This is a genomic window from Caenimonas sedimenti (genome assembly GCF_007833165.1).
Lineage (GTDB): Bacteria > Pseudomonadota > Gammaproteobacteria > Burkholderiales > Burkholderiaceae_C > Ramlibacter > Ramlibacter sedimenti.
On the sequence record NZ_VOBQ01000006.1, the window covers coordinates 1 to 56,675 of the forward strand.

General features: G+C 68.3%; 51 protein-coding genes and 2 tRNA genes (1 of these 53 running past the window's edge). 7 read left to right on the forward strand and 46 right to left on the reverse strand.

Annotated features, from left to right (window positions below; genetic code table 11):
• Positions 1-90: 90 nt before the first annotated feature.
• Positions 91-846, reverse strand: coding sequence for an alpha/beta fold hydrolase (locus tag FN976_RS08400; protein ID WP_145892567.1), 756 nt, complete (start codon positions 844-846; stop codon positions 91-93).
• A complete protein-coding gene (locus FN976_RS08405; protein ID WP_145892568.1) occupies positions 843-1,868 on the reverse strand; it encodes a M14 family zinc carboxypeptidase in 1,026 nt (341 codons plus the stop codon). Before FN976_RS08405 ends, FN976_RS08400 begins: the two co-directional genes overlap by 4 nt.
• A gap of 298 nt (positions 1,869-2,166) precedes the next feature.
• On the opposite strand from FN976_RS08405, the gene FN976_RS08410 reads away from it, so the two are divergent.
• A complete protein-coding gene (locus FN976_RS08410) occupies positions 2,167-4,407 on the forward strand; it encodes a PhoX family protein (protein ID WP_145892569.1) in 2,241 nt (746 codons plus the stop codon).
• A 141-nt stretch (positions 4,408-4,548) separates the two neighbouring features.
• Here FN976_RS08410 and FN976_RS08415 read toward each other — a convergent pair whose 3' ends face one another.
• The 6 genes from FN976_RS08415 to FN976_RS08440 form a co-directional block, all read right to left on the reverse strand.
• On the reverse strand, positions 4,549-5,034 hold the full coding sequence (locus tag FN976_RS08415) for a hypothetical protein (protein ID WP_145892570.1): 486 nt from the start codon (positions 5,032-5,034) through the stop codon (positions 4,549-4,551).
• Between the two features lie 74 nt (positions 5,035-5,108).
• Positions 5,109-5,651, reverse strand: a complete 543-nt coding sequence (locus FN976_RS08420; RefSeq protein ID WP_222432787.1) for an MOSC domain-containing protein — start codon at positions 5,649-5,651, stop codon at positions 5,109-5,111.
• Positions 5,651-6,985, reverse strand: a complete 1,335-nt coding sequence (gene glmM, locus FN976_RS08425) for a phosphoglucosamine mutase (protein ID WP_145892572.1) — start codon at positions 6,983-6,985, stop codon at positions 5,651-5,653. Before glmM ends, FN976_RS08420 begins: the two co-directional genes overlap by 1 nt.
• A 23-nt stretch (positions 6,986-7,008) precedes the next feature.
• The gene (gene folP / locus FN976_RS08430) at positions 7,009-7,842 is read right to left on the reverse strand and encodes a dihydropteroate synthase (RefSeq protein ID WP_145892573.1); all 834 of its coding nucleotides are present in this window, start codon (positions 7,840-7,842) and stop codon (positions 7,009-7,011) included.
• Between the two features lie 74 nt (positions 7,843-7,916).
• Complete coding sequence (gene ftsH / locus FN976_RS08435) at positions 7,917-9,821, reverse strand: ATP-dependent zinc metalloprotease FtsH (protein ID WP_145892574.1); 1,905 nt, start codon at positions 9,819-9,821, stop codon at positions 7,917-7,919.
• Between the two features lie 136 nt (positions 9,822-9,957).
• Positions 9,958-10,620 (reverse strand): RlmE family RNA methyltransferase, encoded by a 663-nt coding sequence (locus tag FN976_RS08440; protein ID WP_145892575.1) that lies wholly within the window; start codon positions 10,618-10,620, stop codon positions 9,958-9,960.
• A 21-nt stretch (positions 10,621-10,641) separates the two neighbouring features.
• Here FN976_RS08440 and FN976_RS08445 point away from each other — a divergent pair, with 21 nt between their 5' ends.
• The gene (locus FN976_RS08445; protein ID WP_145892576.1) at positions 10,642-11,115 is read left to right on the forward strand and encodes a YhbY family RNA-binding protein; all 474 of its coding nucleotides are present in this window, start codon (positions 10,642-10,644) and stop codon (positions 11,113-11,115) included.
• Here FN976_RS08445 and FN976_RS08450 read toward each other — a convergent pair.
• The 12 genes from FN976_RS08450 to FN976_RS08505 all read right to left on the reverse strand — a co-directional run bounded on the left by FN976_RS08450 (position 11,093) and on the right by FN976_RS08505 (position 26,899).
• Positions 11,093-11,521 (reverse strand): DUF4149 domain-containing protein, encoded by a 429-nt coding sequence (locus tag FN976_RS08450; RefSeq protein WP_145892577.1) that lies wholly within the window; start codon positions 11,519-11,521, stop codon positions 11,093-11,095. The two genes, FN976_RS08445 and FN976_RS08450, sit on opposite strands and share 23 nt — an antisense overlap.
• Entirely contained in the window at positions 11,518-11,994 is a 477-nt protein-coding gene (gene greA / locus FN976_RS08455; RefSeq protein ID WP_145892578.1) for a transcription elongation factor GreA, read from the reverse strand. Before greA ends, FN976_RS08450 begins: the two co-directional genes overlap by 4 nt.
• A 96-nt stretch (positions 11,995-12,090) precedes the next feature.
• Complete coding sequence (gene carB, locus FN976_RS08460) at positions 12,091-15,375, reverse strand: carbamoyl-phosphate synthase large subunit (protein WP_145892579.1); 3,285 nt, start codon at positions 15,373-15,375, stop codon at positions 12,091-12,093.
• A 21-nt stretch (positions 15,376-15,396) separates the two neighbouring features.
• Positions 15,397-16,509: a hypothetical protein gene (locus tag FN976_RS08465; RefSeq protein ID WP_145892580.1), complete on the reverse strand. Its 1,113-nt coding sequence runs from the start codon at positions 16,507-16,509 to the stop codon at positions 15,397-15,399.
• A 41-nt stretch (positions 16,510-16,550) separates the two neighbouring features.
• Positions 16,551-17,717: a glutamine-hydrolyzing carbamoyl-phosphate synthase small subunit gene (carA, locus tag FN976_RS08470; protein ID WP_145892581.1), complete on the reverse strand. Its 1,167-nt coding sequence runs from the start codon at positions 17,715-17,717 to the stop codon at positions 16,551-16,553.
• A 211-nt stretch (positions 17,718-17,928) separates the two neighbouring features.
• Positions 17,929-21,249, reverse strand: a complete 3,321-nt coding sequence (locus FN976_RS29635) for an InlB B-repeat-containing protein (RefSeq protein ID WP_145892582.1) — start codon at positions 21,247-21,249, stop codon at positions 17,929-17,931.
• Between the two features lie 35 nt (positions 21,250-21,284).
• Positions 21,285-21,620, reverse strand: a complete 336-nt coding sequence (locus FN976_RS08480) for a hypothetical protein (RefSeq protein ID WP_145892583.1) — start codon at positions 21,618-21,620, stop codon at positions 21,285-21,287.
• A gap of 8 nt (positions 21,621-21,628) precedes the next feature.
• Complete coding sequence (locus tag FN976_RS08485; RefSeq protein ID WP_255440243.1) at positions 21,629-22,582, reverse strand: hypothetical protein; 954 nt, start codon at positions 22,580-22,582, stop codon at positions 21,629-21,631.
• Positions 22,582-23,469, reverse strand: coding sequence for a patatin-like phospholipase family protein (locus tag FN976_RS29640; protein ID WP_145892584.1), 888 nt, complete (start codon positions 23,467-23,469; stop codon positions 22,582-22,584). Before FN976_RS29640 ends, FN976_RS08485 begins: the two co-directional genes overlap by 1 nt.
• Positions 23,466-24,401: an alpha/beta fold hydrolase gene (locus tag FN976_RS08495; RefSeq protein ID WP_186510793.1), complete on the reverse strand. Its 936-nt coding sequence runs from the start codon at positions 24,399-24,401 to the stop codon at positions 23,466-23,468. Before FN976_RS08495 ends, FN976_RS29640 begins: the two co-directional genes overlap by 4 nt.
• A gap of 108 nt (positions 24,402-24,509) precedes the next feature.
• Positions 24,510-26,267, reverse strand: a complete 1,758-nt coding sequence (locus tag FN976_RS08500) for an ATP-binding response regulator (RefSeq protein ID WP_145892586.1) — start codon at positions 26,265-26,267, stop codon at positions 24,510-24,512.
• Positions 26,264-26,899, reverse strand: coding sequence for a response regulator transcription factor (locus tag FN976_RS08505; protein ID WP_145892587.1), 636 nt, complete (start codon positions 26,897-26,899; stop codon positions 26,264-26,266). The genes FN976_RS08500 and FN976_RS08505 overlap by 4 nt, the downstream gene beginning before the upstream one ends.
• 150 nt (positions 26,900-27,049) lie before the next feature.
• Between FN976_RS08505 and FN976_RS08510 the strand changes: the two genes are divergently transcribed.
• The gene (locus tag FN976_RS08510; protein WP_145892588.1) at positions 27,050-28,009 is read left to right on the forward strand and encodes a helix-turn-helix domain-containing protein; all 960 of its coding nucleotides are present in this window, start codon (positions 27,050-27,052) and stop codon (positions 28,007-28,009) included.
• Here FN976_RS08510 and FN976_RS08515 read toward each other — a convergent pair.
• The 16 genes from FN976_RS08515 to rpsB form a co-directional block, all read right to left on the reverse strand.
• The gene (locus FN976_RS08515) at positions 27,969-28,793 is read right to left on the reverse strand and encodes a TrmH family RNA methyltransferase (RefSeq protein ID WP_145892589.1); all 825 of its coding nucleotides are present in this window, start codon (positions 28,791-28,793) and stop codon (positions 27,969-27,971) included. The genes FN976_RS08510 and FN976_RS08515 overlap by 41 nt on opposite strands.
• Entirely contained in the window at positions 28,790-29,449 is a 660-nt protein-coding gene (gene rnhB / locus FN976_RS08520) for a ribonuclease HII (protein ID WP_145892590.1), read from the reverse strand. The genes FN976_RS08515 and rnhB overlap by 4 nt, the downstream gene beginning before the upstream one ends.
• A complete protein-coding gene (gene lpxB / locus FN976_RS08525) occupies positions 29,421-30,557 on the reverse strand; it encodes a lipid-A-disaccharide synthase (RefSeq protein ID WP_186510794.1) in 1,137 nt (378 codons plus the stop codon). Before lpxB ends, rnhB begins: the two co-directional genes overlap by 29 nt.
• On the reverse strand, positions 30,554-31,342 hold the full coding sequence (lpxA, locus tag FN976_RS08530; RefSeq protein ID WP_145892591.1) for an acyl-ACP--UDP-N-acetylglucosamine O-acyltransferase: 789 nt from the start codon (positions 31,340-31,342) through the stop codon (positions 30,554-30,556). Before lpxA ends, lpxB begins: the two co-directional genes overlap by 4 nt.
• 17 nt (positions 31,343-31,359) lie before the next feature.
• Complete coding sequence (gene fabZ, locus FN976_RS08535) at positions 31,360-31,797, reverse strand: 3-hydroxyacyl-ACP dehydratase FabZ (RefSeq protein WP_145892739.1); 438 nt, start codon at positions 31,795-31,797, stop codon at positions 31,360-31,362.
• A gap of 2 nt (positions 31,798-31,799) precedes the next feature.
• The gene (lpxD, locus tag FN976_RS08540) at positions 31,800-32,768 is read right to left on the reverse strand and encodes a UDP-3-O-(3-hydroxymyristoyl)glucosamine N-acyltransferase (RefSeq protein ID WP_145892592.1); all 969 of its coding nucleotides are present in this window, start codon (positions 32,766-32,768) and stop codon (positions 31,800-31,802) included.
• A 10-nt stretch (positions 32,769-32,778) separates the two neighbouring features.
• On the reverse strand, positions 32,779-33,288 hold the full coding sequence (locus FN976_RS08545) for an OmpH/Skp family outer membrane protein (protein ID WP_145892593.1): 510 nt from the start codon (positions 33,286-33,288) through the stop codon (positions 32,779-32,781).
• Positions 33,288-35,582 carry an outer membrane protein assembly factor BamA gene (bamA, locus tag FN976_RS08550; protein WP_145892594.1) on the reverse strand — a complete coding sequence of 765 codons (2,295 nt, stop codon included), beginning with the start codon at positions 35,580-35,582 and terminating at the stop codon, positions 33,288-33,290. The genes FN976_RS08545 and bamA overlap by 1 nt, the downstream gene beginning before the upstream one ends.
• 58 nt (positions 35,583-35,640) lie before the next feature.
• Positions 35,641-37,092 (reverse strand): RIP metalloprotease RseP, encoded by a 1,452-nt coding sequence (rseP, locus tag FN976_RS08555; protein WP_145892595.1) that lies wholly within the window; start codon positions 37,090-37,092, stop codon positions 35,641-35,643.
• 15 nt (positions 37,093-37,107) lie between these two features.
• The gene (gene ispC / locus FN976_RS08560) at positions 37,108-38,295 is read right to left on the reverse strand and encodes a 1-deoxy-D-xylulose-5-phosphate reductoisomerase (RefSeq protein WP_145892596.1); all 1,188 of its coding nucleotides are present in this window, start codon (positions 38,293-38,295) and stop codon (positions 37,108-37,110) included.
• A complete protein-coding gene (locus tag FN976_RS08565) occupies positions 38,292-39,146 on the reverse strand; it encodes a phosphatidate cytidylyltransferase (RefSeq protein WP_145892597.1) in 855 nt (284 codons plus the stop codon). The genes ispC and FN976_RS08565 overlap by 4 nt, the downstream gene beginning before the upstream one ends.
• 13 nt (positions 39,147-39,159) lie before the next feature.
• A complete protein-coding gene (uppS, locus tag FN976_RS08570) occupies positions 39,160-39,879 on the reverse strand; it encodes a polyprenyl diphosphate synthase (protein ID WP_145892598.1) in 720 nt (239 codons plus the stop codon).
• Positions 39,879-40,442 (reverse strand): ribosome recycling factor, encoded by a 564-nt coding sequence (gene frr / locus FN976_RS08575; protein ID WP_145892599.1) that lies wholly within the window; start codon positions 40,440-40,442, stop codon positions 39,879-39,881. Before frr ends, uppS begins: the two co-directional genes overlap by 1 nt.
• Before the next feature lie 30 nt (positions 40,443-40,472).
• Entirely contained in the window at positions 40,473-41,192 is a 720-nt protein-coding gene (pyrH, locus tag FN976_RS08580; protein ID WP_145892600.1) for a UMP kinase, read from the reverse strand.
• A gap of 59 nt (positions 41,193-41,251) precedes the next feature.
• Positions 41,252-42,175: a translation elongation factor Ts gene (gene tsf, locus FN976_RS08585; protein WP_145892601.1), complete on the reverse strand. Its 924-nt coding sequence runs from the start codon at positions 42,173-42,175 to the stop codon at positions 41,252-41,254.
• Between the two features lie 68 nt (positions 42,176-42,243).
• On the reverse strand, positions 42,244-42,996 hold the full coding sequence (gene rpsB / locus FN976_RS08590; RefSeq protein ID WP_145892602.1) for a 30S ribosomal protein S2: 753 nt from the start codon (positions 42,994-42,996) through the stop codon (positions 42,244-42,246).
• Between the two features lie 167 nt (positions 42,997-43,163).
• Between rpsB and FN976_RS08595 the strand changes: the two genes are divergently transcribed.
• From FN976_RS08595 to FN976_RS08605, 3 genes are read left to right on the forward strand one after another with little or no spacing between them, the layout of a single operon-like run.
• Positions 43,164-44,525 (forward strand): amidase, encoded by a 1,362-nt coding sequence (locus FN976_RS08595; RefSeq protein WP_145892603.1) that lies wholly within the window; start codon positions 43,164-43,166, stop codon positions 44,523-44,525.
• A 6-nt stretch (positions 44,526-44,531) separates the two neighbouring features.
• Positions 44,532-45,803, forward strand: a complete 1,272-nt coding sequence (locus FN976_RS08600; protein WP_145892604.1) for a D-amino acid dehydrogenase — start codon at positions 44,532-44,534, stop codon at positions 45,801-45,803.
• A 13-nt stretch (positions 45,804-45,816) separates the two neighbouring features.
• On the forward strand, positions 45,817-47,244 hold the full coding sequence (locus tag FN976_RS08605) for an NAD(P)H-hydrate dehydratase (protein ID WP_145892605.1): 1,428 nt from the start codon (positions 45,817-45,819) through the stop codon (positions 47,242-47,244).
• Between the two features lie 6 nt (positions 47,245-47,250).
• On the opposite strand, the gene FN976_RS08610 is transcribed toward FN976_RS08605, so the two are convergent.
• Both FN976_RS08610 and rnr read right to left on the reverse strand, forming a co-directional pair.
• On the reverse strand, positions 47,251-48,018 hold the full coding sequence (locus FN976_RS08610) for an SDR family oxidoreductase (RefSeq protein WP_145892606.1): 768 nt from the start codon (positions 48,016-48,018) through the stop codon (positions 47,251-47,253).
• A gap of 57 nt (positions 48,019-48,075) precedes the next feature.
• Entirely contained in the window at positions 48,076-50,307 is a 2,232-nt protein-coding gene (gene rnr, locus FN976_RS08615) for a ribonuclease R (RefSeq protein ID WP_145892607.1), read from the reverse strand.
• 54 nt (positions 50,308-50,361) lie between these two features.
• Here rnr and FN976_RS08620 point away from each other — a divergent pair.
• A tRNA-Leu gene (locus tag FN976_RS08620) sits at positions 50,362-50,446 on the forward strand.
• A 90-nt stretch (positions 50,447-50,536) separates the two neighbouring features.
• On the opposite strand, the gene rimO is transcribed toward FN976_RS08620, so the two are convergent.
• The 8 genes from rimO to FN976_RS08660 all read right to left on the reverse strand — a co-directional run.
• Complete coding sequence (rimO, locus tag FN976_RS08625) at positions 50,537-51,919, reverse strand: 30S ribosomal protein S12 methylthiotransferase RimO (RefSeq protein WP_145892608.1); 1,383 nt, start codon at positions 51,917-51,919, stop codon at positions 50,537-50,539.
• Between the two features lie 47 nt (positions 51,920-51,966).
• Complete coding sequence (phaR, locus tag FN976_RS08630) at positions 51,967-52,482, reverse strand: polyhydroxyalkanoate synthesis repressor PhaR (RefSeq protein ID WP_145892609.1); 516 nt, start codon at positions 52,480-52,482, stop codon at positions 51,967-51,969.
• Positions 52,483-52,590: 108 nt separating this feature from the next.
• Positions 52,591-53,151 (reverse strand): YSC84-related protein, encoded by a 561-nt coding sequence (locus FN976_RS08635; RefSeq protein WP_145892610.1) that lies wholly within the window; start codon positions 53,149-53,151, stop codon positions 52,591-52,593.
• Positions 53,152-53,165: 14 nt separating this feature from the next.
• Positions 53,166-53,402 (reverse strand): hypothetical protein, encoded by a 237-nt coding sequence (locus tag FN976_RS08640; protein ID WP_145892611.1) that lies wholly within the window; start codon positions 53,400-53,402, stop codon positions 53,166-53,168.
• 120 nt (positions 53,403-53,522) lie between these two features.
• A tRNA-Val gene (locus FN976_RS08645) sits at positions 53,523-53,597 on the reverse strand.
• A gap of 56 nt (positions 53,598-53,653) precedes the next feature.
• Entirely contained in the window at positions 53,654-54,022 is a 369-nt protein-coding gene (locus FN976_RS08650) for a hypothetical protein (RefSeq protein ID WP_145892612.1), read from the reverse strand.
• Positions 54,023-54,035: 13 nt separating this feature from the next.
• Complete coding sequence (locus FN976_RS08655) at positions 54,036-56,225, reverse strand: RelA/SpoT family protein (RefSeq protein WP_145892613.1); 2,190 nt, start codon at positions 56,223-56,225, stop codon at positions 54,036-54,038.
• Positions 56,197-56,675: the 3' portion of an alpha/beta fold hydrolase gene (locus tag FN976_RS08660; protein WP_145892614.1), read on the reverse strand. The gene runs 466 nt beyond the window's last position; the window shows 479 of its 945 coding nt (coding positions 467-945); its start codon lies beyond the right edge, outside the window — the gene reads right to left on this strand; its stop codon occupies positions 56,197-56,199. Before FN976_RS08660 ends, FN976_RS08655 begins: the two co-directional genes overlap by 29 nt.

Genomic DNA, 56,675 nt, shown 5'->3' on the forward strand with positions numbered 1-56,675 from the left:
GTGCGTTGGGGGCGCGGTTGTTGTGTGGGGGGGGGGGGGGGGGCCCCGGGCGCGCCGCCCCCCCCACTCTGGCTGCATTGCGTGAAGGTCCTATGACACCCGCGTCTTCCAGTCCGCCACCAGTCCGGCCAGCCAGCCCGGATCGTCCAGCGCCAGGTCGTGGCCGGCGGCCGGGTGGACACGCAAGGGTGCGCCCCAGTGCCTCGCCATCGCCCGGGAGCACTCGACCGAGACCAGCCGGTCGCGCTCCGACGCCACCAGCAACAGTGGCACGCCTGGCGCCGCGGCCGGCGCGCGGAACAGCGCGGCCGCCTTCAGCTGGCGCAAGGCGTTCCCGCGCGAGACGGGCGCCTCGAGCGCGTAAGCGGTCCATGCCTGCTGCGTTCCTTCGGCCAGCGGAAGATTGCTGGTCAGTCGCAGGATGGCGCGTTCGCGGTCGATGGCCGCGCGCCCAGGTGCCAGCAACCGCAACAGCGTGGCGTAGCTGGCGGGGCGCAGGCGCCGCCAGAAGGGCGAGAAGCGGCCAAGGCTGCTGTTGATCAGCACGCAGCCGCGCACTTCCTCCCGATGCTCCAGCGCCCATTGCAAGGCGACCATGCCTCCCAGCGAAAGGGCGACCAGCGCATAGGGAGGTGTGTGGGGGACGCCCGCGAGGGTCCTCCGCGCTGCTGCGACCATGTCTTCCACACGAGCCGGACTGCGCTCCCGCCACAACGCCCCGTTGCCGGGCAGGTCCAGCGCCACCACGGTGTCCCCCGCCGGCAGCGCGCACCGCAATTTGTCCGGAAAGCCGCCCCAATGCCGCGCCTCGCGTGCGAGACCGCGCAACAACACCCAGGTCGTCATGGCTGCACCCCGTCGTACCAGCGCGCCATGGCTTGCCGGCGGTGTTCTTCGCGCCGCGCGCCCGCGGGCAGCCAGAGCGAGTGGCCTGCCGCCGCACGCAACACGAAATCGAGCAGCGGCAAGTGCCGGCGCAGCACGCGTTGCTCGCGGTGGGCGATCAGCGGGTTGAAGATGCCGTGGCGCGAGAACAGCTGGCGCGGGTTCTTCTTGACCCAGGTCCAAGAACCCATCTCCAGCGTCAGCGGCAGGAACACGCCCGGCCCGCGCGCGGGAGCGCGCAGCACGAGGTGGTCCCACAGGTCGCCATGCGTGAGGTACTGGCGGCTCTGGGGCTCGAAGACGTAGGGATGATGGGTGTGGCTCTGGTCGAAGATCCCATGCAGCGCGTGCAGCTCCGGCAACTGCTCGAAGGGCGCGCGCCGGTGGGCGAAGGGAAACCACAGGCGGTCGAGCATGCCGAAGCCCGAGTGGCAGTCCAGGGCCAGGCTGAAGGGCCGGCCGAGCAGTTCCCGCTCGACCCGGGCGCACAGCGCAGCGCTTTCCGGCTCCATGGCTGCCCCGGGCACGCCGCGATACCACGGCAGCCCCGCGCTGAGGCGCTGTCCCCCGACGAGAAACGGCACGGGATGCAGGGCGTCCACCGGCGAATTGCGCATCAGGTCCACGCCGGCCGGGTTGGCGCGTGTGCCGCGCGCCATGCCGCCCGGATTGACGAGCGGCATGAAAAGCAGGCGGACCTGATCGAGCATCTGGCGCAGCGATGCGTCCCAGGCCATCCGCATGACCAGGTTGTGCAGGAAGGCGATGACGACGCGCGCCCCGATGCGCTCGAGCCCGTGCACGCCGCCGAAGTAGCCCACCGCCGGCAGCGAACGGTCGGGGTTGCCGAGCGTGATCGCATAGATGGGCAGCACGCGCTTTCCGTGCCGTGCTTCGCAAGCGACCTCGCACTCCACACCGGCGCCGGCCATCTCCACGATGCGTTCCAGCTCTTGCAGTTCAGGCAGCGGCGCGGTCTCCATGGATGCGCGAGCTTAGTGGATGCGGCCGTCATGAAAGCGCCACATGCGGGCGCTAGCGTGGCTCCTCAGCCAGGAGTATTTTCATGCATCACTTGCCCCTGATCGCCGCCGCCCTCCTGCGCGGCCTCGGCGAGTTCGCGAAGCTGCAACGCTGGCGCCTGCGCGAGCGCTGGCACGCGCACCGCTAGCCAAAGGTTGTCGTCACACAGACGTCACACGAAAGCCACGCCACTGTCACGCGGTGTTTCTACCCTGCCGGGTTGTTCCGACGACAACCCCAGAAAGGCAAGAAACCTCCATGAATGCATCGACGAAGGCCGAGCAGGTCGCCCTGCTCTCCCACGACGACGAAGACTGCAACCGCTCCGGCAACCCTTCGCTGATGGACATCCTCGACGCGCGCCTCTCGCGCCGCAATGTCCTGCGCGTCGGCCTCGGCACCGCCGGCGCCGCCGTCCTGGGCACCGTGTCCGCCTGCGGCGGCAGCGACAGCTCGCCGATCACGCTGGCCCCGTTCACCGCCGTCGCGAAGAGCGTCGCCGATATGGTCTCGGTGCCCGCGGGCTACACGGCGACGGTGCTGTACGCCCTGGGCGACCCGCTCACTGCCGCCACGCCCGATTTCAGGAATGATGGAACCGACACGGGCTACGAGAACCGCGCGGGCGACCACCATGACGGCATGGAGTACTTCGGCCTCAACGCAGCAGGCACCGCGCGCGATGTGGCCGGCTCCGAGCGTGGCATCCTGGCGATGAACCACGAAGCGCTGACCGACCAGTATCTGCATGCAGCCGGCGTCACCGCCAATCCGCGGCCCGCGTCCGAAGCCGACAAGGAAATCCCCGCGCACGGCCTGTCCTTCGTCGAGGTGCGCAAGCAAGGCGGCAAGTTCACCTATGTGCGGGATTCGGCATACAACCGCCGCGTGACGCCGCTCACCCCGATGCAGATCAACGGGCCCGCCCGCGGCAACGCGCTGATGAAGACGAAGTTCTCCCCTTCGGGCAACGACTGCCGCGGGACCATCAATGACTGCGGCACCGGGTACACGCCGTGGGGGACCTTCCTCACGGGCGAGGAAAACTGGGCCGGCTATTTCACCCGCTCCGCCTCCGACGATGCCGCGCGCGGCGGCGCCACGGCGAAGAGCGTGGTCTCGCTGGTCCGCAACGGCCGCCCGCAGGGTGCGGCCAGCCGCCACGGCTGGGAAACCGCCGGCAGCGCGGACCAGTATGCCCGCTGGAACATCAGCCAGACGGGCACCTCCACCGATGGGACGGACGACTACCGCAACGAGCTCAACACCTTCGGCTACATCGTCGAAGCCGACGTCTACGACAAGACCCAGGCCCTTCGCAAGCGCACGGCGCTCGGCCGGTTCGCGCATGAAAGCGCCGCGTTCAGCCGCGCGACGGCCGGCAAGCCGCTGGCGGTGTACATGGGGGACGATTCGCGCGGCGAATACATGTACAAATTCGTGTCCGCCGCCTCCTGGGCGGCCGCGGACGCCAACCCGGCGAACCGCATCACCACGGGCGACAAGTACCTGGACAGCGGCAAGCTGTACGTCGCCAAGTACAACGCTGACGGCACGGGCCAGTGGCTGGAGTTGAACATCGCCAGCTCCGCCATCGCGAACTTCGCCGGCTACAAGTTCGCCGACCAGGCCGACGTGGTGGTGAACGCGCGCCTGGCCGCCGATGCCCTGGGCGCGACGAAAATGGACCGTCCCGAATGGACGGCCGTCAACCCGAGGAACGGCGAGATCTACTGCGCGCTGACCAACAACAGCAATCGCAAGGTCGAGCCGTCCGGCTCCTCCCAGCAGGCCGTGGACGCCGCGAACCCGCGTGCCTACACCGACGCCCCGACGGCCGCGAGCGCCCCAGGCAACGTCAACGGGCACATCATCCGCATGCGCGAGGCCGGCGACGAGCCGGGCGCGACCAGTTTCACCTGGGACGTGTACCTGTACGGCGCCCAGTCAGACGTCGATGCGCTGAAGGTCAACCTGTCCGGCCTGACCGCCGACCAGGACTTCTCCAGCCCCGACGGCATGTGGTTCAGTTCCAAGACCGGGCTGATCTACGTCCAGACCGACGACGGCGCCTATACCGATGTCACCAACTGCATGATGCTGGTGGGCGTGCCCGGCCGCGTCGGCGACGGCACGGTGCAGAACCTGGAATACACCAAGGCGGACGGCAGCAAGCTCACGGTGCCCGCGCGCGTGGGCGCGAAGCCAACGAACGCCACGCTGCGGCGCTTCCTGGTCGGCCCGAAGGACAGCGAAATCACGGGGATCACCGAAACGCCCGACGGCAAGACGATCTTCGTCAACATCCAGCACCCGGGCGAGACGATCAGCAAGGCCAACGTGACGGACCCTTCGAAGTTCGTGAGCCACTGGCCCGGCAACGCCGGCTACGGGGCGGGCGGCGCAAACGCCCGTCCGCGTTCGGCCACGATCGTCATCACCCGCAACGACGGCGGTCGCATCGCAGCCGACGGTGACGAGGTGCTCAACAGCTACTAGAAGAACACCACTCGCGCATTGCGCGTTCGGCCCCGCTCCACCCAGGCGCGGGGTCGTTGGACATGGGTTTTCCTCGCCTGCACTCCAGGCAAGCGGCGATTGTGACCGGGAAAAAGACAGTCCGGCGCCGCGGCGCGACGGTCAGAACCGCATGCCGGCCTGGAAGCGGAGCATGTCGGGGCTGCCCGCCGGACCGGTGCGGGTGTCGTACGAGAGCCGCAGGTAGGTGTGCGTCCAGTCGTACCGAACGGCCAGGCCGAGCCGTTCCTGGCCGAGCTGGCGAGTGACGTGCATGGAAAGCGCCTGGCCATCGCCAAACCGGTAGCCGCCGCCCACGCTGACCGTGTCGCTGGCCAGGCTGCGGCCCACGTTCACGCGGGCGAACCATTGAGCACCCGCTTGCAGCGAGAGGCCCGCGCCGGTGTCGCTGCTGGCCGTGGACAGGTGCAGTCCGCCGACACTCATGAGACCGAGCCGCGGAGCGAGGTCCGGGTCGCCGGCGCTCGCCCAGGTGGGCTTGGTCAGCATGTAATTGGGCGCGAATTCCTGCGCGCCGGCCGCCGGCGCGGCCAGCAAGGCGGCAGCCAACAAAGGCGTTCCGGCAAGAATCTGGAAGGCGCGACGCATGGGTTCCACTGTAGACCCAGCAGGGGATTTCTGCACAGCCCAGGGTCTTTGTGTGGCCCGCGCGCCACGACGGATCACACGGGCTGGAGGGGCCTGTGTGGCACCGGCGGCAGGTGCACCAGGATGGTGTCTCCCGCGCGCACCGGGCCAGGCCGCGTGACCACGGCCATGACGCCGGCTTTGCGAATCAAGGCCCCGTCCCCGGCGCGGTCCAGCACGGCCGCCGTCAGGCCTGGCTGGAACCGGTCGATCTGGGAACACGGGTTGCGCAAGCCGGTTACCTCCACCTCGGCGCCGTCCCCGAACCGTAGCCGGCTCCCCGTGGGCAGATCCAGCAGCGCGACGCCGCGCGTGGTGATGTTCTCGCCCAGGTCCCCTGGGAACACCGGGTGGTCGCGGCCCACCAGTTCGTCGAACAGTTCGGCATGGAGCAGATGCACCTGCCGCAGGTTCGGTTGGCTCGGATCGCGCGCGACGCGCGAGCGGTGCTTGACGGTGGCGCCCGCGTGGGCGTCGCCCGCCACCCCCTGGCCGACGACCAGGACGATCTCGTCCTCGGCGTACTTGCTGAAGCTGTGGCTCGCGCTGCGATGGACGGCGACGACCTGACCCACGATCAGCCGGCGCGCACCACTTCCGCGAGGCGCTCGGCTCCCTGGCGGGCCACGCCCTCGTCGCTGGCCTCCACCATCACGCGCAGGACCGGCTCGGTGCCGCTGGCGCGGATCAGGACCCGGCCGGATCCGTTCAATTCATGTTGCAGCTTCTCGGTTTCGCTCGCCAGGTTCAGGTTCTTGCGCCAGTCCTGGCCGGCCTGCAGCCGCACGTTGATCAGCGTCTGCGGAAAGAGGCGCACGCCCTCCAGGAGCTCCGCCAGCGTCTTGCCGGAGCGAACCGCGGTCTGCAGCACTTGCAGCGCGCTGATCAGGCCGTCGCCCGTGGTGTGCTTGTCCAGGCAAAGCAGGTGCCCCGAGCCCTCGCCGCCCAGCAGCCAGCCGCGCTTCTCGAGTTCCTCCAGCACGTAGCGGTCGCCGACCTTGGCGCGGATGAATTCCACGCCGTGCTTCCGGAGCGCCAGCTCGACCGCCATGTTGGTCATCAGCGTGCCGACGGCACCCGGCACTTTCTCGCCGCGCTGCAGCCGGTCCATGACCATGAGGTAGAGCAGCTCGTCGCCGTTGTAGAGGCGGCCCTGGGCATCGACCACCTGCACGCGATCGGCGTCCCCGTCGAGCGCGATGCCGAAGTCCGCCCTGTTCGCCAGCACGGAACGCACCAGCGCTTCGGGGTGGGTCGCGCCCACCTGGTCGTTGATGTTCAAGCCGTCGGGCGAGCAGCCCATGCAATGGATCTCGGCCCCCAGCTCGTGGAAGACTTTCGGAGCGATGTGGTACGCGGCGCCATGCGCGGCGTCGATCGCGATGCTCATGCCCTTCAGTGTGAGGTCGTTGGCGAAGGTGCTCTTGCAGAATTCGATGTAGCGGCCGGCCGCGTCATCGAGGCGGCGCGCCTTTCCGAGGGTGGCCGAGTCGGCCCACGAGGGCGGCTTCTCGAGCTCGGCCTCGACATCCGCCTCCCATTCGTCAGGCAGCTTGGTGCCTTGCGCGCTGAAGAACTTGATGCCGTTGTCCGGGTAGGCGTTGTGGCTGGCGCTGATCACCGCACCCAGGCTGGCGCGCTGCGCCCGCGTGAGGTAGGCCACGCCCGGCGTCGGCAAGGGGCCGAGCAGCACGACGTCGACGCCCGCGGAATTGAAGCCGGACTCCATCGCGCTTTCGAGCATGTAGCCGGAGATCCGCGTGTCCTTGCCGATCAGCACGGTCGGGCGCTCCTCCGTGCGCTTCAGCACGCGGCCCACCGCATGCGCGAGGCGCAGCACGAAGTCGGGTGTGATGGGGGCCTGGCCCACCGTGCCGCGGATGCCGTCGGTGCCGAAATACGTCCTGCTCATGATGTCTCTTCCCTGGGTCTCTCTCAAGATTGCGCGACGGTCGCGGCCCAGACCTGGAGTGCCGCCACCGTCTCACGCACGTCATGGACGCGCACGATGCGCGCGCCCCGCTCCACTGCCAGCACCGCGGCCGCCACGCTGGCCGCCGTGCGCTCGTTGACCGGTTGCCCGGTCACCGCGCCCAGCGACGACTTGCGCGACCAGCCGGCCACGAGCGGCCGCCCGTCCGCCAGCAGCTCCGACTGGCGCGCCAGCAGCGCGAAATTCTGCTCGACCGTCTTGCCGAAACCGGTGCCGGCGTCCCAGACGATGCGCTCTTCCGCGATGCTGCGCGCCACCAGCGCGGCGCTGCGCGAGCGCAGGAATGCCAGCACTTGTGGCACTGCATCGCCCTCCATCGGGCGGCGCTGCATCGTCTCGGGTTCGCCGTGCATGTGCATCAGGCAAACCCCGCAAGACGGATGCGCGGCGATCGCGTCCACCGCACCCGGCTGCCGCAGCGCCCAGATGTCGTTGATGATGTCGCAGCCCAGGTCCAGCGCTTCGCGCATCAGTTCCGGCTTGTACGTGTCGACCGAGACGGGCACGCCGAGCAGTACGGCCTCACGCAGCACGGGCAGCACGCGCGCGCGCTCCTCGTCCAGCGGGACCGGCGGCGTCCCCGGGCGGCTCGATTCGCCGCCGATGTCCAGGATGTGTGCGCCTTCCACCAGCAGCTTTTCGCAGTGCGCCACCGCGGTGCGCGTGCTGGCGAAATAGCGCCCGCCGTCCGAGAAGGAATCGGGCGTGACGTTGACGATCCCCATCACCTTCGGACGGTCCAGGGCGATCTCGAAACGCGAAGTCAGCCAGCGCATGGACGGGATTGTGCGCCAGCGCGATCAGGCAAAAGGGGGCCAAAGGCCCCCTTTTTCAGCACATTGACCAAAGTTTACGCGGCGTTCGGAGCGGGATCCGGGCCGACCGTGGGGCCGCCGGAGCCGGTATTGCCGGGACGCGGCGTGAAGTCCTTGGGCGGGCGCGGCTCCTTGCCGGCCATGATGTCGTCGAGCTGCTCGGCGTCGATGGTTTCCCACTCGAGCAGCGCCTTGGCCATGGCGTGCATCTTGTCGCTGTGCGTCTCGATCAGCTTGCGGGCCAGGCCGTACTGCTCGTCGATGATGCGGCGGACTTCGGCGTCGACCTTCTGCATGGTCGATTCGGAGATGTTGGTGGTCTTGGTCACCGAGCGGCCGAGGAACACTTCGCCCTCGTTCTCGGCGTAGACCATCGGGCCCAGCGCGTCGGTCATGCCGTAGCGCATGACCATGTCGCGCGCCAGGTGGGTGGCGCGTTCGAAGTCGTTGCTGGCGCCGGTGGTCATCTGGTTCATGAACACTTCTTCGGCGATCCGGCCGCCGAACAGCATGGCGATCTGGTTCAGCATGAACTCCTTGTCGTAGGAGTAGCGGTCCCGCTCGGGCAGGCTCATGGTCACGCCCAGGGCGCGGCCGCGCGGAATGATCGTGACCTTGTGCACCGGGTCGCACTTGGGCAGCATCTTGCCGATGAGCGCGTGGCCGGCCTCGTGGTAGGCGGTGTTGCGGCGCTCTTCCTCGGGCATGACCATGGACTTGCGCTCCGGGCCCATGATGATCTTGTCCTTGGCCTTCTCGAAGTCCTGCATCTCCACCACGCGGGCGTTGCGGCGCGCAGCCATCAACGCGGCTTCGTTGCAGAGGTTGGCTAGGTCGGCGCCCGACATGCCGGGGGTGCCACGGGCGATGATCGCCGCGTTCACGTCCTGACCGATCGGCACCTTGCGCATGTGCACATTGAGGATCTGCTCGCGGCCGCGGATGTCCGGCAGCGTCACGTAGACCTGGCGGTCGAAGCGGCCCGGGCGCAGCAGCGCCGCATCGAGGATGTCCGGCCGGTTGGTGGCGGCGATGACGATGACCCCGAGATTCGTCTCGAAGCCGTCCATCTCCACCAGCATCTGGTTCAGGGTCTGCTCGCGCTCGTCGTTGCCGCCGCCGAGACCGGCGCCGCGCTGGCGGCCGACCGCGTCGATTTCATCGATGAAGATGATGCAGGGCGCGTTCTTCTTGGCGTTCTCGAACATGTCGCGCACGCGGGCCGCGCCCACGCCGACGAACATCTCGACGAAGTCGGAACCGGAAATCGAGAAGAACGGGACTTTCGCCTCACCCGCGATGGCTTTCGCCAACAGGGTCTTGCCGGTGCCGGGGGGCCCGACCAGCAGCAGGCCGCGGGGGATGCGGCCGCCGAGCTTCTGGAACTTCTGCGGGTCTTTCAGGAAGTCGACGACTTCCTTCACTTCTTCCTTGGCTTCGTCGCAACCCGCGACGTCGGAGAAGGTGATCTGGTTGCTGGATTCGTCCAGCATGCGCGCCTTGCTCTTGCCGAAGCTGAAGGCGCCGCCCTTGCCGCCGCCCTGCATCTGGCGCATGAAGTAGATCCAGACGCCGATCAGCAGCAGCATCGGGCCCCAGCTGACCAGCAGGGTCATGAGCAGCGAGCCCTCTTCGCGCGGCTTGACATCGAATTTGACGTTGTTGCTGATGAGGTCGCCGACCAGGCCGCGGTCGAGGTAGGTCGCGGTGGTGCGCACCTTGCGGTCGTCCTGGGTCATCGCCACGATCTCGGTGCCACCCTGGCCTTCCTGGATGATGGCGTTCTTGATCTGCTTGTTGCGGACCTGCTCGAGGAAGTCGGAGTACCCGACGACTTGGGCTCCCGCCGCGCCCCGGGTGTCGAATTGCTTGAATACGGTGAAAAGGACCAGGGCGATCACCAGCCACACGGCGATCTTCGAGAACCACTGATTGTTCAACTGTGTCTCCGGATACGGTACAGGCCCATCCTGGGCTACTTGCTGCCCATTCTAGGGGTTTCAAGGTACGGAATGATGGTTTTTCGCTACGCATTCCATAGGGAACACGGACAGCGCCGCGAAGGACAAACGCCCGTCAACGCGCGGTCTTCAGCCCCAAACCCACCAGGAAGGTCTCCGACGACTTGTCGCGGGAGGCCTTGGGTTTCAGAGTCTTCACCACCCGGAAGGTTTCACGGAAGCGCTTGACGGACTCGTCATAGCCCCCGCCGTGGAATACTTTGCACACCAGGGCGCCTTCGGGCTTGAGGTGAGCCTGGGCGAATTCGACGGCGAGTTCGATCAGGTGCGCGATGCGCGCGCCATCCGCCGAGGCGATGCCCGACAGGTTGGGCGCCATGTCCGACACCACGGCATCCACCTGGCGGCCGGCCAGTGCGGTTTCAAGCTGGGCGGCCACCTCCGCCTCGCGGAAATCGCCCTGGATGAAGGTGACGCCCTCCACCGGGTCCATCGGCAACAGGTCGAGCGCAAGGATGCTGCCGTTCAGCGCGCCGGCCGCCGCGCCGTCGGGCGAGAGCTTGCGCCGCACATACTGGCTCCAGGCACCCGGCGCCGAGCCCAGGTCGACCACGACGTCGCCAGGCCGGATCAGGCCCAGGGTTTCGTCGATTTCCTTCAGCTTGTAGGCCGCACGCGCCCGGAAACCCTCCTTCTGGGCGAGCTTCACATAGGTGTCGTTGACATGGTCGTTCAACCACGCCTTGTTCACCTTCTTGCTCTGGGTCCGGGTTTTCATCGTTGCCTCGATAATAGGGCCATGCCCGCCATCCAACTGACCATCCAGGAGCGCAAGGCGCACCGCGCCGAAGCCCACCACCTCTCGCCCGTGGTCATGATCGGCAACGACGGCCTCACGCCCGCCATCAAGAAGGAAGCCGACGCCGCGCTCAACGCCCACGGGCTGATCAAGATCCGCGTGCTCGGCGAGGACCGCGCGCAGCGCGAGGCCATCTACCTCGAACTCGCCGACAGCCTGGGCGCGGCGCCCATCCAGCACATCGGCAAGCTGCTGGTACTTTGGCGGCCCAAGCCCGCGAAAGCCAAGGCCGAAGACGAGGACCGCAAGCCCGGCCCAAAGGAATACAAGGTCATCCAGAACAGCAGCCGGGGCGGCCAGCGCCCCGAAGTGAAGCGCGTGCGCGTGCTGGGCAACCAGCGGCTGACGAGCGGCGGCATCGTGAAGAAGGCCAAGCCCAAGCAGCGGTCCGTCAAGAAGGGCCAGGCCGGCTGAACGCGGTCCGCCAGAAGACGACCAGCGCGCAGACCCACTGCCCCAAGTACATCGCGCTGCCGATGGCGTGCCAGCGCGGCAGGTTCTCCCGGGCCATGATGCGGGGGGCGACCGCGAATTCGGCCAGCAGCGCCAACAGCACGCCCGCGATCACGTAAAGCAGCGCGCCGCCCGCCCCGTCCAGGCTGGGCTGGCCCTCCGCATCCCGCGCGCTCACCAGCACCAGCATCCCGCAGGCCAGCGACAGCCATGTCTGGGCCGAAAACAGCCGGGCCGCCATCTGGCCTGCCTGGGCGGGTGTCGCCAGGTTCGCGAACAGCAGGGGAACGACGAGAAAGCCAACCACCGAAAGGCTGCCCCACCACAGGGCGGCGGCCAGCAGGGGGACGCGCGCTTTCCAGCTCAAACGTAGTGAACGGCGACGATCTCGTAGCGGCGCGTGCCGCCGGGCGCCTGCACCTCGGCGGTGTCGCCCTCTTCCTTGCCGATCAACGCGCGCGCGATCGGGCTGGACACATTGATGAGCCCGAGCTTCAAGTCGGCTTCATCCTCGCCGACGATCTGGTACTTGACCTTGTCGCCGCTGTCCTCGTCCTCGAGCTCGACGGTGGCGCCAAACACCACCTTGCCACCCGCATCCAGGCCGGACGGATCGATGATCTGCGCCGCGGCCAGCTTGCCTTCGATCTCCTGGATCCGGCCTTCGATGAAGCCCTGGCGGTCCTTGGCGGCGTCGTACTCGGCGTTTTCGGACAGGTCACCCTGGGCGCGCGCCTCCGCGATCGCCTGGATGACACCGGGCCGGTCCACGGTCTTCAACCGGTGCAGCTCGCTCTTGAGCTTCTCGGCGCCGCGTTTCGTCACTGGAATGGTTGCCATTGCGGCGTCTCCACAAAGGGAAACCGCCGGACGTTGCCGGCCGGCGGTCTGAAAGGGTCAGCGGCAATTATAAGCAGCTGTCCGCCGCGCGGTGCTTCAGACGAGCTGCGCGTGCATCTCCTGCACCGAGATCACGTCGAGGTTCTCCATCGCCTTCATGCCTTCGACGGCCGCTTCGGCGCCGAAGATGGTGGTGAACGTGGTGACGCGGGCCAGCAGCGCCGACGTGCGGATCTGCCGCGAATCGGCGATCGCGTTGCGCCGCTCTTCGACCGTGTTGATCACCAGCGCGATCTCGTTGTTCTTGATCATGTCGACCACGTGCGGCCGTCCTTCCGTCACCTTGTTGACGGTGACGCAGGGGATGCCTGCGGCCGAAATCGCGGCGGCCGTGCCCTTGGTGGCCACGATGTCGAAGCCCAGCGCGGCCAGTTGTCGGGCGACCTCGACGGCGCGCGGCTTGTCGCTGTTCTTGACGGTGAGGAATGCCTTGCCGGAGGTCGGCAGCCTGGTGCCCGCCCCCAGCTGGCTCTTGACGAAGGCTTCCCCGAAGGTCTTGCCCACGCCCATCACCTCGCCGGTGGACTTCATCTCGGGGCCGAGGATGGTGTCCACGCCCGGGAACTTGACGAAGGGGAAGACCGCCTCTTTCACGCTGAAGTACGGCGGGCTCACCTCCTTCAGGATGCCCTGCTCCTCCAGCGACTTGCCCACCATGCAGCGCGCGGCGACCTTCGCCAGCTGAATGCCCGTCGCCTTGCTGACGTAGGGCACGGTGCGCGACGCGCGTGGGTTGACCTCCAGCACGAAGATCACATCCTGCCCGTCCTTCTGCTGGATGGCGAACTGCACGTTCATCAGCCCGATGACGTTGAGCCCCTTGGCCATGGCCGCGGTCTGCCGCTTGAGTTCGTCGATGGTGGTTGCCGAGAGCGAGTAAGGCGGCAGCGAGCAGGCGGAGTCGCCCGAGTGCACGCCGGCCTGTTCGATGTGCTCCATCACGCCGCCGATGAAGACGCGGCCGGTATGGTCGGCGATGCAGTCCACGTCGCATTCGATCGCGTCGTTCAGGAAGCGGTCCAGCAGCACCGGCGAGTCGTTCGACACCTTGACGGCTTCGCGCATGTAGCGCTCGAGGTCACGCTGCTCGTGGACGATCTCCATCGCGCGCCCGCCCAGCACGTAACTGGGGCGAACCACCAGCGGGTAGCCGAGGGCCTGCGCCTTCTCCAGCGCCTCCGGCTCGGTGCGGGCGGTGGCGTTCGGCGGCTGGCGCAGGCCGAGCTCATGCAGCAGCTTCTGGAAGCGCTCGCGGTCCTCGGCGGCGTCGATCATGTCGGGCGACGTGCCGATGATCGGCACGCCCTCGGCCTCCAGGCCCAGCGCCAGCTTCAGCGGCGTCTGCCCGCCGTACTGCACGATCACGCCGGTCGGTTTTTCCTTGTCGACGATCTCCAGCACGTCTTCCAGCGTCAGCGGCTCGAAGTACAGGCGGTCCGAGGTGTCGTAGTCGGTCGACACGGTCTCTGGGTTGCAGTTGACCATGATGGTCTCGTAGCCGTCTTCCCGCAGGGCCAGAGCCGCGTGCACGCAGCAGTAGTCGAACTCGATGCCCTGGCCGATGCGGTTCGGCCCGCCGCCCAGCACCATGATCTTCTTCCGGTTCGTCGGCTCGGACTCGCATTCCGGGACGCCCCCGTAGGTAGCGGCCTCGTAGGTCGAGTACATGTACGCGGTGTCGGTCGCGAACTCCGCCGCGCAGGTGTCCACGCGCTTGTAGACGGGCCGCACATTCAAGGCCTTGCGGGCCTCGCGCACGGCCTTGTCGGTGGTCTTCAGCAGCTTGGCGAGGCGGCGGTCCGAGAAGCCCTTGCGCTTGAGCGCGCGCATGGTGGCCGCGTCGAGCGATGCCAGCGCGCCCTCGCCCTTCTGCGCGACCAGCTTGTCGACGTCGAGCTCGATCTTCACGATCTCCTCGATCTGCACCAGGAACCACTTGTCGATCCTGGTGAGGTCGTACACCTCCTGCACCGACATGCCCTGAGCGAAGGCGTCGCCCACGTACCAGATGCGCTCGGGACCGGGTTCGCCGAGTTCCTTCTCGAGGACCTCGCGGTCCTGCGTCTTTTCGTTCAGCCCGTCCACGCCGACCTCGAGGCCGCGCAAGGCCTTCTGGAAGCTTTCCTGGAACGTGCGGCCCATGGCCATCACTTCGCCCACCGATTTCATCTGGGTGGTGAGGCGGTCGTTCGCGTCCTTGAACTTCTCGAAGGCGAAGCGCGGGATCTTGGTGACGACGTAGTCGATGCTGGGCTCGAACGACGCCGGGGTGGCGCCGCCCGTGATCTCGTTGCGCAGCTCGTCCAGGGTGTAGCCGACGGCCAGCTTGGCCGCGACCTTGGCGATCGGGAAGCCCGTGGCCTTGGACGCCAGTGCGGAGGAGCGCGACACCCGCGGGTTCATCTCGATCACGATCATCCGCCCGTCCTGCGGATTGATCGAGAACTGCACATTGGAGCCGCCAGTGTCGACGCCGATCTCGCGCAGCACCGCCAGCGAGGCGTTGCGCATGATCTGGTATTCCTTGTCGGTCAGCGTCTGCGCCGGCGCGACCGTGATCGAGTCTCCCGTGTGCACGCCCATCGGGTCGAGGTTCTCGATCGAGCAGATGATGATGCAGTTGTCCTTCTTGTCACGGACCACCTCCATCTCGTACTCCTTCCAGCCGAGCAGCGATTCCTCGATCAGCAACTCGCTGGTGGGCGAGGCTTCCAGGCCGCGCTTGCAGATGGTCTCGAACTCCTCCGAGTTGTAGGCGATACCCCCACCGGTGCCGCCCAGCGTGAAGCTGGGACGGATGACGGTGGGAAACCCCAGCGTCTTCTGCACGGTCCAGGCCTCGTCCATGGAATGCGCGATGCCCGATCGCGCCGAGCCCAGGCCGATGCGCGTCATCGCATCCTTGAACTTCAGCCGGTCCTCGGCCTTGTCGATCGATTCCGGCGTGGCGCCGATCAGCTCGACCGGCTTGTTGGTCGCCGCACCCTTGTACTTGTGCAGCACGCCGTTGCGCCAGAGGTCGAGGGCGCAGTTCAGCGCGGTCTGCCCGCCCATGGTCGGCAGGATCGCGTCCGGCTTCTCCTTGGCGATGATCTTCTCCACCGTCTGCCAGGTGATGGGCTCGATGTAGGTGACGTCGGCCGTGGCCGGGTCCGTCATGATCGTCGCCGGGTTGCTGTTGATCAGGATGACCTTGTAGCCCTCCTCCCGCAGCGCCTTGCAGGCCTGGACGCCCGAGTAGTCGAACTCGCAGGCCTGGCCGATGATGATCGGGCCGGCGCCGATGATGAGGATGCTTTGGATGTCGTTGCGCTTGGGCATGATTCTTCGGAAACAGCGGGATCAGTTGGGCGCCAGGCCATCGGCCTGGAGCATGCGAAGGAGGGGCTTGTCGGCGTGGGCGCGGACCATCGTCCAGACCTGCGCGAGTTCGGCGCGGGCCGCTTCACGGCTGCCGGCGAGGGCCAGCGCGACCGCGTGGTCGCAGGTGCAGAAAGCCAGTGAGGTCCAGACCGCGGGCTGGCTGGCAAGCTTGAGGAATTCGGCAACGCCGCGCTGGAGCTCGTCGAGGCCGCCGGGGGCACCGGTGCGCAGGCGCACCAGGCCGTCCACCCAGTGCACGAAGCCCTTGCCGTGCGGCGGCAACAGGCTCGCGTCGAGGGTCTGCATCAACTCTCCCGCCCGTTTGGCGTCGCCGAAACGCGCGTGCGCGAGCGCGAGATCCAGGATCCGCGATGGCTCGGAAGGTGCGTACTCGTACGAAGCCTGCATCAGCCGCACATACCCGTCGCGGTCGCCGGCGGCTGCATGCACCGAGGCCAGCCGGCCTTCATAGACGCCGGGGGTGTCGGCCAGCTTCGCCGGCCAGGCGGCGAGCGCCGCCACAGCGGGCGCCAGACCGTCACGCCGGGCGACGATGCACGCGAGCCGGACGTCCAGGTCGAAATCCATGGTCGGCCGGCTGGCGCTGACAACGCGCAACTTCGCGGCGAGTTCCTGGACGCGGTCCCACTCGCCGATGGAAAAGCTCTTCACGAGTGCCAGGTAGCGGCCGCCGTGGCGGTATTGCCAGATGGCCAGGGCGAAGGGCAGCAGCGCCAGGCCGAGGCCGCTTGCCAGCAGCCACCGGCTGCCGCTGTACGCGCCCCATCCGGCCAGCGCCGCGTCGAAAAGGAGCCAGCCGCGATTGTTGCGGGCTACGTCACCCAGCAGGGGCAGCAGGCCGGGACGGCGCATGGCCGAGATGCTGATGCGGGCGAGCTCGCGCGCCTGGGCCTCGTCGAGGCCCGCGATGTCGCGCGCGTCGGTGGCGAGGGCCGCCTCCTGGTGGAGCACGACGTCGCTCAAGCCCCGCGCCATGAGTTCCTCACGGGCATCCGCGGTGGCTGCGGCCTCGACAAAGCCCTGGACCGCACGGCCCTGGCGGTCCTTCGCGCTGTAAAGCAGATGGGCCATGCTTCTTTCACCAGATCCAGCGATGCACCACGCGCTTCACTTCAGGCCTTCTTGTCCATCAGGCCGGTGAACCGGTCGAACAGGTAGCCGATGTCGTGGGGGCCGGGCGAGGCCTCGGGGTGGCCCTGGAAGCAGAACGCCGGCTGGTCGGTGCGGGCCAGGCCCTGCAGCGTGCCGTCGAACAGGCTCACGTGCGTGGCGCGCAGGTTGGCCGGCAGCGTCTTTTCGTCCACCGCGAAGCCGTGGTTCTGGCTGGTGATGCTCACGCGGCCCGTGTCGAGGTCCTTCACCGGATGGTTCGCGCCGTGGTGGCCGAACTTCATCTTGAAGGTCTTGGCGCCGGAGGCAAGCGCCATGATCTGGTGGCCCAGGCAGATGCCGAAGGTCGGATAGCCCGCTTCGATCAGCTCGCGCGTGGCGGCGATGGCGTAGTCGCAGGGTTCCGGGTCGCCAGGACCGTTGGAGAGGAACACGCCGTCCGGATTGAGCTTCTTCACTTCCGAGGCGGGCGTCTTCGCCGGGACGACCGTGACCTTGCAGCCGCGTTCCGCCAGCATGCGCAGGATGTTCTTCTTCACGCCGTAGTCGAACGCGACCACGTGATATCTGGGATTCTCGAGCTGGCCGTAGCCCGCGCCCAGCTCCCATTCGGTCTGGTCCCAGCCGTAGGACTGGTCCGCCGACACCTCCTGCGCCAGGTCGAGCCCCGCCATCGCTGGGGCTCGCTTGGCGGCCGCCACGGCCTTCTCCACCAGCGCCGGCGTGACTTCCTGGCCGGCCGCCAGTCCCACCAGGCAACCGTTCTGCGCGCCCTTGCTGCGCAGGATGCGGGTGAGCTTGCGGGTGTCGATGTCTGCGATGCCCACCGTCTTCTCGCGCTTCAGGTAGTCCGAGAGCGTGAGGCCGGTGCGGAAGTTGGAGGCGATGAGCGGCAGGTCGCGGATGACCAGGCCCGCCGCGTGCACGCGCGCGGCTTCGACGTCTTCTTCGTTGACGCCGTAGTTGCCGATGTGCGGATAGGTCAGCGTGACGATCTGCTGGCAGTAACTCGGATCGGTCAGGATTTCCTGGTAACCGGTGAGGGCCGTGTTGAACACGACTTCGCCGGTGGTGGTGCCGGCGGCACCGATCGAGTTGCCGAGAAAGACCGTGCCGTCCGCGAGCGCCAGGATGGCGGGCGGGAAAGCGCCCTGAAGCGACGAAAGCACTGGGTTCTCCGTGTGGTTACGGGTACGCCCATTCGCAATCCTGCGGCAATCCTGCGGATGCGGTCGCTAAGGGGGTGGCTGGAATGCGCTAGGCGTACGGGGTTTTGCGGGAAAGCCTCTGATTATAGCCAGCCCAGGTGAATTCTCCCTCGGGCGGCCGGCCAATGTCCCCTGGAACGGGGGCGGAGGCCGGCCTCCATCGCTCACACCGTCACTCGAACCACAGTTTCAACGTCGGCCGGTGGAGCTGCACCCCGTGCGAGCTGTCCAGCATGAACGATGTCTTTCCGGCCACGGTGGGCACCAGCACGAAGCCATGGTTGCTGTTCGGCTCGTCGATCCACCGCTGCACCACCGCCGGGTCCAGGTTCACGCGGCGCGTATCGGCCGCCGCGCTGTTGAAGCCGCTGAGCTGGAAGGTGCGGCCGCTGTTCCAGTCAGCGCCGCCGCTGCCCGGGACGGCCCAGGCGCCGGTGCCGTTGCGGGCGGTCCAGCCGAACCGGGGTGACAGCGGATTCCACGCCGTTTCGAGCACCATGCCATTCAGCGTGTAGCCGCTGGCGCCGAAGGTGAACGTCAGGGCCAGCTCGGCGCGCGTCACGCGCCGCCCGGCCAGGCTGTCGAGGCCAGCGAAGCGCACGAAGCTGCGTGCTTCATAGCCCTGGCTGCCGTCGATGCGGAACGCCCCCGTCTTGCCCACGGGAACCACCACGCCCTTGCCGTAGTTGTACTGCGTGCCCTGGTTGGACACACCGACATCCGTCACGCCCTGGTAGGCGTTCAGGCCCTGCCGCAGCACGAGCTCGTTGCCCACCGGCAGCGGTGCAGGCGCCGGTGCGGGCACCGGGTCGGCCGGTGCCGGCGCGGGGGTCGGCGCGGGTGCCGGAGCAGGCGACGGCGCCGGAGAGGGCGAAGGTGCCGGCGAAGGCGAAGGCGAAGGCGAAGGCGCGGGTGCCGGCGAAGGTGCCGGGGACGGCGGCCCGCCGCCATAGTTCAGCTCGGTGGGCACGTAAACGGCTGGCGGGGGACGGGGCGCCGGCGGCGGGTCGCCCGCGAACACGGGCGGCGGCGCGATGGTGGCCGGCAGAGCGCCAGCCACCTGCACCTCGCCTTGGGCGCCCTGCACATCCAGGCTGCCACCCAGCGCGTGGATGGCGAAGCGGGCCGTGGCCGTGCGCCCGTCGGCCAGCTGGATGCGCGCACCCACCTGCCCTTCGGCATCCGAGCGCGTGGCGCTCAGCACCGCGCCGTTGGTGTCCAGCACGTGCAGGAACACGTTGGCGGTGCCGGTCTGGCTGACCTCGGCACGCCACCAGTCGCGGCTCACCGAGCGGTCGGCGTTCCAGAAGGTGGAGGTCACGACCTCCGCGGCGGCATTGGCCGGGGCGAGCGTCCGCACGCGCAGGCTGTTGCCGTTGTTGCTGACCGCGATCTCGCCGCCGTTGACCGCGGGCATCACCGGCGTGTTCAGCAGCCACGACTGCCGGGTTGGCACGGTGGTCTCCACCCGGTCCAGCACCACGAACGTGCTGGGGCGGATGAAGAGGAACTCCCGCTGCACCTTCTTCACGCGGTCGTTGTGCTTGTTCTGGTAACGCGCGTAGTCGCCATGGCGCCAGCTGTACACGGGCGTGAGGTCGGCCGCGATGTAGCTGTAGCGCGGGTGGTCGGCCAGGGCCATCACGCGGCAGGGGATGGTGTTGGCGCGCATCTCCACCTCGGCGCCGTCGGGCATGTTCAGGCGCAGCAGGTTGTGCAGCGACATGAACTGGTCCACGCCGGACAGTGAGCGCTGGATCGAGTCATAGGCGAGCCAGTCGTTCTTGAAGATCATGAAGCTGCCCTGGTCGGCATGGGCGTGGCTCTCGTCGTAGCGGCCGCACTGGAAGTGACCATAGGTCGCGTCCGTGTTCCAGTCGGAGCGCATCATGAAGTTGCCCGTGCCCTCGCCCCAGTACGAAGTCGCCAGCGCCGAACGGGGGACTTCCGGCGTGGTCTGCGTCCTCGGCAGGCCGTACAGCACGTCGGAGTAGTAGTCGTAGTCGTGGCGCATGCGCGGCACACTCGAATTCATCACCACGCCGCGGGCCACGCCCGCCAGGCGTTCGCCGGGATACAGCGCGATCAGCTGCTGCAGGTAGTCGCGGTTGTAGTCGTGCAGCTCGCCCGTCACGCTGCGGGTGGAGTCGCCCACCACGGCCCGCCGGTCGAGCGTGGGCATGATCGTGTGGATTTCCTGCGCGATGGACGCGAGTGTGTGCGGCGTCTTGTCGGCCAGGCGTTCGCCGGTGGAGCGCTCCCAGGTGTCGTACACCGTCCAGAGCGTGCGCGTCGACACGCCGTAGCCCGTGCCTTCGGTCGATCCGCCACCCTGCACCTTGGCGTTCAACAGCGGGATCAGTTCACGCTCGATCTTCTGGTTGCGGAAGATGTCCAGCCATTCGGGTGCCGACGGGTTGTCTCCATGCGTGGCCAGCCCCAGCTGCATGCCGGCACTGATGAAGTGGCGGTAGTAGTTGTTGGCCGGGTTGTCGGTGGCCCAGCCGCTCCAGCGGTGGGCGCGGTCGCCCCAGCGGCCTTCCATGCCCGTGGTGGCGTTGCCCGGCGCTTTCCAGACGTTCCACATGGCCTGGTTGCCATAGCCGATCCAGCGGGCCTTCTGCTGCCCGGTCAGGCCGTCATACGCCCAGTCGTAGACGCGCGCCAAATTGCCCAGGTACCAGTCGACCTCCAGGTAGCTGTTGCCGTGCACCCGCGGCGCCGAACCAGCGGCGATCAGCGCTTCTTCGTCGGACACGATGCGGTCCATGCGCGCAATGGCCAGGTCGCGGTAGCGCACGTCACCCGACATCTGGAACACCAGTGCCGCGAACCAGGGCGAGAAATTGTAGGGATTGCCTCCGGCCAGCGCGGTGTCCACCAGCGATTTCAGGCGCATGACCTCGGGCGCGGCCCGCGCGTACTTTTCCTGCAGGCAGGCCTTCAGTTCCGCGTTGGCCAGCAGGAGCTTGGGGTGGGCCGTGGCGATCACCGCGGGCGTGCCGGCGGTGCTGCGGGTCACGTCGCAAGCGGCCAGCGGGTCGGCCGGCACGAAGCGGGCGGTGACGGTCCGCGCGCCCGTCATGGTGACGTTGCAGCTCACGAAGTCGGAACAGACGCCGTTCGCCTCCCAGCGGTCGAAGGCGAAGCCAGGTGCCGGCACCGCGCGCAGGCTCACCACCGTGCCCTGAGGGAGGTTGCCCACGCAGGTGCTCGTTTCGCAATCCAGCCCCTGGGGCACGGAGTACACGCGGCCCTGTCCGCCGGCGATGATGGCCGTGAGCGGGGCCGTGGGCACGTCGGCCACGCGCACGCCCGATTTCCGGATCGAGGCCGCGGATCCCAGCTCGTCGAAGATGTCCCGGGCGATGGCCATTCGGGCTTCCGCCGTGGCGGCGCCAGGCGCACCACCAGCACCATCGCCCCCGCCGCACGCCACCAACAGCACACCGACGGCCGCCGTGACGGCGCTCTTTGCAAAATGTCTTCTCATGAATCCTCCGTGAATTGAAGTCGAGGGCCGAAGGCCTAGTTGGATTGATCGATCAGGTTCAGCAGGAAACCCGCGCCCGGGCGGCCGGCGCGGGCCGCCTGCGTGAGCAGCGCCATGGCGCGGCCCGGGTCATGGCGTACCTGCCGGCCGTAGGAAGCACTGCCGTGAAACAGCATGAAGCCCGCGCGCTCCGCGGCTTCGGCGTTTCCCGCGCCGGCGAGCTGTTCGTACATCTGGAGCGACCGGCCGAACTCGCCCTCGTGATAGGCCCGGTGGGCCTGGTCCAGCGTGGCGGCGGGATTGGCGGCGGCCGCAGTGGCCATCCCCAGGGACAGCGCGAATGCCGTCGAAGCCTTTTGCAATGGATTCATGGCGCCGTTCACCCCATCAAAGGTTGCAGGGCGGCCTGGATCCGCTTCATCTGCTCGGCGGTGACCATCAGCGCGAGGGCGCGCGCGAAGCGCGGCTCCTGCACACCCGACACGATGTATTGCCAGCGGTAGGCGTGCAGCAGCCCGGCGGCCACCTCGGCCGCCTCCTGCGCGGTCAGCGCCCGGCCACAGGTGCTGGCGAAGTAGTCCGCGTCGGCGCTGGCCTGCTGCCGCACGATGGCGTCGACCGCGGCCACCAGGCCGATGAGGTCGTCCACCCCGCGGTCCCGCTCCGCATGCGACAGCCGGCCGTTCTCGCGCTCCCATTCCAGTTCGTCCAGCAGCGCGTGCTGCGACTCCTCTTTCCAGTGGAAGAGGAAGACGTCGCGGTAGAGCTCGGAAATCTCTTCGTCGGCCTCGAGGCTGTGGCGGTAGTGCGCCTGGGTGAACAGCTCGATGTGGCAGGTGAGCGCCAGCACGGCCCAGGTCGACGCCTGCAGCACCTGCGCCGCCACGGCGTTGGCCGTGGGCAGGAACTGGTACCCCGCGGGCATGCCCTTGCCGGCCAGCAGCTCGATGCGGCGGAACAGCTCCTGGTGCTTCAATTCTTCGTCGGTGAAGCGCACCAGCGCTTCCAGCGCCACCTGGTCGCCGTACCAGTGATCGCGGCTCAGCTCCAGCATCTTGATGGCGATGAAGCGCTCCACCAGCCCGAACATGTTGGCGTAGGTGCGGCCCTGGATCTGGCTCAGGCGCAGCTGCTCCGCGGGCGCGAGAAAGGCCAGCCGCCGGATGCGCGACAGCCCGTCGGGCAGGAACCGGCGGGAGAAGTCGAATTCGCGCCCGCGGATCACGTCGCGGTCGATGTCCCAGCGGATGCGCCTGGACGCGGCGATGCACTTCGCGTATTGCTCGGTGCGGTTGGTGGTCATGGTCATGCGTTGAAGGGTGGTGATGGACATCAGTCGAAGGCGGGGAAGGCGAAGGCGGGGTGGCCGGCGCGGCGGCGCGGACGTGGCGGCGGCTGGCGGTCCAATGCCGCCTTGATGCGCGGCAAGGCCACCTGCGCCGCGCGCCGGCCCGCCTCGAACAGCTCGGGCATGGCCGCCGTGTCCCACAACCCGACCTGGCGCTCCAGCGCCAGGTCGATGTGGATCACCTCGTGGCCCGCCGCCTGCGCCGCCACCGTCCGGGCGTGCATGAGGTTGTTGATGAGGGTGGTGCTGGTCTGCGCCACGAGGCGCGACAGCCGGTCCACCCGCCGCGGCATCTGGCCCGCGAAGCCCAGTGCCAGCACCACGTCGGCGTCGTGCGCGGCGGCGATGGGCAGCGGATCGGACAGCACGCCGTCCACCAGCCGCCGGCCTTCGATCTCCACGCTCGGGAAGATGATGGGCACCGCCATGCTGGCGCGCAAGGCGTCGGCCAGGCGGCCGCGGGTGAGCAACACCGGGCTGCCGGAGGCGGCGTCCGTGGCCGCCACGCGCAGCGGGATCGGCAGGCGCTCCAGCCGCAAATCGCCGAATGCGTCGGCGATGCGCCGGGCGATCAGCGCGTCGTCGCGCAGCGCGAAGCCCGCGCCGAAACCGGCCACCTTGGGCAGGATCATCTGCGCATAGGAACGCCAGCGCCGCTGGCGCGTGAGCTCCTGTGACCAGAGGCGGGTCGCGAGCTGCAGGGCCTGCCGCGCGTCCAGCCCCATGGCGATGGTGGCGCCGAACAGCGCCCCCGAACTGCAGCCGGCCACCAGGCCGGGCCGGATGCCCTCTTCCCCCAGGCGCTGCGCAATGCCCAGTGCCGCGGCGCTCCGCACGCCGCCGCTGCCCAGGACCAGGGCGAGGCGGGTCACGAGGCCTCCTCGCTGGAGATGAACTCCACGACGGCATCGATCACGCCGGCGCTGCGCAGCACGAGCTGGTGGCCGAAGCCGCGAGTGCCCCTGAACCGCACACCAGGCCGGGCATTCGCCAGTGCCAGGCCGTGCTCGAAGGGAATCTCCTCATCTTCCTCGTCGTGGATGACGAGCGCTTGCGAATCACTGCCACGCAGCATGTCGACCACCGACATGCGCGCCCAGTCCAGCCGTCCGCCGTACAGTCGCACCAGGCGGTCACGGACGCGGGCCAGCACGGCGGCCGTCAGGCCCACGTGTTCGGCGAAGGCCTCGGTGAACCAGTTGCAATGGTCGAACGAGCTGACCAGCACCATCTTCTTCGCGTCCAGGCCCCAGTCGCGCTGCGCGTACAGCGCCATGGACGCGCCGAAGGAATGCGCCAGCACCGCGTGCAGCGGTCCGGTGTGCGCCGCCACGGCGGCGATGGCGGCGGCGAACTGCACGAGGTCGGTGGCACGACCCGTCGACTGCCCATGCGCCGGCGCGTCGAATGCCACCACCCTGTACCCCGCGCCCACCAGCGGGCCGATCATGCGGTCCATGTGGGTGGCGTGCGAGCCCCAGCCGTGCACCAGCAGCACCGCCGGGCCCTGGCCCCAGGACAGCACCGCCAGGTCGCCACCGGCGAATGGCAGGCGATGCCCGAGGGCCTGGTCGCGCAATGCCAGCCGCGAGTCGAGCTGCGCCGTCCGTGGCGGCGTCGCCAGTTGCGCGTAGGCCAGTTGCGCGGCGACGGCCGGCGCGAGGCGGCACAACACGGCATAGGCGCCGCGCATGAGGCGCAGGCCGCGCGTCCGCGCGAACCGGCCCGTGCGCCTCGGTGCCGGCCGCGAAACCGGCGCCAGCTGCTTGGGGAAAGTGGTTTCCGGGGAGAACTGATAGCTCATGTGCATTCCTTTGCTTGGGACGCCGGCGAATGTACGGACGCCCCCGGAATGCGCACAGGTGCAATTCGTCATGTGCCCGGATCCGGGCCATGAGACTCGCCGCCGCCGCTACAGGGCCTGCAGCGCGGCCAGCAGCGTGGGGCCGGACACGGGCTTGGTGAGGAGTTGCACCTCATGGAATTGCGCCGCCTCGCGCAGCACCGCGTTGGTCTCGCCGCTGATCAGGAGGACCTTCTTGCCCCGCATGCGCAGCGCCAGGGCCACGTCCAGGCCCGATCCGCCGTGGGGCAGGCGGGCGTCGCAGATGGCCACATCGGCACGTGCGTGGGCTCCCTCCCGCAATGCGTCGTCAGCGGTCTCCACATGGCGCACCCGCAAGCCCCAGGAGCGTAACAACTGCCGCGTGGCCGCCGCCACCAGCGAATCGTCTTCCACCAGCAGGACATCGCGCAGCGGGAGCACCGATGGCGGCCAGGGCTCCTCGTGCGGCGGGACACCCAGTTCGGCCGGGCCCGAATCCACGGCGGCCCCCGCATGGGCTGGGGCAATGCTCGCCGCCGGAGTCGGCGGCGCGGCCCGGGACAGACTGACTGTCATGCAGCAGCCCTGCCCCGGCCTGGACCGCACGGAGATGTCGCCCTCCATCAGCAACGCGAACCGCCGGGCGATGGCCAGCCCGAGGCCCAGGCCCCGGCGGCGATCGCGCGCCTCGTTGTCGATCTGCACGAACTCTTCGAAGATGCGCTCCTGCGCCACGTGGGGGATGCCCATGCCCGCGTCGCGCACCTGCAGGCGCCACTGGCCGCGCGCGCCGCGCAGCACGATCGCCACGGTCGCGCCCGCGGGCGAGAACTTGATCGCGTTGTCCAGCAGGTTGGAGAGCACGCGCGCCAGCATCAGCGCGTCGGCCATGGCGAAGGCCGCGGGACGCACCAGTGCCACCACACGCACGCCTGCCGCCTCGGCCACCGCGCTGTGCTGCATGACCAGGTCGGCCACCAGGGGCGCCAGCTCGGTCGGCCGCAGGTCGGCTTGCACCGCCCCGGAGTCCATGCGCGTGAGATCGAGCACCTGCGACAGCAGGTCATCGAGCGCGCGCCAGGATTGGTGGATCCCATCCAGCGCCCGCCTGGACGCCCGGTCCTGCGCGGCCTGGCCACGGCGCATCAGCAGGTCAAGGTGCAGGCCGATGGCGTGCACGGGCTGGCGCAGGTCGTGGCTGACCGCCGCGAAGAAACGCGACTTGCTCAACCCCATGGCAGCCACCGCGTTGGCGGCGGCCTCGGCCCGGCGCCGCTGTTCGACCTGGTGCTTGACGTTGCTTTCCTGCGCCCGCGAAAGGAACACCATGGTGACGGTCATCAGCAGGCCGCCCACCCCCATCATCACGAGCAGGTTGTGCTGGTCCAGCGTCCCTTCGACGATGAAGCGCAGCGACGTCGGCAGCACCGCAAGGACCAGCGCAATGGTGGTGCGCATGACGTCGCCCGTCAGGCGCACCGCGACCAGCGTGGCGTTGCCCAGCAGGTAACTCATCAGCACCGCCTGGATCGGCAGGTTGGCGGGCACGTAGAGGAACCAGCAGGCGCTGCCCACGTAGGTCATCAGAACCCACATGTAGATGCGGTAGACGCGCTGGCGGGCAGGCTTGGGGCTGGCCCTGAACCACGGCCGGTTCACGTGCCACCACCGCAGGACGCCCAGGGCCGCGATGACGCCGAACCAGGTTGTCACCCGCTGCCAGGGGATGGCGGTGGAAAACATCAGCACGCACAACACCTCGCACGCGCGCAGTGCCCACAGCGACGCCACCGTGTGGGCGCTGTCCTCGGGATCGGGCCGCTCGTCCTCCCGGGTCGGCGTCACAGGCTGTCGGCGTCCAGTTGCGCCGCCTGCGTGCGGTTGGACACGTTCAGCGCGCGGAGGATCTCGCTCATGTAGTTCTTGACGGTGCCTTCGCTCAGGCCCAGCGCGCCCGCGATCTGCTTGTTGCTCATGCCCTGGCGCAGCAGCTGGCGCACTTCCTCCATGCGGGGGGTCAGCACCAGGTCGGGCCGCCGGAGGTCGGAGACCCGCTGGGCAAACGGCAGGCGCACGCCTTGCAGGGCGGCCTCGATGGCCGCGCAGATCTGCCCGGACGGCGCGCTCTTCGGGATGAAGGCGTGCACCGAGGCGATCTCCAGCGTGCGCCGCACGACGTCCGGCGATGTCAGCGCGGAAATCACGACCAGCGGCAGCCCCGGATGGCGCCGCGCCAGTTCGGCCAGGCGGAAACCCCTCTCCATGCCGGGCATGTTCAGGTCCACCAGTGCCAGCCGCGCCGGTGGCTCGCCCGCGGCGGCCCTGAGCAGCGATTCGCCATCGTCGGCCTCGACGAAGTTCACCTCGCCCAGGACATGGGCCACGAGGCCGCGCAGGCCATCGCGCACGAGCGCGTGGTCATCGGCAATAAGGACGGTGGTGGTCGGCGGCACGTAGCTGACAGGTCTGGGTGGCAAGAGGCAACAGAATGCGGGGCGCAGGGATGATGACCGCCGCCGTCGAATCCGCCTTCGCACTCCGTGCGGCAGGGTTTCGCATTTCGCGCACAATTTCAGCCCCGGGCGCAGTACCTACCCATTCCTGGTGAAGTCACCGACAGGTTCAGCATGCTCATTGAGTGGTCCACGGCCAGCAGCACGCCGTCCAGGCGTTTCGAGCAATGGCGCGAAGCGTGTGCCGAACACGTTTACGCGCTGTCGCTGGAGCGCAGCGACGACGGGCCGTTCGACGGACGCATTGCCCGGCGCCAGCTCGGCGCCCTCGACGTGACGGACATCCGGTGCGACCGGCACGTCGTGCGGCGCACCGGCTCCGACATCCGCCAGCAGCCCGGCGCGGACTTCTACGTCTACCTGCAGCGCCGCGGCCAGGTCTGGATGGAGCAGGGCTCGCGCACCGAGGTCGTGCAGCCGGGCGACATGATCATCGCCGACCCCAACGTGGCGTTCTCCACGGGAACGGACGGCAGCTTCGACTTGCGGATCTGGCGGATTCCGCGCGAGCGCCTCGCGCCCCTCCTGGCGCTGGGCTCCGGGGAGCTTCCGATGGTCAAGCTGGCGCGCCACAACGGAGAGGGCGCGCTGGTCAGCGACTGGCTCGACGCGCTGCTGCGCAACGCGCATGCGACGTCTCCCGCCAGCCTGGACCTCGCCACCAGCACCTTGTGCACGCTGGTCGCCGGCGCGGTCGGTGCCTCCCCCGAAACGCAGCAGCACGGCCCGGCGGCGAGGCGCCAGGCCTTGCTGCAACAGGTGATGCGGCGCATCGAATCGAGCGCGACCGACCTCGACTTCAGCAGCGTCCGCGTGGCCGGGGAGTTCGGCATTTCGTTGCGCACGCTGCACCAGCTGTTCGCGCTGTCGGACACCACGTTCCATGACTTCCTGACCAGCGTGCGCCTGGCACGGGCCAGCGAACTGCTGCGCGAGCCGCGCCACCAGCACACGAGCACGATCGAGGTCGGGTTTGCGGCGGGCTTCGCCGAAGCATCCACCTTCTACCGCCGCTTCAAGCAGCGGTACGGCGTCACGCCGGGCGAGTACCGCGCGGTTTCGGCTCGGGATTGAGCCCGCCCGCCGAAACGGCGGACGCGGCGCTCGCGTGCAGGCAGACCGCCGCCGCCGTCGCCACGTTGAGCGATTCCTCGCCCCCCGGCTGCGCGATGCGGACCGAACGCCGCGCGAGCGCCATGAGCGCCGCGCTCACGCCCTGCCCCTCGTGCCCGAACGCCCAGGCGCAGGGCCAGGGCAGCGCGGCGGCGTGGAGCCATTCGCCCCGGTGCGAACTCGTCGCGAGCAATGGCACCGCGAGAGCCGCGGCATCCGCGACATCCAAGCCCTCGATCAGCTGCAGCCCGAAATGCGCTCCCATGCCGGCGCGCAGCACCTTCGGACTCCAGAGGCCGGCCGTGCCCTTGAGCGCCAGGACCTGCCGGAAGCCGAAGGCGCTGGCACAGCGCAGGATGGCGCCCACGTTGCCGGCGTCCTGAACGCCATCGAGCACCACGCTCGCCAGGGTGGGCGCCAGTGCGGGCGCAGGTGGCAAGGTGACCGCGAAGCCCATGCGCGCCGGCGATTCGAGGCCGCTCAGGGTGGCGAACAACGTGTCGTCGATCACGACCGGCCGCATGCCGTCGAGCGCCCAATCATGGCCTGAGGCGTCCCAGTACGAGGCCTGGAACACCGCGAGCGCCGGCTGCACCCCGCGCTGCAGCGCGGCCCGGCACAGGTGATCCCCCTCCAGCCAGACCCGGCCCTGCTTGCGGTACGCATGGCTGTCCTGCGCCAGCCGCCGCAATTCCTTCAGCAGCGCGTTGTCGCGCGACGAGACGTGCTGCGGGCCGGAGGTCACTGGACCTGGACCGACACTTCCACGCCCTCTTCGGTCGCGAAGGTCGCGGCCACCGGGCTGAAATGCCGGCGGTGGTGCACGCAGGGGCCATGCACGCGCAGGGCCTCCAGGTGTTCCGGCGTACCGTAGCCCTTGTGCGCCGCGAATCCGTATTGCGGAAATTCCTCGTGCAGCTGCTTCAGCATGCGGTCGCGCGTCACCTTGGCGATGATGGATGCGGCGGAGATCGATTTCACCTTGGCATCGCCGCCGATCACGGCTTCCGACAGCACGTCGAGCGCCGGCAGCCTGTTGCCGTCAACCAGCACCTTGATCGGCTTGAGGCGCAGGCCTTCGACCGCGCGCCGCATCGCGAGCATGGTGGCGTGCAGGATGTTCAGGCTGTCGATCTCGCCGACGCTCGCCTCGCCCACCGCGCAGCACAGGGCCTTCTCGCGGATCATGTCGAACAGGCGGTCGCGCTGCAGCGGGGTCAGCACCTTCGAATCGGCCAGGCCCCGGATGCGCTTGCTGTCGTCGAGGATCACGGCCGCCGCGACGACCGGGCCGGCCAGCGGCCCGCGGCCGGCCTCGTCCACCCCCGCCATCAGGCCGACCGGGTCCCAGTCCAGCCGCTTCTGCTTCTGTTCAGCGCGAGAGGACTTTTTCGATGGCATCGGCGGCTCGTTGGGAGGTATCGCGTTCGAGGAGCGTGTGGAGCGTCCGGAATTTCTCCCGCACGGCCACCATTCTGGCAGGCGCCTCGAACCATTCCAACAGCGCCGCAGCCAGGGACTCGGGATTCGCGTTGGCCTGCAGCAACTCCGGCACCACGAATTCCCCGCACAGGATGTTCGGCAGGCCGATCCACGGCTGCAGCCGGCGCGGCTGCATCAGCGCGTAGGTGAGCCAGTTCATGTGGTACGCGATCACCATGGGCCGCTGGAACAGCGCGGCTTCCAGCGTGGCCGTGCCGCTGGCCACCAGCGCGACGTCGCACGCGGCCAGGGCGGCATGGGAGTGGCCGTCGACGATGCGCAGGTTGCGCAGCCCGCCGGCGGTCCTGGCGGCCGCCTCGATGCGCGGGCGCAGGCCGGGCACGGCCGGCACCACGAAATGCAGTTGGGGCCGCGCCCGCTGCAGCAGCTCGGCCGCCTGGAGGAAGCGCCCGGCCAGCGATGCGACCTCGGACACCCGGCTGCCCGGCAGCAGGGTCACCACCTCGGCATCGGGCGGCAGCCCGAGGCGCACCCGCGCGGCGTCCTTGTCCGGCTCCTTCGGGATGACGTTGGCGAGCGGATGCCCGACATAAGTGGCGGGGATGCCGTGCTTCGCCAGCAGTTCCGGCTCGAACGGGAAGATGCACAGCACGTGGTCGCAGCTGCGGCGGATCTTCTCCACCCGCTTGCCGCGCCAGGCCCAGATCGATGGGCAGACGAAATGCACGACCTTGCCGCCGCGCGCCTTCAGGTCCGCTTCCAGGTCCAGATTGAAATCCGGCGCGTCGACGCCGATGAAGACATCCGGGGGATCCGCCAGCAGCCTGTCCCTCAGGGCCGTCCGGATGCCGATGATTTCGCGGTAGTGCTTCAGCACCTCGACATAACCGCGCACGGCGAGCTTCGAGCTGGGCCACCAGGCCTCGAACCCCTGCCCCTCCATCGCCGGCCCGCCGATGCCGAACGAGGTGAGGTCCGGCCAGCGCCCACGCATCCCCTGCAGCAACAGCCCGGCGAGCAGGTCGCCCGAAGCTTCACCGGCGACCAGCGCCACCCGGGGCTTCATCGAATGATGCCGCGCCCGGGAACCGCCAGGAAATCCAGCATCGTCTGCACGTCAGGCTGGACCTCCGGTTCATCCAGTCCCAGTTGGGCGATGCGCTCGCAGGCCTGCTCCAGCGTGAGGCCGTCGCGGTACAGCGCCTTGTGCATCCGCTTCACGGCCGTGACGCGCGCGGGCGAGAAACCGCGGCGCCGCAGGCCCTCGAAATTCATGGATCGCGGCCGGGCCGGCTTGCCGTCGCTCATCACGAACGGCGGCTGGTCGGCCAGCAGCACGCTGGCCAGGCCCGTGAAGCCGTGGGCGCCGACGCGCACGAACTGGTGCACGTTGGTGAAGCCGCCGAAGATGACCCAGTCGTCCACCACCACGTGCCCCGCGAGCTGGGTGTTGTTGGCGAAGGTGGTGTGGTTGCCGATGACGCAGTCATGCGCCAGGTGGACGTACGCCATCATCCAGTTGTCGTTGCCGAGCCGGGTGGCGCCGCCGCCGCCGGGGGTGCCGATGTTGAACGTGGTGAACTCGCGGATGGTGTTGCGGTCGCCGATGACCAGTTCGCCGGGCTCTCCGTCGTACTTCTTGTCCTGCGGGATGGCGCCGAGCGAGGCGAACTGGAAAATCCGGTTGTCGCGGCCGATGGTCGTGTGGCCTTCGATCACCACATGGCCGGCGACCTTGGTGCCGGCCGCGATCTTCACGTGCGGGCCGATCAGCGTGTACGGACCGACCTCCACCGTGCTGTCGAGCTCGGCGTGGGGATCGACGATGGCGGTGGGATGGATGCCAGGCACTGTCGCCCTCTCCCCGCTCAGGCCACTGTGCGCATGGTGCACATGAGTTCGGCTTCGCAGGCCAGGTCGGGCCCCACGCGGGCTTCGCCCTTGAACTTGTAGATGCCGGACTTCGCGCGCAGCAGGCTCACGTCCATCACCAGCTGGTCGCCCGGTTCCACCGGGCGCTTGAACCGCGCCGCATCGATCCCGGCAAAGTAATAGACCGATTTCTCGTTGGGCATGACGCCGGCCGTGGCGAACGACAGCAGGGCCGCCGTCTGCGCCATGGCTTCCAGCATCAGCACGCCGGGCATCACCGGCCGGTGCGGGAAATGGCCCATGAAGAATGGTTCGTTGATGGTGACGTTCTTGATCGCGCGGATGGTCTTGCCGGTCTCGATGGAGATCACCCGGTCGACCATCAGGAACGGGTAGCGGTGCGGCAGCTGCTTGAGGATCTCGTGGATGTCCATCGTCATTGTTTTTTCTCCAGGGCCTTCAGGCGCTCGCGCAGGCCGTGCAGCTGCTTGAGCGTCGCGGCGTTCTTTTCCCAGGCCGCATTGTCGTCGATGGGAAAGATGCCGGTGTACAGGCCGGGCTTCAGGATCGAGCGCGCGACGAAGGAGCCGGCCGAGACGTTCACCCGGTCGGCCAGCGTCAGGTGCCCGAGGATCATCGCGGCGCCACCGATCGTGCAATGCGCGCCGATATTGGCGCTGCCCGCGATGCCCACGCAGCCGGCGATGGCGGTGTGCCGGCCGATCCGGCAGTTGTGCCCGACCTGGATCAGGTTGTCGAGTTTCACGCCGTCCTCGATGACCGTGTCGGCCAGCGCCCCGCGGTCGATGCAGGTGTTGGCTCCGATATCCACGTCGTTGCCGATGCGGACGGCCCCGAGCTGCTCGATCTTTTCCCAGGCGCCTGCGTGCGGCGCGAAGCCGAAGCCGTCGGCGCCGATCACCACGCCCGGATGCAGCACGCAGCGATCCCCGATCACGCAGTCTTCGCTGACCACCACGCGCGCCTTGAGCACGGTGTCGCGGCCGATGCGCGCACCCCGCTCCACCACGCAATGCGGGCCGATGCGCACGCCGGCCGCGATCTCCGCTTCCGGGTCGACGACCGCGCTGGGATGGATGGCCGGGCCGGCTGGCCGCGAGTGCTCGCGCTTCCACAGCTGCGTGAGCCGGGCGAAGTAGAGGTAGGGGTCGTCCGCCACGATGCAGGCGCCGCGAGCCAGCGCCTGGTCTTTCGACGCCGGCCCGACGATGACGCAGGCCGCGCGTGAGCTGTCGAGCTGCTGGCGGTACTTGGGATTGCTGAGGAAGCTCAGCTGGTCGGGTTCAGCGGCTTCCAGCGGTGCCAGGCCGCGGATTTCGAGCGTCGCATCACCGTGCAACTCGCCGCCCAACGCAGCGACGATGGAGCCGAGTGGCAGCGCCACGAGCGGCTTCCTAGCGGACGGTGTTGAGCGCGCGGATCACCTTGTCGGTGATGTCGTGCTTGGGGTTGATGTAGACCGCTTCCTGCAGGATCAGGTCGTACTTTTCCTGCTCGGCCACCTGCTTCACCACCCGATTGGCGCGCTCCAGCACCTGCTGGAGCTCCTCGTTCTTGCGGGAATTCAGGTCTTCCTGGAACTCGCGGCGCTTGCGCTGGAATTCGCGGTCCTGGTCGATCAGCGTCTTCTGGCGCGCCCCGCGCTGGGCCTCGGGCAGGGTCGGCGCCTCGCGTTCGAACTTCTCGGACGCCGCCTTCAGGCTGCTGCCGAGCTCGTTCAGCTCCTTTTCGCGGCGCGCGAATTCCTGCTCGAGCTTGGCCTGGGAGGCCTTCGCGGTATTGGCCTCCCGGAAGATGCGGTCGGTGTTGACGAAGCCGACGCGGAAATCCTGGGCTTGCGCGCCGGTCGCGAGCACGGACACGCCCAGCACCAAACCGAGAAGAAAACGTCGCTCAGGCGTCATCAGAAGGAGGTTCCGATCTGGAATTGCACGTGCTGGATTCTATCGCCAGGCTTCTTGCGGACCGGCTGAGCCAGCGCGATGCGCAACGGGCCGATGGGGGACAGCCACGAGAGGCCGATGCCCACGGAGGCACGCAGCTCGTCGAAAGTGACCTTGTCGTGCTCGCCGAAGACGTTGCCGACGTCGACGAAGCCGAACATGCGCAGGGTGCGGTCGTTGCCGGCGCCCGGGAACGGCGCGAGCACCTCCGCGTTGAGGGTGATCTTCTTCGGGCCGCCCACGGTGGACCCGGTGACGTCCTTCGGGCCCAGGGTGCCCTGGTCGAAACCACGGACCGAGCCGAGGCCGCCGGAATAGAAGTGCTTGAACACCGGGAACGGCCGGCCGCTCATGCCCCGGCCCCAGCCGACCTCGCCGTTGAAGGCGGCGGTGTACTGCTTGTTGATGGGGAAGTAGTGCTGGTACTGGTAGTTCGCGCGGACGTAGCGGGCATCGCCCGCGACGCCGAGTTCGGTGGCGAGGCGCTGGTAGCGGCCCTTGGTCGGCACCAGGGAACTGTCGCGGTCGTCGCGGGACCAGCCGATGGACAGGGGGACCGATGTCGTCGCGTAGCCCAGCCTCTCGGCATACGCCAGGTAGGTCGCGGGGATGTTGGTGCCCGGCTTGATCTCGGTGCGCTCGAGGCTGCCGCCGAAGAACACCGTGTCGACTTCGCTGAAGGGAATGCCGAAGCGCAAACCCACGCCCGAGGTGATCAGCTGGTAGTTGCCGCCCTGGTCGTCATAGGGCCGCGACGAGCGGTAGTAGATGTCGAATGAACGCGAGATGCCGTCGGCCGTGAAGTAAGGGTCGACCGAGTTGAAGACCAGGGTGCGGTTGTATTTGCTGGTGTTCACCTCGACGCCGAGGTAGTTGCCCGAGCCCAGGGCGTTTTCCTGCTTGACGGAGAACGACAGGGCCAGCTTCTCGGCGCTGGAGAAACCGGCGCCCACCTGCAGGCTGCCGGTGGGCTTCTCGACGACGTTGACGTTCAGGTCGACCTGGTCCGGCGCACCCGGCACATCGCTCGTTTCGACGTTGACCTCGCGGAAGAAGCCCAGGCGGTCGAGGCGGTCGCGCGAGAGCTTGATGCGCTCGCCGTCGTACCAGCTCGACTCGAACTGCCGGAATTCGCGGCGAACCACTTCGTCGCGGGTGCGGTTGTTGCCGGCGATGTTGATGCGGCGCACGTAGGCCCGGCGCGAAGGCTCGGCGGCCAGCACGAACGACACCCGGTTGTTGGCGCGGTCGATCTCGGGCCGGGCCTCGACCTGCGCAAAGGCGTAGCCGAAATTGCCGAAGTACTCGGTGAACGCCTTGGTGGTCTCGGTCACCTGGTCGGCGTTGTAGGGCTCGCCCGGACGGATCTTGATCAGAGTCTTGAACTCGTCGTCCTTGCTCAGGTAGTCGCCTTCCAGCCGGACGCTGGACACCACGTAGCGTTCACCTTCGGTGACGTTGATCGTGATGCTGATTTCCTGCTTGTTGGGCGAGATCGCGACCTGCGTGGAATCGATCCGGAATTCGAGGAAGCCGCGCTGCAGGTAGTAGGAGCGCAGCGCCTCCAGGTCGGCATTGAGCTTGGCGCGCGAGTAGCGGTCGGATTTGGTGTACCAGGAGAGCCAGCCCCCCGTGTCGAGGTCGAACAGGCCCTTGAGCGTGCCCTCGTTGAACGACTTGTTGCCGACGATGCGGATGTCGTGGATGCGTGCCGGTTCGCCCTCGGTCACCGTGAAGGTGAGGTTGACGCGGTTGCGCTCGATCGGCGTGACGGTGGTCAGCACCTCCGCGCCGTACAGGCTGCGGTTGATGTACTGGCGCTTGAGTTCCTGCTCGGCGCGGTCGGCCAGGGCCTGGTCGTACGGCCGGCCCTCGGTCAGGCCGATTTCGCGCAGGGCCTTCTTCAAGGTGTCCTTGTCGAACTCGCGGGCGCCGACGAAGTCGACGTCGGCCACGGTCGGCCGCTCTTCCACGATGACGATCAGCACGTCACCGTTGACCTCGAGGCGGACGTCCTTGAACAGGCCCAGCCCGAAGAGCGCCCGGATCGCGGCCGAGCCCTTCTCGTCGTTGTACTGGTCGCCCACCCGGAACGGCAGCGAGCCGAAGATGGTGCCCGGCTCGACGCGCTGCAGCCCCTCGACCCGGATGTCGCGCACCGTGAACGGATCGACCGCCCAGCTGTTGGCCGCGAAGGCCATCGCGATCACAGCCGAGACGGTGCGCGCGCGGAAGCGCTTGAATTGTTTCTTCATTGAATCAGTACCGCGCCGCGCCGCACCGTGCGACGGAAGCGGCTTTTTTCGGATTTTCTCAGCCAAAGAGTCGGGGGATGTATCTCGAGCCGTCGTTGAACAGTGCGATCGACATCATCACCAGCAGCACCATCAGGCCACCGCGTTGCAGGCGTTCCATCCATTGCTCGGAAACAGCCTTGCCCGTGACGGCCTCCCAAAGATAATACATCAGGTGCCCACCGTCCAAGACGGGAATGGGCAGCAGGTTCAGCACGCCCAGGCTCACGCTGATCAGGGCCAGGTACATCAGGTACTGCGTCAGGCCCAGGCTCGCCGACTTGCCGGCGTAGTCGGCGATGGTGACGGGGCCGCTCAGGTTCTTGAGCGATGCCTGGCCGATGATCATGCGGCCCATCATGCGGACCGTGAGCTCCGACACTTCCCAGGTGCGCACCAGGCCGTTCCACAGGCCGTCGACGGGCCCGTGCCGCACCAGCACCATGGCGGGCGGTGCGCCGACGTAGGCCCCGATGCGCCCGAACGGCGGCGCGCCCTTCTCGGTGATGGGGTCGGGCGTGACCTCCAGGGCCAGCACGCGCCCGCCGCGGTCGATTTCCCACGTGGCGCGCAAGCCCACGCCATCCTTGACCTGCGCCCGGATGTGGTCGCGCAACTGCTGCGCGTCGCCGACTTCCTTGCCGGCCACCTTGCGAACGACGTCACCCTTCTGCAACCCGGCGCGCTCGGCGGCGCCGCCTGCGGCGATGTCGCCGATCGCGGGCGGACTCCAGGGCGAAACGATGCCCACCTTGCGCAGCAGCTGCGCGTCGGCGTCCTTGGCGTCGATGCGGCTCAGGGGCAGCAGCAGGTGCCGGCCGCCCCGGTTGCCGGGCTCCGCCAGGCCGATGCGCAGGTCGCGGCCGTCGAGGGCACCGCGCGTGAGCAGCCAGCGCAGTTCCTCGAAGGACTGGATCGGCTCCATCGGGTCACCTTCGAAGCCCGCCCGCGCCACCGTCTCGCCGCCCTGCAGGCCGGCTTCGGCGGCGATGGATCCGGCGACCGGGGAGCCGAGGATCGGGCGCGGTTCGTCGATGCCGACCCAGTTGACCGCCGCATACAGCAGGATCGCCAGCAGCAGGTTCGCGATGGGTCCCGCCGCGACGATCGCGAAGCGGGAGCTGACCGGCTTGTGCTTGAACGAGTACGCTTCTTCGTCCGGCGTCACATCGGCCTCGTCGCCCTGCCCCACCATCTGGACATAGCCGGCCAGCGGGAACAGGCCGATCGCGAACACGGTGTTCTGGCCTTCCGGCTGCCGCTTGGGCGTCCATTCCAGGACCGGTTTGGCCAGGCGGTACATCAGCCGATGCCCCCAGCTCGCGCCTGGGAGCGGCACGGTGACCGGCAACGTGGCGATGCCGAACCTGCGGACGCGGACGCCGCAGGCGACGGCGACCCGGTAGTGGCCGTATTCGTGGAACCCGATCAACACCGTGATGGCGACCACGAAAGCAAGGAGAGTAAGCATCGGGATCCTCGGAACTCAGGCGAAACGCAGGGTGGCGCCGACGGCGGCTTCCCGGGCCTGCGCGTCGAGCGCCAGCAGGTCCTGCAGCGACTGTGGGTTGGAGGTTGCGACGGCCGCCAAAGTTGCAAGGTTCACCGCATGGATCTGGTCGAAACGGATCCTGCGCTCGAGGAAGGCCGCGACACCGATTTCGTTGGCCGCGTTCAGGATGGCGGTGGTGCCGGGCGCCGCCCGCAGGCTGTCCCACGCCAGTTGCAGGCCGGGGAAGCGCTCGCGATGCCCGCGCGAATCGAACGATTCGAAACTCAGGTCCGCCAGCCGGCTGAAGTCCAGCGATTGGGCACCGGACTCGACCCGGTCGGGCCAGGCGAGGCCGAAGGCGATCGGCACGCGCATGTCGGGCGTGCCCAGTTGCGCAACGACCGAAGTGTCCCGGTACTGCACCATCGAATGGATGACGCTCTGCGGATGCAGCACGACCTCCAGCCGTTCCGGCGGCAGGCCAAACAGGAAGCGCGCCTCGATCACCTCCAGTGCCTTGTTCATCATGGTCGCGGAGTCCACCGAGATCTTGCGGCCCATCACCCAATTGGGATGCGCGCAGGCCTGCTCGGGCGTCACGTCGCGCAGGCGCGCAGGCTCCCAGGTCCGGAACGGGCCGCCGGAGGCGGTGAGGATGATCTTCTCGACGCGCGCGTCCCAGGTGGCGGGGTCCTCCGGCAGCGACTGGAAGATGGCGGAATGTTCGCTGTCGATCGGCAGGAGCTTCGCACCGCCTTGCCGCACGGCCTGCATGAACAGGTCGCCGCCGACGACCAGCGCTTCCTTGTTGGCGAGCAGCAGTTTCTTGCCGGCCCGAGCCGCCGCCAGGCAGGACGCGAGGCCGGCGGCACCGACGATGGAGGCCATCACGGCATCCACTTCCTCGTGCGAGGCGATCTCTTCCAGCGCGGCCGGCGACGACAGGACGCGGGTCGGCAGGCCTTCCGCCTCGAGCCGCTGGGCCAGGGCCTGCGCCGCGGCCGGCTGCGCCATCACCGCGAAGCGCGGGCGGAACTGCGCGCATTGAGCGAGCATCTCCTCGACCTTCGACGACGCGCTCAGTGCGAACACCTCGAAGCGTTCCGGATGCCGCGCGATGACGTCGAGGGTGTTGGCGCCCACCGAGCCGGTCGAGCCGAGGACAGCGATTCTCTGCTTCATTTCTGGGCCAGGGTGGCCAGCATCATCGCCAAGGGCAGCGTCGGCAGCAAGGCGTCGACGCGGTCCAGCACCCCGCCGTGCCCGGGCAGGAGCTGGCTCGAATCCTTGGCGCCGGCGCTGCGCTTGATGAGGGACTCGACCAGGTCGCCGACGACGCTCATCGCGGCCATGAAGGCGGCGGCGATCACCAGCACTGGCCAGCCCAGGCCGGCAAGCCGCGAATAGAGGCTGGGCACCTGCGCGCCGGCGGCGGCGTCGGCGAGGGTCCAGGCGATGGCCAGCACCAGCACGCCCGCCATGCCGCCCCAGACACCTTCCCAGCTCTTGCCGGGGCTGATGGCGGGCGCGAGCTTGCGCCTGGTGAACTTGAGCCCGAAGGCGCGGCCAGCGAAATAGGCAAAGATGTCGGCGACCCACACCAGCACCAGGACCGACAGCAGGAAGTTGATGCCGATGACGCGGGCCTGGGCCATCGCCAGCCAGGCCAGGGCCAGGGCCAGCACACCGCCGATGATGCGGACGACCTGCGGGATGCGCGGCCAGCCGGGCACACCCGCCTTCACCAGCCAGGCGCCGGCCAGCACCCAGAGCGCGCCGGTGATGCTCCAGAGCAAAACGGAGGGACGTTGAGGCCAGCCCAGGGCCCATGCGGCGATGCAGAGCGCCAGCGTCGCCCCACCGAGCGCCAGGCTGGCGCCTTGCCCCAGCTGGTTCAGCTTGCCCCATTCCCAGCCACCCGCTGCGATCAGCACCAGCGTCACGATGAGGAACGGCTCCGGCGTCTTCCAGAACAGCGCCGGCAACAGGATCGCCAGCAGGACGACGGCGGTGATGACGCGCTGCTTCAGCATGGGCGGCCGGCCGTCAGGCTGCCTTCTTGTCGGAGGAAGCCAGCTGTTCGGAGGTGCGGCCGAATCGGCGCTCGCGGCTCGCGTAATCGGCGATGGCCTCGTCCAGGGCTGCTTCGTCGAATTCGGGCCAGAGCTTGTCGCTGAAATACAGCTCGCTGTAGGCCGCCTGCCAGAGCAGGAAGTTGCTGATGCGCTTCTCGCCGCCGGTGCGGATCAGGAGGTCCGGATCGGCGCAATACGCCAGAGCCATGGCGCGGTCGAGCGATTGCTCGGTGATGGCTTCCCCGCGCGCGGCGAGCTGCTGCGCGGCCTGGGCAATGTCCCAGCGGCCGCCGTAGTTGAAGCAGACGTTGAACAGCACCCGGGTGTTGGCGGCCGTGGCCGCCTCGGCCTGCAGCAGGCCGGCGCGCACCTTGTCGGAGAGCGCCGAGCGGTCGCCGACGAAGCGGATCCGCACGCCTTCGGCGTTCAGATCCGGCACCTCGCGCCCGAGCGCCAGGACCAGCAGCTCCATCAGACCGGAAACCTCTTCAGGCGGACGGTTCCAGTTCTCGGAGGAGAAGGCGAACACCGTCAGCACCTTGACGCCGCGCTCGCCGCAATGGCGCAGGCAGGCGCGCAGTGCATCGACGCCCTTCTTGTGCCCGGCGACGCGGGGCAGGTACCGCTTGGTGGCCCAGCGGCCGTTGCCATCCATGACGATGGCGATGTGGTGCGGTACGGCAGTCCCCATCAGACCGCCATGATTTCCTGTTCCTTGGCCGCCACCAGCTGGTCGACTTCCGCAATGTGCCGGTCGGTGACCTTCTGCACGTCGGCCTCGGCGCGCTTCTGGTCGTCCTCCGAGGCTTCCTTGTCCTTCACCAGCTTCTTCACGTGCTCGTTGGCGTCGCGTCGCAGGTTGCGGATGGCGATCTTGGCGCCTTCGCCCTCGGAGCGGACCAGCTTGGTCATTTCCTTGCGGCGCTCCTCGCTCATGGCGGGCATCGGCACGCGGATCAGGTCGCCCATGGAAGCCGGGTTCAGGCCCAGATCGCTCTCGCGGATGGCCTTCTCGATCTTGGCGCCCATGCCCTTGTCGAAGGGCTGCACGCTGATCGTGCGCGGGTCCAGCAGGTTGACGCTGGCCACCTGGCTGATCGGCATCATGCTGCCGTAGTACTCGACCTGCACGGTGTCGAGGATCGCCGGGTTGGCGCGGCCGGTGCGGATCTTGGTCAGCGTGTTCTTGAACGCAGCGATGGCCTGGTCCATCCGGGTCTGCAGGTTCTGCTTGATTTCGGGGATCGTCGTCATGTCGTCAGCTCCTCTTGCCGCACCCTGCGCTCACGCGTAGACGAGGGTGCCTTCGTCCTCACCGAGCACCACGCGCTTGAGCGCGCCGTGCTTGAAGATCGAGAATACCTTGATGGGCAGCTTCTGGTCGCGGCACAGCGCGAAGGCGGTGGCATCCATGATGCCCAGGTTCCTGGACATCGCCTCGTCGAAGCTGATGCGCGTATAGCGTTCAGCCGTCGGGTCCTTCTGCGGGTCGGCCGAGTAGACGCCGTCGACCTTGGTGGCCTTCAGCACCATCTGCGCCCCGATCTCGGCGCCGCGCAGGGCGGCCGCCGTGTCGGTCGTGAAGAAGGGGTTGCCGGTGCCGGCCGCGAAGATCACGACCTTGCCCTCTTCCAGGTACTGCAGCGCCTTCGGCCGGATGTACGGCTCGACCACCTGTTCGATGTTGATCGCGGACATCACCCGGGCGATCAGGCCCTGCTTGTCCATCGCGTCGGCCAGCGCCAGCGCGTTCATCACCGTGGCCAGCATGCCCATGTAGTCGGCGGTGGCGCGGTCCATGCCGACCGAACCGCCGGCCACGCCGCGGAAGATGTTGCCGCCGCCGATGACGACGGCGACTTCGACGCCCATGTTCACCACCTCGGCCACTTCCTGCACCATCCGCACGATGGTCGCGCGGTTGATGCCGAAAGCGTCATCCCCCATCAGGGCCTCGCCCGACAGCTTGAGCAGGATGCGCTGGTGGGCGGGCTGGGCGGGCATGTCGTGCGGTCTCCGATGATGGGGGGTGAGTGTAATGGGCGGCGACTCCGTGAGGGAGCTCAGGCGGACTGCTTGGCAGCAGCCACTTGCGCGGCCACTTCGGCCGCGAAGTCGTCGACCTTCTTCTCGATGCCTTCGCCCACCACGTAGAGCGTGAAGCCCTTCACGGTGGTGCCGGCGGCCTTGAGCATCTGCTCGACCGTCTGCTTGTCGTTCTTCACGAAAGCCTGGTTCAGCAGCGAGACTTCCTTCAGGTATTTCTGCACGCCGCCTTCGATACGCTTGGCAACAATCTCGGGGGGCTGCGCGGGCTTGCCGGCGGCTTCGGCCGTCTTGCGGTCTTCCTCGGCCTTGCCGGCGGCAACCGCGCGTTCCTTCTCGATCATCTCGGCGGGCACGTCGCTGCTCGACAGCGCGACCGGCTTCATCGCGGCGATGTGCATCGCGACGTCCTTGGCGGCGACTTCGTCGCCTTCGAACTCGACCACCACGCCGATGCGCGTGCCGTGCAGGTAGCTCACCAGCTTGCTGCCGCCACCGAAGCGCTTGAAGCGGCGGAAGCTCATGTTCTCGCCGATCTTGCCGATCAGGCCCTTGCGCACGTCTTCCAGGGTTGGGCCGAACCCGTCCTGGCTGTGCGGCAGCGCCCCGAGCGCGGCGACGTCGGCGGGGTCGTTCTTCGCGATCAGCTCGGCAGCGGCCTTGGCCAGCGCGAGGAAGCTGTCGTTCTTGGTGACGAAGTCGGTTTCGCAGTTGACTTCGAGCAGCGCCCCGGTGCTGCCGTCGATCGAAGCGGCCACCACGCCTTCGGCGGTGACGCGCGACGCCGCCTTGCCGGCCTTGTTGCCCAGCTTGATGCGCAGCAGTTCCTCGGCCTTCTCCAGGTTGCCTTCGGCCTCGGTCAGGGCCTTCTTGCATTCCATCATGGGCGCGTCCGTCTTGGCGCGCAGCTCGGCGACCATGCTTGCGGTGATTGCAGCCATTTCTCTCTACCTCGTTACTGTTGGAAAAAGGGGGCTCCAAGGAGCCCCCTTCCTTGGGATCTGAAAAATCAGGCCGAAGCGCCTTCCTGCACTTCGACGAACTCGTCCTTGCCTTCGGCGACGGCACGTTGCACGTCGTTGCCGGCGTTGCTCTTGCCTTCCAGGATGGCGTCGGCCATGCCACGGATGTACAGCGTCACGGCCTTGGCGGAGTCATCGTTGCCGGGGATCACGTAATCGATGCCCTCGGGCGTGTGGTTGGTGTCGACCACGCCGATGATCGGGATGCCCAGCTTCTGGGCTTCGGCGACGGCGATCTTGTGGAAACCCACGTCGACCACGAACAGGGCGTCCGGCAAGGTGTTCATGTCCTGGATGCCGCCGATGTCCTTCTCGAGCTTGTCCAGCTCGCGCTGGAACATCAGCTGTTCCTTCTTCGACATGGCTTCCAGGCCGCCTTCCTGCTGGGCCTTCATGTCCTTCAGGCGCTTCAGGGACAGCTTGACCGTCTTGAAGTTGGTCAGCATGCCGCCCAGCCAGCGCTGGTTGACGAAGGGCATGCCGGCGCGCTGCGCCTCGGTGAACACCAGGTCGCGCGCCTGGCGCTTGGTGCCCACGATCAGGATGGTGCCGCGGTTGGCGGCCAGTTGACGGGCGAACTTGGTCGCCTCGTTGAACATCGGCAACGTCTTTTCGAGGTTGATGATGTGGATCTTGTTGCGGTGGCCGAAGATGAACGGGGCCATCTTGGGGTTCCAGAAGCGCGTCTGGTGCCCGAAATGGACACCGGCTTCCAGCATTTCACGCATGGACACAGGCATGGGGAGCTCCGAAGGTTGGGTCTAGAATCCCGCTCGAAACGCGTCCTTTGTTGAAGGGGCGTCACCTTGAGTGGCGAGACTCGCGATTTGCTTTGCTGTCGAAGGCGGCGCACCGTGCGCGTGCCATCCAGCAAAACCCAAGGATTATAGCAAGAGCACGCCCCGCCATGCCGAACCCCACCCCGACTGCTCGCCCCGACCTGCTGGCCACCCGTGAAGGCCTGCGGCTGGGCGCCACCAGCGCCAGCGCGGAAATGGACCGGTCGGAGGCCATTGCCGCCTCGCCGGCCTGCGCCCACGCCTTCCTGCGGACCCGGTTCGAGCTGGCGCGGCGGGAGGCCGAGGCCGCCGCCGCCCGCGAGCTCCCACTTTCGGGCCTGGCGGTGAGCATCAAGGACCTGTTTGAGGAAGCCGGCCAGCCCGCGGCGGCCGGCTCCGTCGCTTTGCGCGACGCCACGCCCGCCCGGGCCGACGCGCCGGCGGTGGCGCGGTTGCGCGCGGCGGGCGCAGCCGTGATCGGCCGCACCAACATGACCGAATTCGCGTTCTCCGGTGTCGGCGTGAACCCGCATTTCGGGACGCCCGCCAACCCGGCAGACCCGGCCGTGGCGCGCATTCCCGGCGGCTCCTCGTCCGGCGCGGCGGTCTCCGTCGCGGCCGGGGCGGCCTTCATCGGCCTGGGCTCCGACACCGGCGGCTCGATCCGCATCCCCGCCGCCCTTTGCGGCATCGTCGGCTTCAAGAACACGGCCCGGCTGGTCCCCACGGCCGGGGCCGTGCCGCTGTCGACCACGCTGGACACGGTCTGCGCCATGACGCGCAGCGTTCGCGATGCGATCGTGGCGCACGAGATCCTTGCGGCGCGCACCGTCACGCGCAGCCATGCCCCGCTCTCCGTCTATCGCCTGGCGGTCGCGACCACGCAGATGCTCGACAGCGCCGACCCCACCGTGGCTCGTGCGTTCGAGCGCGCCGTCCGCGCGCTGCGGGATGCTGGCGCCCATGTGGAAGAGATTTCACTGGCGCAGATCAAGGACCTCGGGTCCATCCAGGCCACGGGCGGTTTCTCGGCGGCCGAAAGCTATGCGTGGCATGCGGGACTGCTGCGCGAGAAAGGCGAACAGTACGACCCGCGCGTGCGCCAGCGCATCGAAAAAGGCGCGGGGATGAAGGCGCACGAGTACATCACGCTGACGCACGCCCGCCGCGCGTGGATCGCTGAGGTCGAAGGCGCCCTGGCGGGTTTCGACGCCGTGCTGTCGCCCACGGTCCCGCTGGTGGCGCCGCCCATTGCCTCCGTCGCCCCGGGGGTCGAACGCGACGAAGAGTTCTTCCGGGTCAACGCCCTGCTCCTGCGCAACACCAGCGTGACCAACATGCTCGACGGCTGCGCCATCTCCATCCCTTGCCAGGCGGCAGGCGAACTGCCGGTCGGGCTGATGCTCTGGCACGGCGCGCTGCGCGATGACACGATCCTCAACATCGCGTTGCAAGCCGAAGCGGCCCTCGCCCCGATCACCCACCCCTAGGCCCGCATGAGAATCGCCATCGTGGGCGCCGGCATCATCGGCGTGACCACCGCCTATGAACTGGCCACCGACGGCCATGAAGTCACGGTGTTCGAGCGCCATGGCGCCGCCGCGCTGGAGACCAGCTTCGCCAATGCGGGCGTGGTGGCGCCCGGCTACGTGACCCCGTGGGCTGCGCCCGGCATGCCCGGCAAGGTGGCGCGCTACTTCTTCAGCCGGCATGCGCCCGTGCGCGTGACCTGGCCGCTGGCGGCGCACGAACTGGGCTGGATGCTGAAGTGGCGCCGCGCCTGCGACCTCACCACCTACCTGGCCAACCGCGGCCGGCTGCAGCGGCTGGCGTTCTACAGCCGACAGCGGCTGCATGAACTGACGGCGGCGCTGGAGCTTGAATACGACCGCAGTCCCGGCTACCTGGTGCTGCTGCGCTCCGGCCGCGACCGCAAGATGGTGCAGCCCGGCTTGCAGGTCCTGCGCGACGCCGGCGTCAAGTTCCAGGAGATCGATGCGGCGCAGGCGCGGGTCATCGAACCGGCGCTGAACCCGGACATGCGCTTTGCCGGTGCCGTCCACCTGCCGGACGACGAGGTCGGCAATTGCCGGCAGTTCGCGCTGCTGCTGAAGAACGAAGCGCAGTCGCGCGGTGCGCGGTTCGAGTTCCAGGCCGTCGTTGCCCCACTCGATGCGGCGGACCCGACCCATCTGCAGGTGACCGCTGCCGACGGCCGCACGCAAGCGGGGCGCTTCGATGCCGTCGTCATTTGCGGCGGCATGGCCTCGGCCGCGCTGCTGCGCCCGGTCGGGCTGAAAGTGCCATTGGCCGCCGTCTACGGCTATTCGATCAGCGCGCCGATCCGCGAACCCCTCAACGCGCCGCGCAGCGGCTTGATGGACGAGCGCTACAAGGTGGCGATCTCGCGCCTGGGCAGTCGCGTCCGCGTGGCCGGCAGCGCGGAAATCGGCGGTCGCGCGGACCGCAAGCGCCCGGAAGCGATCCAGACCCTGTACAAGGTGCTGCACGACTGGTTCCCGGGCGCCGCGCAACTGGCCAACACCGGTTCGGCGGTGCAGGAATGGAAGGGCGCCCGCCCCATGCTGCCCGACGGGCCGCCCATCCTGGGCGCCACCGGCATCCCCGGCGTCTGGATCAACCTCGGGCACGGCTCCAGCGGCTGGGCGTTGTCCTGCGGCAGCGCCCGGGTGGTGGCGGACCTGATGGCGGCGCGCGCGCCCGAGGTCGACATCGAGGGGCTGGGGGTCGAAAGGCTGTTCGCCTGACACAATGGCGCGCATGCTGCGCGTCACGCCCGACCGACCCTGGCCCCTGCAAGACACGGCGGCCATCCGCCGGATCGAGCAGGCCGCGGCCGCGGCGCTTCCACCGCACACCCTGATGCAGCGCGCGGGACTGTCCGTCGCCAGGCTGGCGCTGGCCGTCGCGCCGCATGCGCGCACCGTGTGGGTGGCTTGCGGCCCCGGCAACAACGGCGGCGACGGCTTCGAGGCCGCGCTGCACCTGAAGCAATGGGGCAAGGAGGTCATCGTCACGCTGGCCGGCGACCCTTCCAGGGCGCCCGAGGACGCGCGGCGTTCGCTGGAACGCGCACGGGACGCCGGCGTCGTGTTCGGTGCCGCCCCGCCCACCTGGGATTTCGCCGTCGATGCCTTGCTGGGCATCGGTGCGTCGCGGACGGCGGAGGGGTTGCTGCTGGAATGCATCCGGGGCCTGAACGATTCAGGCGCGGGCGTCCTGGCCGTGGATGTGCCTTCAGGGTTGAACGCGGACACAGGCGTCGGCGTGACCCACGTGAGCGCCACTCATACCGTCAGCCTGGTCGCCTTGAAGCCCGGCCTGTTCACGGCCGGCGGGCGCGATGCCGCCGGGTCGATCTGGGTCGACGACCTGGGCATCACCGCGCCGGACGGCGGTTGCACCGCACGGCTCGTGGCGCCCCCTGCGCTGCGACACCGGCCCCATGCGTCGCACAAGGGCACGCACGGCGACGTGGCCGTCATCGGCGGGGCACCAGGCATGACGGGTGCCGCGCTCCTGGCTGCACGCGCCGCCTTGCATCACGGGGCGGGCCGCGTGTTCGTGGGCCTGCTGGCCTCTGGCGCACCACCACTGGACGCGGGCCAGCCCGACCTGATGGTGCGCGACACGGCGAGCCTCGCGCTGGCCCATGCTGCCGTGGCCTGCGGCTGTGGTGGCGGCGACGCCGTGCGTGACTTGCTGCCACGCGTCCTGGGTGAGTCGCGCGACCTCGTCCTGGATGCGGATGCCCTGAACGCCATCGCATCGGATTCGCAATTGCAAGCCCTGCTGGAGGCGCGCGGGCGGCGCGGCAGGCCGACCGTGCTGACCCCGCATCCGCTGGAAGCCGCCAGGCTTTTGGGGACCGGCACGGGGCGCGTCCAGGGCAATCGCTTGACCGCGGCGCGCCAACTCGCGGATCGGTTTGGCTGCACCGTGGTGCTCAAGGGTTCGGGCACGGTGGTCGCGGATGCGGCAGGCACCTGGATCAACCCGACCGGCAACGCGAAACTGGCGATCGCCGGCACCGGCGATGTGCTGGCGGGCATGATCGCGGCGCATCTGGCCGCAGGCGCATCCGCCGCAGACGCGGCATGCGCCTCGGTCTACCTGCACGGCCAGGCGGCGGACCGCTGGCCGGCGGACGTGCCGCTCACCGCCGCCGCGCTGGCGGCAGCTGGGTAGCGGCCCTCAGCCGCGGCCCTCGAAGGGCATCTTGGTCGCCTTCACCGTGTGGAACAGCACATTGGCTTCCAGCGGCAGGCTGGCCATGTACAGAATCGACTGGCCGACGATGCTCACGTCCATCAGGGGCTCCGCGGCGATTTCGCCGTTCGCCTGGATCACGCCCTTGGCCATCCGCGCGGCCATCTCCGTGAGCGCATTGCCGATGTCGATCTGCCCCACCGCGATGTCGTGGCGGCGGCCGTCGAGCGCCGCGGTCTTGGTCAGGCCGGTCACCGCATGCTTGGTCGCCGTGTAGGCGATCGAATGCGGGCGCGGCGCATGCGCGGAGATCGAGCCGTTGTTGATGATGCGCCCACCCTTCGGGTCCTGTGCCTTCATCACGCGGAAAGCGTTCTGGATGCCGTAGAACATGCCGTTCAGGTTGATGTCGACGACGCGCTTCCAGTCCTCGATCTTCATGTCTTCGAGCGGCGCGGCCGGCAGCCCCATCCCCGCGTTGTTGAACAGCAGGTCCACGCGGCCCCAGGCCTTCACCACTTGCTGGAACAGGGCTTCCACCGCGGCGGGGTCGGTCATGTCGGTGGCGACGGGCAGCGCGCGGTCACCGGCGCCCGACGTGGTCGCGGTGTCCTGCAGGGCGTCGGCCCGCCGCCCGGCCAGGGCCACCCGCCAGCCCGCGCCCAGCAGGGCGAGCGCCGCCGCGCGGCCGATGCCGCTGCCGCCGCCGGTGACGATGGCGACCTTGCCGGCCGCATCAGAATTCGATGCCATCCCATACTCCTCGTTGTGTGATCGGTTCCGGTTTCAACGCCGGCTTCAACGCCGGTTTCAACGCCGGCTTTTGCGCGGCTTGCTCTTCGCGGCCGCCTTCTTCGCGGCCCCCTTGACCGCGAGCCCTGGCGAACGCGCCGACTTGCCCGCGGCCTTCTTGGCGGCACGCTTGGTGGACGACTTGACGGGCACGCCATCGCTGCGCCCGGCCCCGTTCGCCCCCTTGTCCTTCATGGCGCGCGCGACGAGTTCCTCGCCTTCGCGCACCAGCCGGAAGTCGATCTTGCGGCCGTCCAGGTCCACCCGGCTCACCTGCACGCGCAGCCGCGTGCCGATGGCGTAGCGGATGCCCGTGCGCTCGCCCCGCAGTTCCTGCCGGGCCTCGTCGAACTTGAAGTACTCGCCGCCCAGTTCGGTGATGTGCACCAGGCCCTCGACGTACATCGCATCGAGCGTCACGAAGATGCCGAAGCTGGTGGCCGCGGTGACCACGCCCGCGTATTCCTCGCCGAGGTGGTCGCGCATGTACTTGCACTTGAGCCAGGCCTCGACGTCGCGGCTCGCTTCGTCGGCCCGGCGCTCGTTGGCGCTGCAATGGAGGCCGGCGGCTTCCCAGGCCTGCACTTCACGCGAGGGCGGCGGCGCGGCTTTCTTCAGCTTGTTGCCGGGTGCGGCCACGCGCGCGGCGAGGCGGCGCGCCAGCTTCTCGTGCGCCTCGCCCGGGGTGGGTAGCGCCGGCAACTGGTAGCGTTCCTTGGCCAGGATCGCCTTGATCACGCGGTGCACCAGCAGATCGGGGTAACGCCGGATCGGACTGGTGAAGTGCGTGTAGGCGTCGTAGGCGAGGCCGAAGTGGCCGCTGTTGATCGGCGTGTAGATCGCCTGGCTCATGGAGCGCAGCAGCATCGTGTGGATCTGCTGGGCGTCCGGCCGTTCCTTGGTGGCCTCGGCGATCTTCTGGAATTCGCCGGGGCTCGGGTCTTCGCTGATCGTGAGGCCCACGCCCATCGCCTTCAGGTAGCCGCGCAGCACTTCCTTCTTCTCGGGCGTCGGGCCCTCGTGCACGCGGTAGAGCCCGGGCACCTCGGCCTGCTGGATGAAGTCGGCCGAGCAGACGTTGGCGGCGAGCATGGCCTCCTCGATCAGCCGGTGCGCGTCGTTGCGCACGCGCGGCACGATCTGCTCGATGCGGCCGTTCTCGTCGCAGATGATCTGCGTCTCGGTCGTCTCGAAGTCGACCGCGCCCCGCACGGCACGCGCCTTCAGCAAGGCGCGATACACATCGTGCAGGTTCAGGAAGTGCGGCACCAGGTCCTTGCGGCGCGCGGCTTCCGGGCCGCGCGTGTTGGCGAGGATGGCGGCGACCTCGGTGTAAGTCATGCGGGCATGGCTCCACATGACCGCCGGGTAGAACTGGTACGCGTGGATCTCGCCGGCGGCGTTGATCAGCATGTCGCAGACCATGCAGAGGCGGTCCACCTCGGGGTTCAGCGAGCACAACCCGTTCGACAGCTTCTCCGGCAGCATGGGAATCACGCGGCGCGGGAAGTACACGCTGGTGGCGCGCTCATAGGCGTCGATGTCGATGGCGTTGCCGGTTTCGACGTAGTGGCTGACGTCGGCGATGGCGACCAGCAATCGCCAGCCCTTGCCGCGGCCCACCTTCGCGGGCTCGCAATACACGGCGTCGTCGAAGTCCCGGGCATCCTCTCCATCGATGGTGACAAGGGGGACGTCCGTGAGGTCGACGCGGTGCTTGCGGTCGGCCGGCCGCACCTTGTCCGGCAGCGAGCGGGCTTGCGCGATGCAGGCGTCGGAGAATTCGTGCGGCACGCCGTACTTGCGCACCGCGATCTCGATCTCCATGCCGGCATCGTCGATCTCGCCCAGCACTTCCTTCACGCGGCCGACCGGCTGGCCGTACAGGCTCGGCGGCTCGGTGAGTTCCACCACCACCACCTGGCCCGATTTCGCCAGCCCCGTCGCGCCCTTGGGGATGAGCACGTCCTGCCCGTAGCGCTTGTCTTCCGGCGCCACCAGCCACACACCGCTTTCATGCAGCAGGCGCCCGATGATGGGTTGCGGCGGCCGCTCGACGATTTCCACCACACGGCCTTCGGCGCGGCCCTTGCGGTCGTGCCGCACGATGCGTGCCTTGACGCGGTCGCGGTGCAGCACCGCGCGCATTTCGTTGGGGGGCAGGTAGATATCGCCCTCGCCGTCGTCACGCTGCACGTAACCGTGGCCATCGCGGTGGCCCTGGATCACGCCTTCGATTTCATCGAGCATGCCGCCCGCGGATCGGTCTATATTTTTGATATACAATCGTTTTTTCCCTGAAATGCCCAGGTGGCGGAATTGGTAGACGCACTAGTTTCAGGTACTAGCGAGTAACATCGTGGAGGTTCGAGTCCTCTCCTGGGCACCAAAGTTGAATGATAAGCCGGCACCTGCCGGCTTTGTTGTTTCTGGAAGCCGGCGACGCTGAATCGCCGGCTCTTTGATGGGCGAAGCCGCGTCAGACCGGCTCGGCCACGAGGTCGTGGCCATCCGTTGCGACGATGCGTGCCCGCGTGAACTCGCCGACGGCGAGGCGCTTGCTCAGCTTCTGCGGCGGCAGCAGTTTCACGGTGCCGTCGATCTCGGGCGCGTCCGCGTAGGAGCGCCCCACCCCGCCCTTGCGGCCCAGCGCCGGCGCCGAATCCACCAGCACCTGCATCGTCGCGCCCACGCGCCGCGCCAGCTTGGCCGCCGACACTTCCTCGGCCACGGCCATGAAGCGGGCCCGGCGCTCCTCGCGCAGTTCCGCCGGCAGCATGCCCGGCAGTTCGTTGGCCGTTGCGCCTTCCACCGGGCTGTAGGCAAAACAGCCCGCGCGGTCGATCTCCGCCTCGCGCATGAAATCCAGCAAGTGCTGGAACTCCTCTTCCGTCTCGCCGGGGAAGCCGGCGATGAACGTGCTGCGGATCACGATCTCCGGGCAGATCTCGCGCCAGCGCAGGATGCGCTCCAGATTCTTCTCGCCGCTCGCCGGCCGCTTCATGCGCTTCAGCACGGCCGGATGGCTGTGCTGCAGCGGCACATCGAGGTAAGGGAGGATGCGCCCTTCGGCCATCAGCGGCAGCACCTCGTCGACATGCGGATACGGGTAGACGTAGTGCAAGCGCACCCACGCACCGTAAGGTTCCGCCAGGTCGCCCAGCGACCGCACCAGGTCCAGCATGCGCGTCTTCACCGGCTTGCCGTCCCAGAACCCGGTACGGTACTTCACGTCCACCCCGTAGGCCGAGGTGTCCTGGCTGACCACCAGCAGTTCCTTCACGCCGCCCTCGAACAGCGCCCTGGCTTCCTTCAGCACGTCCCCGATCGGCCGGCTCACCAGGTCGCCGCGCATGGCCGGGATGATGCAGAAGCTGCAACGGTGGTTGCAGCCTTCGCTGATCTTCAGGTAGGCGTAGTGCTTCGGCGTGAGCTTGATGCCATAGGCCGGCACCAGGTCGACGAAAGGATCGTGCGGCTTCGGCAGGTGCGTGTGCACCGCATCCATCACTTCCTGCGTCGCATGCGGGCCGGTGACGGCCAGCACGGACGGGTGCATCTGCCGCACCAGGTTGCCGCCCTGCTCGCCCGTCTTGGCGCCCAGGCAGCCGGTGACGATGACCTTGCCGTTGGCGCTGAGCGCCTCGCCGATGGTGTCCAGGCTTTCCCGCACGGCGTCGTCGATGAAGCCGCAGGTGTTGACGATGACGAGGTCCGCCCCCTCGAAAGTCTTCGAGGTGGCATAGCCTTCGGCGCTGAGCTGCGTGAGGATGAGTTCGGAATCCGTCAGGGCCTTGGGGCAACCCAGGCTGACGAAGCCGACCTTGGGCACCTTGTCGGCCGCGATTGCACTTTCATTCATTCCCCGTATTGTCCCAGAGACGGGGCGAGGGGTGCTCGGCAGGGCCTTCAGCGTTTCGGCAGCGTGAAGGCCGTGAGCATCTGCTCGGTCTGCTTGGCCATCTGTTCCTGCAGCTGCTCGAACATGCCCTTGGACTGCTGCATCAGCGGGTTCTGCACGCTCATGAACTGCGCCCACACCTCGGGAGCCACGGTCTTCGACTGTTCAGCCATGCGCGCCTGCAGGTCGGTGAAGGCCTGGACGTTCTTTTCGAGGTAGCTGCCCATGAACCCCTGCATCGCGTTCCCGTAGAAACGGATGATGTTGGCGAGGGCGGCTTCGCTGAACATGGGCGCGCCGCCGGCCTCTTCTTCCAGGATGATCTGCAGCAGGATGCTGCGCGTCAGGTCCTCGTTGGTCTTGGCGTCGCGGACCACGAAGAGTTCGCTGTCCAGGACGAGCTGCTTCACGTCGGTCAACGTGATGTAGGTGGAGGTGTCAGTGTCGTAGAGCCGCCGGTTCGGGTACTTCTTGATCACGCGCTGGGCCGGCTTGGCCGCGCCGCTGGCTTTCTTGCTGGTCACGAGAGGGGGCTCCTGGCGCGCCGGCGGCGGGCCCGGCGCTATTGCATTGCAGCAGATTCTAGGGAGCCCATCCTGGTGCAGGCCCAAGGTTTACCCGAAGGTGGCACCTCAGTTGAGGTCCTTGTCCTTCCAGGCCTTCAGGCCCGACACCGCCGCGCCGACCTGCAGGCCAGCCTTGGTCAGCAGGTACATCCTGCCGCCCGTGACGTTGCCGGCGCCCGCCTTGGCGTTGGCGTCCTTGCTGCCGTCACCCGCGCCCACGGATGCCGCGGCCGAAGCGTCCCAGCCCTTGTCGATGAAGGTGGCCAGCCCCTTCGGGTCGTGGAAGACGAACAGATAGCGTGTGTCGGACGCGCCGATCTGCAGGCCCGCGCTGGCCTGCGCGATGCCCATGTACACGTCCTTGCCGGTCTTGCCGTCGTGCGCGATGCCCTTGCCACCCGCCCCACCGAGGCCGAAGCTGAGACCGAATGTCGTGAACACGGCATAGCCGGGCGCCTTGGCCACGGCGTCCTTGAGCTTGGGATCGGCCTTGTAGAAGTCCTGCAGGGCGGCCATGGCCTTGGCCTTGACTTCGGCCTGCTGCGCGGCCTTGTCCTGCGCGTGGGCCGGGAGGGCCAGCGCAGCGAGAAGCAGCGCAGCGGCCAGGAACGAATTTCGTCTTTGCATGATGTCTCCTTCCGTCAACCCGCGAGGTACGCCGAGCCACGATCCTTCCGGACCCACTCTTCGTCGCTGTTCACCAGCTTTTCGGCTCTCAGCGCCATCTTGATCGCGATGGCGAGCGATCTTTCGATCAGTTCGTCATCGTTCAGCGCGGCAGCGGCCTGACCTTGCGCCAATCCGCTGAAGATGGTGGCGGCCATCTGGGCCACCACGGATTCACTGTGCTGCAGATGCATGGTCGCTTCGTTCGCCATCGGACCCTCCTTCTCTGGAGGGGGCATTGTCCCCCGGGAACCCCGCGGCGCCAAGACGAACCTTGCAGGCATGAAAGAAGCCCGCCCCCTGGCGGGAGCGGGCTCTCATGCGGAAAAGATTGGTGGGCCGCGAGGAGATCGAATCCCCGACCCTCGCTACGTCAAAGCGATGCTCTACCACTGAGCTAGCGGCCCATGCATCCCGCGTCTCCACGAAATACAGCCCCTGATTATATCAGCGGACAGGAGACTCACAGCGGCCCCCATGGCTGCTTCCTTCTCTCGCCGTGCGGCAGGCTGGCCCGTAACCTGGCCGCCCTCTCCTGACCGGCGAGGATCTCGTCGACTTGCCGGGGCGATTCGCGGAGCCAGAGCTTGTAGAGCGTCTGCCGGACCCCTCCAGCCTTGACCCGGACGACGCAATCGTACGGTTCCGACTCGCCCCATGAAACGCTCACGATGGATGCTGGATCCGCCTTGATGCGGTTGGCGAACGTGGGGCCGGAACTCTCGTACTCCCTGGGCGTCGTCCCATCCTGCCGGACGGGCATCGCAACCACCCTGACCGCGATCGAGGCGGCCACGAGCAGCCTGCGCAACTGGACATCAGGGCCGTCCACGCGCAGCACCGATTCAGCGGCGCCGCGCCGAGCGCACCCCGGCCACGCCGTCCACCACCTTGAGCACCTTCGCGAGGCGGTGCGAGTCGCCGACTTCCACCGTGAACGTCATCCAGGCGGTGCCCTTGACCGACTGGGTCTGCACGCCGATCACGTTCATCTTCTCCTTGGTGAACACTTCGGAGATGTCGCGCAGCAGGCCCTGGCGGTCGGCGGCTTCCACCGACACGTCCACGGGGTACACCGCCTGCTGGTCCGCCAAGGGGCGGCCCCATTCCACTTCGATCACCCGCTCCGGCGCGCGCGCCGCCAATTCACGAAAGTTGGAGCAGTCGGCGCGATGGATGCTCACGCCCTTGCCGCGTGTGACGAAGCCGCCGATGCCGTCCGGCGGCGCCGGCTTGCAGCACTTGGCCAGCTGCGTCATGAGCGAATCGATGCCCACCACCAGCACGCCGCCCTTGGCCGAAGAGGCGGGGCGCGCCTTCTTCAGCAGGATTTCCTCGGGCGGATGCTCCACGGGCGGATGCAACAGCGCTTCGATGTTGCGCAGCGAGAACTCATCCTTGCCGACGACGGCGAACAGGTCCTCCGCCGTCTTGAAGCCGAGCCGGGAGGCCAGCTCCTCCAGCTTGAGGGCCGTGCGGCCCTCGCGCTGCAGCAGCCGCTCGACCATCTCGCGGCCGCGGGCCACCGTCTCGTGGCGCAACTGCTCGTTGAACCAGGCACGCACCTTGGCGCGCGCCCGATGGCTGGCGAGGAAGCCGAGTTCGGCATTCAGCCAGTCCCGCGAGGGCCCGCCCTCCTTGACCGAGACGATCTCCACCGTCTGGCCGTTCTGCAGATGGGTGTTCAGCGGCACCATCACGCCGTCGACCCGGGCACCGCGGCAGCGGTGGCCCAGGCTGGTGTGGACGCTATAGGCGAAGTCGACCGGCGTCGCGCCCTGCGGCAACTCGATGATGGTGGCCTGCGGCGTCAGCACATAGATGCGGTCCTCGAACAAGCCGTCGGCGGAACCCGCCAGATCACGCTCCCAGGCCAGCAGCTGGCGCAGCACGGCGATCTTGCTGTCGTAGTCGCCGCTCGCCGCCACCCCGGCGTAGCCCTTGCTGCCGGATTCCTTGTAGACCCAGTGGGCGGCCACGCCGTGCTCGGCGTGGTCATGCATGGCCTGCGTGCGGATCTGGATCTCGATGGCGCGGCCGGCTTCGTCGCGCACGATGGTGTGCAGCGACTGGTAGCCGTTGGGCTTGGGCCGTGCGATGTAATCGTCGAACTCTTCCAGGAGCGGCGTGAAGCGCGAATGCACCCAGTCGAGCGCCGCGTAGCAGTCCTTCACCCCGGGCACGATCACGCGCAGCGCGCGGATGTCGAACACCTGCTCGAAATCCAGCGACTTGCCGCGCATCTTCTTGACGATGCTGTAGATATGTTTCGGACGGCCATGCACCTGCGCGGAGATGCCCTGCGCCTTGAGTTCGTCCTCGAGCCCGTGCCGCAGCTGTTCGACGTAGGCCTCGCGCTCCACCCGCTTCTCGTCCAGCATGCCGGCGACCGCCCGGTACTGCTCGGGCTCCAGGAAGCGGAAGGCCAGGTCTTCCATTTCCCACTTGACCTGCCAGATGCCGAGGCGGTTGGCGAGCGGCGCGAAGACGTTCAACGCCTCGCGCGCGATGATCGGCTGCACGGGCCGCTTCGCCGCCGCGAAGTAGCGCAGCGTCTGCAGGCGCGAGGCGAGCCGCAGCATGACGACGCGCAGGTCGCGCGAAAATGCCAGCAGCATCTTGCGCACCGGCTCCGTGCGGGAGCGCGGGTCGTCGACGAGGTGCGCGCTGTCGTCCGCGGCACGGGCCTGTTGCTGGATCCGGACCAGCTTGTTGGTTTCCAGAGCCAGCGTCGCGTAGCTCTCGCCGAAGGCCTTGGCGATGACCTCCTGCGGCTTGTTCAGGTGGACGCTGGCGTACACCAGGTAGCTCGCCGCCTGCATGGCTTCGGAGCCGCCCATCGACCGCAGGATGTCCGCCACCGCGTCCGCATGCGCCAGCGTGTTTTCGCCGGTGTCCAGCGTTTCACTGGCGATGAACGGTTCGGCGAACGCGCGCGCCCGCGCCAGCGCGTCCGCCTGCCGGGGCAGCGACCTTTCGGCCGCGGCGATCAGCCCGGGGACCGCCTCAACCTGTTCCGCCGCGTGGCTTTTCATCTCGGGGAGTGTCGGGTTCGAGCAGGAAGGCGGCGACCGCCTCCACCTGGTCTTGGGCGATGAGGGTGGGCGCGTGGCCGACACCCGCGAATTCAACGAGCCGGGCTTTCGGGCCGCGGCGGCCCATCTCCTGCGCGGTGGCCGCAGAAAGCAGGTCGGACCGGGCGCCGCGCAACAGCAGCGTGCTGGCCCGTACGTTGTCATAGAGCTGCCAGAGCGCTGCCTGGCCCTCGGCCGCGGCCTGTTCGGTGAGCGCGCGGAAGGGCACGGCCAGGGCCGGGTCGTAGTGCAGCGTGAAGCCGCCGCCGGGCAACGGTTTCACCATCGCCTGCGACAGCGCCAGCCACTGCTCGGGGGTGTGCGGGCCGAACCCGGTGGAGATGGCCCACATCGCGTCGGCAGCGGCCTGCACCGTCTCGAATTGCCCCGTGTTGCCGACGTAGGTGCCGA

Bases quoted from the DNA above. Each gene is read 5' to 3' on its own strand.
- FN976_RS08400 (WP_145892567.1), bottom strand. From the start codon at position 846: ATGACGACCTGGGTGTTGTTGCGCGGTCTCGCACGCGAGGCGCGGCAT.
- FN976_RS08405 (WP_145892568.1), bottom strand. From the start codon at position 1,868: ATGGAGACCGCGCCGCTGCCTGAACTGCAAGAGCTGGAACGCATCGTG.
- FN976_RS08410 (WP_145892569.1), top strand. From the start codon at position 2,167: ATGAATGCATCGACGAAGGCCGAGCAGGTCGCCCTGCTCTCCCACGAC.
- FN976_RS08415 (WP_145892570.1), bottom strand. From the start codon at position 5,034: ATGCGTCGCGCCTTCCAGATTCTTGCCGGAACGCCTTTGTTGGCTGCC.
- glmM (WP_145892572.1), bottom strand. From the start codon at position 6,985: ATGAGCAGGACGTATTTCGGCACCGACGGCATCCGCGGCACGGTGGGC.
- folP (WP_145892573.1), bottom strand. From the start codon at position 7,842: ATGCGCTGGCTGACTTCGCGTTTCGAGATCGCCCTGGACCGTCCGAAG.
- FN976_RS08440 (WP_145892575.1), bottom strand. From the start codon at position 10,620: ATGAAAACCCGGACCCAGAGCAAGAAGGTGAACAAGGCGTGGTTGAAC.
- FN976_RS08445 (WP_145892576.1), top strand. From the start codon at position 10,642: ATGCCCGCCATCCAACTGACCATCCAGGAGCGCAAGGCGCACCGCGCC.
- greA (WP_145892578.1), bottom strand. From the start codon at position 11,994: ATGGCAACCATTCCAGTGACGAAACGCGGCGCCGAGAAGCTCAAGAGC.
- carB (WP_145892579.1), bottom strand. From the start codon at position 15,375: ATGCCCAAGCGCAACGACATCCAAAGCATCCTCATCATCGGCGCCGGC.
- FN976_RS08465 (WP_145892580.1), bottom strand. From the start codon at position 16,509: ATGGCCCATCTGCTTTACAGCGCGAAGGACCGCCAGGGCCGTGCGGTC.
- FN976_RS29635 (WP_145892582.1), bottom strand. From the start codon at position 21,249: ATGAGAAGACATTTTGCAAAGAGCGCCGTCACGGCGGCCGTCGGTGTG.
- FN976_RS08480 (WP_145892583.1), bottom strand. From the start codon at position 21,620: ATGAATCCATTGCAAAAGGCTTCGACGGCATTCGCGCTGTCCCTGGGG.
- FN976_RS08485 (WP_255440243.1), bottom strand. From the start codon at position 22,582: ATGTCCATCACCACCCTTCAACGCATGACCATGACCACCAACCGCACC.
- FN976_RS08495 (WP_186510793.1), bottom strand. From the start codon at position 24,401: ATGAGCTATCAGTTCTCCCCGGAAACCACTTTCCCCAAGCAGCTGGCG.
- FN976_RS08510 (WP_145892588.1), top strand. From the start codon at position 27,050: ATGCTCATTGAGTGGTCCACGGCCAGCAGCACGCCGTCCAGGCGTTTC.
- rnhB (WP_145892590.1), bottom strand. From the start codon at position 29,449: ATGCCATCGAAAAAGTCCTCTCGCGCTGAACAGAAGCAGAAGCGGCTG.
- lpxB (WP_186510794.1), bottom strand. From the start codon at position 30,557: ATGAAGCCCCGGGTGGCGCTGGTCGCCGGTGAAGCTTCGGGCGACCTG.
- fabZ (WP_145892739.1), bottom strand. From the start codon at position 31,797: ATGGACATCCACGAGATCCTCAAGCAGCTGCCGCACCGCTACCCGTTC.
- FN976_RS08545 (WP_145892593.1), bottom strand. From the start codon at position 33,288: ATGACGCCTGAGCGACGTTTTCTTCTCGGTTTGGTGCTGGGCGTGTCC.
- bamA (WP_145892594.1), bottom strand. From the start codon at position 35,582: ATGAAGAAACAATTCAAGCGCTTCCGCGCGCGCACCGTCTCGGCTGTG.
- rseP (WP_145892595.1), bottom strand. From the start codon at position 37,092: ATGCTTACTCTCCTTGCTTTCGTGGTCGCCATCACGGTGTTGATCGGG.
- ispC (WP_145892596.1), bottom strand. From the start codon at position 38,295: ATGAAGCAGAGAATCGCTGTCCTCGGCTCGACCGGCTCGGTGGGCGCC.
- FN976_RS08565 (WP_145892597.1), bottom strand. From the start codon at position 39,146: ATGCTGAAGCAGCGCGTCATCACCGCCGTCGTCCTGCTGGCGATCCTG.
- uppS (WP_145892598.1), bottom strand. From the start codon at position 39,879: ATGGGGACTGCCGTACCGCACCACATCGCCATCGTCATGGATGGCAAC.
- frr (WP_145892599.1), bottom strand. From the start codon at position 40,442: ATGACGACGATCCCCGAAATCAAGCAGAACCTGCAGACCCGGATGGAC.
- pyrH (WP_145892600.1), bottom strand. From the start codon at position 41,192: ATGCCCGCCCAGCCCGCCCACCAGCGCATCCTGCTCAAGCTGTCGGGC.
- tsf (WP_145892601.1), bottom strand. From the start codon at position 42,175: ATGGCTGCAATCACCGCAAGCATGGTCGCCGAGCTGCGCGCCAAGACG.
- rpsB (WP_145892602.1), bottom strand. From the start codon at position 42,996: ATGCCTGTGTCCATGCGTGAAATGCTGGAAGCCGGTGTCCATTTCGGG.
- FN976_RS08595 (WP_145892603.1), top strand. From the start codon at position 43,164: ATGCCGAACCCCACCCCGACTGCTCGCCCCGACCTGCTGGCCACCCGT.
- FN976_RS08600 (WP_145892604.1), top strand. From the start codon at position 44,532: ATGAGAATCGCCATCGTGGGCGCCGGCATCATCGGCGTGACCACCGCC.
- FN976_RS08605 (WP_145892605.1), top strand. From the start codon at position 45,817: ATGCTGCGCGTCACGCCCGACCGACCCTGGCCCCTGCAAGACACGGCG.
- FN976_RS08610 (WP_145892606.1), bottom strand. From the start codon at position 48,018: ATGGCATCGAATTCTGATGCGGCCGGCAAGGTCGCCATCGTCACCGGC.
- rnr (WP_145892607.1), bottom strand. From the start codon at position 50,307: ATGCTCGATGAAATCGAAGGCGTGATCCAGGGCCACCGCGATGGCCAC.
- rimO (WP_145892608.1), bottom strand. From the start codon at position 51,919: ATGAATGAAAGTGCAATCGCGGCCGACAAGGTGCCCAAGGTCGGCTTC.
- FN976_RS08635 (WP_145892610.1), bottom strand. From the start codon at position 53,151: ATGCAAAGACGAAATTCGTTCCTGGCCGCTGCGCTGCTTCTCGCTGCG.
- FN976_RS08640 (WP_145892611.1), bottom strand. From the start codon at position 53,402: ATGGCGAACGAAGCGACCATGCATCTGCAGCACAGTGAATCCGTGGTG.
- FN976_RS08655 (WP_145892613.1), bottom strand. From the start codon at position 56,225: ATGAAAAGCCACGCGGCGGAACAGGTTGAGGCGGTCCCCGGGCTGATC.